We start from the raw sequence: 57523 nt of genomic DNA, 5'->3' as shown, positions 1-57523 counted from the left end.
GGCGGGAACGTCAGGAAAGGGGTCCGGCGGGCGGGTCGGCGGCTGATTCGGTGGGTGTGGTGGAAACCGCGGTGGCTCGTCCGGTTGTGGAGTACCCCCTGAGATAACCATGACTCGATACCCCCGTCATTGAGCGATGGTCGCACTCTCTATTTAACCGGAGAAAAACACCCGCCCCGGCGCCTTGTAGAAAGCGGCCGGATCCTCTCGTATGCACGGTCTATTGCTTGCGTACCTTCCTTGGCGGAGAGGGGTTCATCAGCGTGGCGTCCAGCGGACGCCCTAATGACGTCTCCAGGACCACCGTCGCCTCTCGTTGTTCTGTCGCCAGGCAACTGGAGTCCCTGGGTCGTCATGGCTGACAGGAAGTCAAGGGCCTCGCCGCAGGCGCAAGTCCGGGCATGGTCGGCGTGACGACGATGCGATGGATGTCGGTCAGGTGGCGGTCAGTAGGGCCGGGACGATCGGCGCCCGGTGGGACACGGTTCAAGCCACCTCGACCGGACGGGAGTTGTTCAAGCCGGGGCTCGTCCGAGGCAGGCCTGTGCGGATCTCGCCTTCGCCGTCAACAGTCGTCGTGTAGCGGCCGTTGGTGCAGCGAGCGGTGCGGCCGGTGGCAGCCCGGGCGCGGACGGCTTTGAACCACTTTGCGCCGCACCGCGAGCAGAGCCGGACGCCCGGCGTCTCTGCCGCGTCCAGGGCCTGGTTCACCTTCAGGACGGGCGCACCCTGAGGGACCTCGTCGCAGCCGGGGGTGTGCAAGACGCCGCGGTCGAGCCCGCACCGGTCGTCCAGATTCTGCAGCACCCAGCCGGTCGGACGGCGCGGTCCGAGGATCTCCCGCTCGATCGGCGGCGGAAGCCGGGTGGTGGGGATGCCGTCGTACGAGACGCCGTCGACTAGCTCCACGTGCGTGGGCGCCTCCACCCACACCGTGTACCAGGCGGGCTCCACGCGCTGGTCCTCGGTGTTCTGCCAGGCCGGGACGGAGTTACGGAACAGCCATTTAGCTTGTTCAAAATGGTCTGAGCCGCCTGAAAGTGTTCGACAAGGCCAGTCCAGCCCCTGAGTAGGGTTGCGGCCATGGCCAAGGGAATGGGGCGACGGCCCAAGGCGGATCTGGACAGCGGCGTCGAGGATGCGACGATGCTCATCCTGGAATGGCTCGGCGAGCAGGGTGTAGGTGCCATGATCCGGGTCGACGCGGAGCGGATGCGCGACGGTCAGCCAGCGTGGACATTCGCAGCCTCTGGTGGGCCCCTGGATGGTGGGATGAGGGCCGATGGGGCCTCGGCCGCCGAGTGCATGGGCAGGGCATTGCTTGGGTTGCGAGAAGCCGGGCTGGACGTTCCCTTCTGAAGCCGTGTTCAGCGTGTGAGCCGGTCGTGTTCGGTGATGCTTTCGGGGCGTCTGGTGGTCTTGCCGACGTCGTAGCGGCTGGCGGGGCGCTGGTTCTTCGAGCCGAGCGGCCTGCCGGGGCTGGGCCGGTCGGCTTTTGGCGCATGGGCCGGACAGGGCAGGTTCGGGCGGAGGTTCCTGAACCCCCGGCGGACCCGGGCGAGGCGGAGTTGGGTGTGGGCGGCGATGGTCAGCCAGGTCCACGCGTCTGCCGCCGCGGGCGTGCGGAGCTTCGGGCGGGTCCAGCCCAGCGTCTGCTTGATCATCCGGAAGGTGTGCTCCAGATCGAACCTGCACAAGAACGCCTGCCGGCGCAGATCGACGTCCTCACCCTGCAGGCCTGTCGTCGACGGCCACAGCCAGACCGTCAGTGGATCGTGACCGTCAGGCAGACGGTCGACCTCCAGACTGATCGACGTGCCTTCTATGACCGGGAGTTCGCCGGTGTGGTCGATCCACGCCGAGCGTGTGGTCAGTTTCGGGTGAATGCGGTCTCAGGCCATCACGCGCGCGGTGCCGTAGCGGTCGGTGACCTGCACGGCCTCAGTGTCCGGATCACGCCAGGAATCAGGCTTGGCGAAGCGGAACTACTTGCCTTGCTTCGGCGGGCGCCTTCCCTCTGGCGGAGAGAGATCGACCTCCACTGGTAGTCCGGCCAGGAGATGGGCCATGCGCGGAGCGTCGTATCCGGCACAGTCGTCTCGGAAGTGTGACGCCACCGCGAACGCATCCCGCCGGACATCGTGATGCAGCAGACCCATTCCCCACGGCGAATCCACCACGCCAGCCACGCACCCACCCCAGGGGCGCGGGGAACTGCGCGACCAGCCCCCACGCACCCGCACCCGCACCCGCACCCGCACCCGCACCCGCACCCGCACCCGCACCCCGGACCTCACCAACCCGGCCCCAAGCGGAGCGCTCACGCGGGGAACTTCCGGTCGACCCACCTCCACACGAACTCCAGCGACGCCGAAGCCACCACCGCGATGCCGACGGCCGCCCACGGCATGGTCGTTCCGACCAGTTTCAGTGCGAAGAACTCCTGGAGCCACGGCACGACGAGCACGATCACGAAGCCGAGTCCCATCGCGGCAACGAGCCCCACCCGCCACCACGTGTAAGGCCGCGCGATGATCGCAAGGACCCACATCGCGATCAGGAACAACGTCAGCGTCGCCGCACTGGTCTCCGCATCCAACGCCCCTTCGCCCGTGTAGTGGTGACGAGCAATCAGATACGTGGCGAACGTGGCGACCGCCGCGACGACCCCGCCCGGGATCGAGTACCGCATCACCCGCCGCACGAAGTGCGGCCGGGCCCGCTCCTTGTTGGGCGCCAGGGCCAGGAAGAACGCCGGCACACCGATCGTCAGCGTCGACAACAGGGTCAAGTGCCGTGGCAGGAACGGGTACTCCACCTGCGAGCACACCACCATCACCGCGAGCAGCACCGAGTACACCGTCTTCACGAGGAACAGCGTCGCGACCCGCGTGATGTTCCCGATGACCCGTCGCCCCTCGGCGACGACGGACGGCAGGGTCGCGAAGCTGTTGTTCAGCAGCACGATCTGGGCGACGGCCCGGGTCGCCTCCGACCCGGACCCCATCGCGACCCCGATGTCGGCGTCCTTGAGGGCGAGCACGTCGTTGACGCCGTCGCCCGTCATCGCGACCGTGTGGCCGTGCGACTGGAGGGCGCCCACCATGTCCCGCTTCTGCTGCGGCGTGACGCGCCCGAACACCGTCCCCTCGTCCAGGGCCCTGGCCATCTCCTCCTTCTCGGTGGGCAGCCGCCGCGCGTCGACCGTGGCGGAGGCGCCGGCCAGCCCGAGCTTGGCGGCGACCGCGCCGACCGACACGGCGTTGTCGCCGGAGATCACCTTGGCCCGTACGTCCTGCTCCTCGAAGTAGCGCAGGGTGTCCGCCGCGTCGGGCCGCAGCCGCTGCTCCAGGACGACGAGCGCGGTGGGCCGGGCGCCCTCCTGGACCTGCGGATCGTCGAGGTCCTTGACGGCCCGGGCCAGCAACAGCACCCGCAGCCCCTGCTCGTTGAGCTGCTCGGTCTCGGCGAGCGCCGGGTCCTCGGACGGCAGCAGCACGTCCGGCGCACCCAGCAGCCACGTACTCGACTCGCCGCCGCCCTCGCTGAAGGACGCCCCGCTGTACTTGCGAGCGGAGGAGAAGGGCAGCGACTCGACGCAGCGCCAGTCCTTCTGGTCCGGGTAGGCGTCGATGATGGCCTGGAGCGAGGCATTCGGCCGCGGGTCCGACTCGCCGAGGGCGGCGAGCACTTTCCGTACGTACGACTCGTCGCTGCCGTTGAGGGAGCGCAGCTCGGTGACGTCCATGCCGCCCTCGGTCAGCGTGCCCGTCTTGTCGAGGCAGACCGTGTCGACGCGGGCGAGGCCCTCGATGGCCGGAAGTTCCTGGACGAGGCACTGTTTCCGGCCAAGTCGGATGACCCCGATCGCGAAGGCGACGGAGGTGAGGAGGACCAGCCCCTCCGGGACCATGGGCACGATGCCGCCGACGGCCCGTGCGATGGAGTCCTTGAAGTCGTTGTCCTTGACGACGAGCTGGGTGATGGCCAGGCCGACCGCGGCCGGGATCATCATCCACGTCACGTACTTGAGGATCGTGGAGATGCCGGTCCGCAGTTCGGAGTGGACCAGTGTGAACCGGCTCGCCTCCTCGGCGAGCTGTACCGCGTACGCCTCGCGTCCCACCTTCGTCGCGGTGAACGCGCCACCGCCCGCCACCACGAAGCTGCCCGACATGACCTGGTCGCCGGGCTGTTTGACGACCGGATCCGCCTCACCGGTCAGCAGCGACTCGTCGATCTCCAGACCGTCGGCCTCGACGCACTCGCCGTCCACGACGATCTTGTCGCCGGGCCCGATCTCGATGAGGTCCCCGAGCACGATCTCGGAGGTGCCGACCTCGGCCGCGACCCCGTCTCTTCGCACGGTCGGCCGCGCCTCGCCGATCACCGCGAGCGAGTCCAGGGTCTTCTTCGCGCGCAGCTCCTGGATGATGCCGATCCCGGTGTTCGCGAGGATCACGTAGCCGAACAGGGTGTCCTGGAACGGCGCGACGAACATCATGACCACCCAGAGCACGCCGATGATCGCGTTGAACCGGGTGAACACGTTCGCGCGGACGATGTCGACCGTGGATCGACTGCTGCGCACGGGTACGTCGTTGACCTCGCCGCGCGCCACCCGCTCGGCGACCTCGGCCGCGGTGAGGCCCACCGCCCTCGGCGCGGGGGCGGGTATGGGGTGGGGATGCACAGGGTCGAGTTCGGCGCCCGCGTCGATGTGCGTCATGCATCCGACGGTACGGGGGGATATACGGCTTCACCCGCCGAGTGCGGCAAAGATCCGACCAGGGGAGGACCCGGAATGATGCCGTAGTTGTACGGACCCGAGCGGAACCGGTCGCTCCGCGGGGGGCACGCCCCTTAAGTGGCGTCCGGAGTCGGCTCCTGTGCCGCCTCGTCCCTCTTGATCGCAGCGTCGCGGCCCCGTACGTACCAGATGCCGATCAGGCCGAGGCCCGCGCCGGCCAGGCAGGTCCAGAGCCACCACAGGTGTCCGTGGTCGTCGAACCAGTTGTAGAAGGGCAGCTGCGCCAGGAAGAGGACGAACCAGAGGATCGTGCCACCGGTGATGGTGGCGACCACGGGACCCTCCAGGGGCTCCGGCGCCTCGTGTTTCGGGGATCCCGAAAAAAACCCTGCCATGGGGGACAGCTTACGAGGTGATCAGGACCATGCACGGGCGGTCATGTCTACGCGCGGAGATAGCGTTCTCCGTGACGTATGTTCATACTGAAACTGTTTGTTTCTGGCCACTTCCGTTCGTATGAAACGCCAAATCACGAAACGCCACCTGGGCATCGGGGATGTCCGCCGGCGATGAGGTCCCCGCATGCCCACCTCGGCCCCCGCCAAGGCTTCCGCGCCCAAGCAGCCGGACCCCTCGTCCGGCTCCGGCGCGCTCGACCGCTACTTCCTGATCTCGGAGCGCGGCAGCACGCTGTCGCGCGAGATCCGTGGCGGTTTCGCCACCTTCTTCGCGATGGCCTACATCATCGTGCTGAACCCGATCATCCTGGGCAGCGCGAAGGACATGTACGGACACCAGCTGGACAACGGCCAGCTGGTCACCGCGACCGCGCTGACGGCGGCGTTCACCACGCTCCTGATGGGCGTCATCGGCAACGTACCGATCGCGCTCGCCGCCGGCCTCGGCGTGAACACGGTCGTCGCGCTCCAGCTGGCGCCCCGGATGTCCTGGCCGGACGCCATGGGCATGGTGGTGCTCGCGGGATTCGTGGTGATGCTGCTCGTCGCCACCGGTCTGCGTGAGCGCGTGATGAACGCCGTGCCGCTCGGCCTGCGCAAGGGCATCGCGATCGGCATCGGCCTGTTCATCATGCTGATCGGCCTGGTCGACTCGGGTTTCGTCTCGCGCATCCCGGACGCCGCCCAGACGACCGTGCCGTTGCAACTCGGCGGGACCGGTCACCTCGACGGCTGGCCCGTACTCGTCTTCGTGCTCGGCACGCTCCTCACGCTCGCGCTGATCGTGCGCAAGGTGCCGGGCGCGATCCTGATCTCGATCGTCGCCATGACCGTCGTCGCGGTCGTCATCAACGCCGTCGCCACGGTGCCCTCCTGGGGTCTGACCACCCCGAAGTGGCCCGGCAACCCGGTCGCCAGCCCCGACTTCGGGCTCGTCGGGCAGGTCAGCCTCTTCGGCGGCTTCGGCAAGGTCGGCGTACTGACCGGTGTGCTGTTCGTCTTCACCGTGCTGCTGTCGTGCTTCTTCGACGCGATGGGCACGATCATGGGCATCGGCGACGAGGCGAAGCTGACCGACAAGGACGGCAACATGCCGGGCATCAGCAAGGTGCTCTTCGTCGACGGCATCGCGGTCGCCGCGGGCGGCGCCACCTCGTCCTCCGCCACCACCTGCTTCGTGGAGTCCACGGCGGGTGTCGGCGAGGGCGCGCGCACCGGTTTCGCGAACGTCGTCACCGGCGCGCTCTTCGGTGTCGCGCTCTTCCTGACCCCCGTCGCCACGATGGTCCCGTCCCAGGCAGCCACGCCCGCGCTGCTCGCGGTGGGCTTCCTGATCCTCTCCGGCTCGATCCGCCAGATCGACTGGAGCGACCACACCATCGCGATCCCGGCGTTCGTGACGATGCTGATGATGCCGTTCACGTACTCGATCACGAACGGCATCGGCATGGGCTTCATCACGTTCGTCGTGCTGCGGCTGGCGGCCGGGCGCGGGCGGGACGTACCGGTCGCGATGTACGTGGTGTCGGCGGTGTTCGCCTTCTACTACCTGATGCCGGCGCTGGGCCTGACCTGAGACCTGAGGCCTGATGCCCGACCCGCCGCGGGGCTCATGTGACCCCGCAGAACGGTCGGGCTCCCGGGCTCACGTGACCCCGTAGAACTTTTCCGTCTCCTCGACCGCGGTCTGGAACCGCTCGTCGAAGTCGTCGCGAACGAGCGTCCGGACGACATAGTCCTGGACGCTCATTCCCCTTTTGGCCGCATGGTGCCGGAGCCGATCGAGCAGCTCCCCGTCTATCCGCAGGCTGAGCACGCTGGTCCCCATGCGGTCGAGGGTTGCCGTATCCGGCCGCCCCTCGGGTCACTTTCCGGAGCGGTCTCACTCGTATGAGTGATGAAATGCGTCAGTGTCCCGTTTCACGGGCATCAGGCGTGCGCACGGGTGGTCTTTAGCGAGAGTAATGAGTTACTCTAAGGAACATGCCTGACCTGACCCATGGCGACGACGTTGCCGCCGTGAACTCCCTGCGATCCGCCGTGATGCGCCTGTCACGTCGACTCAAGCACCAGCGGGTCGACGAGTCGCTGAGCCCGACCGAGATGTCGGTGCTCGGCACCCTCGCCCGCTGCGGCACGGCCACCCCGGGCGAGCTCGCCCGCAAGGAGCATGTGCAGCCGCCCTCGATGACCCGCATCGTGGCGCTCCTCGAAGCCAAGGGCCTGGTCAAGCTGGAGCCGCACCCCGAGGACCGGCGCCAGAAGGTCGTCACGCAGACCGAGCGGGCCGAGGCCATGCTCGACGAGAGCCGCCGCAAGCGGAACGCGTGGCTGGCCGGACTCGTCGAGGGCCTCGACGAGGACGACTGGGCGAAGCTCCGCGAGGCCGCCCCCGTCCTGGAGAAACTCGCGCATCTGTAACCGCGCGCACCCGCACGCCGCGCGCACCGAACCCACCCCCGTCCAAGGAGGCGAACGCCGTTGAGTACGGGACCCGGAGCAGACTCCGCCCCCGCACCTGCCGCCCACAACTCCCCGTCCGCTCCCAAGCCCCGCTCCTCGATGTTCAGCTCGCTGAAGATCAGGAACTACCGGTTGTTCTTCACCGGCCAGGTCGTCTCCAACACCGGCACCTGGATGCAGCGCATCGCCCAGGACTGGCTGGTGCTGAGCCTCACCGGCTCCTCCGCCGCCGTCGGTATCACCACGGCCCTGCAGTTCCTGCCGATGCTGCTCTTCGGCCTCTACGGCGGTGTCCTCGTGGACCGCCTCCCGAAGCGCCCCACACTGCTGGCCACCCAGACCGCCATGGGTCTCACGGGCCTCGCGCTCGCCTTCCTCACCATCTCCGGCCACGTCCAGGTCTGGCACGTCTACGTCGCCGCCTTCGCCGTCGGCCTCGCCACGGTGATCGACAACCCGGCCCGGCAGTCCTTCGTCTCCGAGATGGTCGGCCCCGAGCAGCTGCAGAACGCCGTCAGTCTCAACTCCGCCAACTTCCAGTCCGCCCGTCTCGTCGGCCCCGCCGTCGCGGGCCTGCTCATCACGAGCGTGGGCACGGGCTGGGCGTTCCTGCTCAACGGACTGTCGTTCGTCGCGCCCATCGCCGGTCTGCTCCTGATGCGCTCCCGCGAGCTGAACCAGGTCGAGCGCGCCCCGCGTGCCAAGGGCCAGCTCCGCGAGGGCCTGCGCTATGTCGCCGGCCGCCCCGACCTGATGTGGCCGATCATCCTCGTCGGCTTCATCGGCACCTTCGGCTTCAACTTCCCGGTCTGGCTCTCGGCCTACGCCGACGACGTCTTCCACGCCGGCGCCGGTGCGTACAGCCTCTTCAACACGCTGATGGCCGTGGGGTCGCTCGCGGGCGCGCTTCTCGCCGCCCGGCGTGGCACCGCCCGCGCGCGTGTGCTGGTCGCGGCCGCCGTCGCCTTCGGCGTCCTGGAGATCGTGGCCGCGCTGGCCCCGTCCTTCTGGCTGTTCGCCCTCCTCATGGTCCCCATCGGAATCGCCGGCCTGACCGTCAACGTCACGGCGAACACCGCGGTCCAGATGGGCACCGACCCGGCCATGCGCGGCCGCGTCATGGCCCTGTTCATGATGGTCTTCATGGGCGGTACGCCACTGGGGGCGCCCGTCGTCGGCTGGATCACGGACGCCTACGGTCCCCGGATCGGCTTCGCCATCGGCGGAGTCATCTCGGCCCTGGCCGCGGTCACCGTCGGCCTGGCCCTGGCCCGCGTGGGCGGCCTGCGCCTGTCGGTGGGCTGGCACCACGGCCACCCACAGGTCCGCTTCGTCCCCAGGGAACGGGCACTGGCGACCGCAGCCTGAACCCTCCGCCGGGAGCGCGTCATTCGTCCGCGGGTCCGCCGCGGCCGGTCGCGCCCACCCGGCGGAGCCGCGTATCGACGCAGCCCCGCGCCCCTTACGGGCCGCCTGGCAGGGTGACGCCATGAGACTCTTCGCCGCCGTGCTGCCCCCGGAGAACGCGACCGCCGAACTCGCCTCGGTGGTCGACGAGTTGAGGAAGCTGCCGGAACCCGGCCCGGGGCTGCGCTGGACGGGCCTGCCCGGCTGGCACTTCACGCTCGCGTTCTACGGAGAGGTCGACGACGAACTCGTACCGGATCTGTCGGTCCGGCTGGAACGCGCGGCGCGGCGGACTGAACCGTTCCCCCTGTCCCTGCGGGGCGGCGGCCGTTTCGGGGGCCGCGCGTTGTGGGCGGGCGCCGCGGGGGACGTACGTACGTTGCGGCTGCTCGCCGAGCGGGCGGGGGCGGCCGGGCGGAAGGCGGGGGTGGAGCGGGAGGAGCACCGGCGGTACCGGCCGCACCTCACGCTGGCGCGGAGCCGGGAGGAGGCGGACTTCGCTCCGTACGTGGCCGTGCTGGACGGGTTCGAGGGGCGGGGGTGGACGGTCGGCGAGCTGTGCCTGATGCGGAGCCGGCTGCCCGACTCGGGGGTGCCGGGGGAGCAGCCGCGGTATGAGGTGCACGGGCGGTGGCCCCTCGGCGCGGGGGCGTGAGGGTGGCCGGTTACGCTCGATGGCGTGGACCCGAAGACGCGTAACCGGATCATGGCCGGTGTTCTTGTGCTGATGTTCGTTGTGGTGGCGATGGCGGCCGCGGTCGGCAGGTAGCCGTCCGCCTCCGTCGGCGCGCTGTCGGCCGCGGACCCGTCGTGGCTGGTCGTGCCCACGCGCGGAGCCGCACATGTCACAGCCCCGTGCCCCTTCAGGGCGCCCCTGCCGGGGCGCCCTTTCACGTGCTGCTACCAGGCGAAGGCCTCCGGGGACGGGCCCGGGCCCGGGAAGATCTCGTCGAGGCCGGTCAGCAGGTCGTCGGTCAGTTCCAGTTCGACGGCCCTCAGGGCGGATTCCAGTTGCTCGGCGGTGCGCGGGCCGACGATCGGGCCGGTGACGCCGGGGCGGGTGAGGAGCCAGGCCAGAGCGGCCTCGCCGGGCTCGATGCCGTGCTTGTCGAGCAGGTCCTCGTACGACTGGATCTGCGCGCGGATGGCGGTGTTGGCGAGGGCGTCGGCGGCCCGGCCGCTCGCCCGGCGCCCGCCCTCGACCTCCTTCTTGATGACACCGCCGAGCAGACCGCCGTGCAGCGGGGACCACGGGATGACGCCGAGCCCGTACTCCTGCGCGGCCGGAACGACCTCCATCTCGGCGCGGCGCTCGGCGAGGTTGTAGAGGCACTGCTCACTGACGAGCCCGATGGTTCCGCCACGTTTGGCGGCGATCTCGTTGGCCTGGGCGATCTTGTAGCCGGGGAAGTTGGAGGACCCGACGTAGAGGATCTTGCCCTGCTGTACGAGCACGTCGATGGCCTGCCAGATCTCCTCGAAGGGAGTGCGGCGGTCGACGTGGTGGAACTGGTAGACGTCGATGTAGTCGGTCTGGAGCCGCTTCAGGCTCGCGTCCACCGCGCGGCGGATGTTGAGCGCGGAGAGCTTGTCGTGGTTGGGCCATGCGTCGCCGTCGGCGGCCATGTTCCCGTACACCTTGGTGGCGAGCACGACCTTGTCGCGCCGCTCGCCGCCCTTGGCGAACCAGTTGCCGATGATCTCCTCGGTACGGCCCTTGTTCTCGCCCCAGCCGTACACGTTGGCGGTGTCGAAGTAGTTGATCCCCGCGTCCAGCGCCGCGTCCATGATCGCGTGGCTGTCGGCCTCGTCGGTCTGCGGACCGAAGTTCATCGTCCCGAGCACGAGTCGGCTGACCTTGAGTCCTGTGCGTCCCAGCTGCGTGTACTTCATGACTCATAGCCAACGTCGTGGAGTGCGCTCTAGGCAACACCACTCCGGGGACACGTCCGCCCGATCACGCGCGCACGCGGGGCGGACGCCCGCCCCGCGTGCGACGAGGCTCAACTCCTAGACCTTGGAACCGGTGTTCGCCGGGTCGCTCCTGCGGACGTGCAGCACGCTGCCGTCCAGGGGCAGCGGTGCCCGGTCCACCAGGGTGAGGCCCGCGTCGGCGAACAGCCGGGCGTAGTGGTCGGCGCTCCGTTCGCGGCCGCCGACGTTGCACATCATGTGCAGATCCCAGGCCGTGGCCAGCGAGGCCGAGCCGTCGGCGGGCAGGACACGTTCGACGACGAGCAGATCGGCGGTGCCGGACATCGCACGGGCGCAGTGGCGCAGGATCTCGACGCAGCGGTCGTCGTCCCAGTCGTGCAGGACGCGGGACAGGACGTAGACGTCGCCGCCCTCCGGTACGTCCGCGAAGTCGCCCGCCCGGAAGGCGCACCGCTCCGTGTGGCCGGCCGCGCCGAGCAGGCGACGGGCGGTCTCGACGGTGTGCGGGCGCTCCAGCAGGACGCCGTGCAGGCGGGGGTGTGCGGAAAGGATTCGGCCGAGCAGTTCCCCGTTGCCGCCTGCGATGTCGACCACGGTGGCTCCTTCCGCCGCCGCGGTGAGGACCGGGTGGACGGGCAGTGGGTCGAACATCCGTGAACCGGCGGCCATCGACCGGTCGAAGAGTCCGGCGAGTTCGGGATCGCGGGCGAAGTGGTCGAAGTGGTTCTCGCCGAAGCGCCGCTCGAAGGCGACCTGTCCGGTGCGCACGGTGTGGTCGAGCCCGGCGAAGGACTCGTAGAACGGTCCCCCGTACATCAGCGCCAGCGCCCGCATCGACCCTTCGGCGTCCGCGCGCAGCAGCCCGCCGATGTCCGTGAGCCGGAAACCGTCGCGGTCCTCGCTCACCACGCCGAGCATGGCGAGGTAGCGCAGCAGGGTGGCCAGGTTCGGCGCGAGGGCACCGAGGTCCCGCGCCAGTTCCGCCACGCCGACGGCTCGTTCCTCGTCCATCGCGTCGGCCACCTCAAGCCGCGCGAACGCGGCCAGGGCCTGCGTCGTCCACGCCCCGGTCAGCAGGCGCAGCAGGGTCTCGGCGGGCTGCCGCCTGCGGTGTTCGTCGAGGTGGGCGGCGAGGACGTCACGGTGGTCGCCGGGGACGTACAGCTCCACGCGCCGGTACCCGGCCGCCTTGGCCTCGGCGGGCGCGGTGAAGTAGAACACCGTGCCGTTCTCGTGAGGGTTGTAGCCGCCGCCGTCCGGGGTCGCGCCGTACCGCCCGAAGGCCGCGCACAGGCCGCGCAGCACCAGCGGGTCCGGCGTCTCGACCTCGAAGGCGACATGCGTCTCGTGCTGTTGCTCCCGCTCGTGCGCGGCGACCGTGTCGAGGTCCGACCCCGGCGGCACGGTCAGCGCGAACACCTCGACCATGCGCCGCACCCCGTCCAGGCACTCCACCGCGGGGCGCAGAATGCCGACGTCGAGCTCCGCCGCACTCCGCTTGTGCCGTACGGCCAGACGCTCGCGCACGATGACACTCGGCCGCGGTGGCGCGTCCGCGACGAGCCCGCAGTCGGCGAGCGCGGCGTCCAGCGCCGCCTCGTCGGGCGGGAAGACGAGCAGCGCCGCGTGCGAGAAGCCGCAGCGTTCCGCCAGGGCCCGCAGCTCCGGGCCGTCGAGCCCGGGAAGCAGGAGCGGGAGCAGCGTGGCGGTGTCCTGTTCCTTGACGAAGTCGACCGTCGCGCGCAGGCGGGACGTATCGCCCGACAATGCCGTGATCATTGCGGGTGGATCCTCATTCCGGGGTTCGGATGTACGCGTACGGACGTACGCGGGTGCTGAGTTGGGAAGCAGCGACGGGATATTGGGAAGCAGCGACGGGACAGGGGCTATACGCCGACGTAGTGCTCGGCGAACCAGTCCTGCTGGCTGCGCGAGGTGCGCAGCGAGGTGAGGCGGGAGCGGCGCAGGGAGTTGTGGAACAGCGACTCGCCGTCCGCGCCGGACGGGCCGTGCAGCAGCCCGATCATCCAGTGCGAGAAGTCCTGCGCACGCCAGATGTGCGTCAGACACCGCGCCGAGTAGGCGTCGAGGCCCTTGGAGTCCCCGACGATGAGGTCGTCGATCAGGGCGCGGCCCAGGACCTCCGCCTCCAGGACCGCGAGATTGGCGCCCTTCGCGGCGGACGGGCTGATCAGACCGGCGGCGTCGCCCACGAGGAACAGCGCGCCGTGGCGCAGCGGTTCGAGTACGTCGGACTCCAGGTCGACGACGGAACGCTGTACGAGGCGTCCGCGGCGCAACGGACCGTACTCCCGCGCCCGCATCCGCAGCTCCAGCTCGTCCCAGATCCGCTCCTCGGACCAGGCGTCGGCCGGGGTGCCGCGCTCGCACTGCAGGTAGTAGCGGGTGACCTCGCTGGTGCGGGCCATGTGCCCGGCGAACCCGCGCTCGTGCACCGCGTATCCGACCGCGTCCAGACTGGGCGGCGCCTCGGCGAGCAGACCGAGCCAGGTGACGCCGTGATCGCGGTGGTGGCGGACCGTGCCGGCCGGCAGTGAACGCCGGGCCGCGCCGTGCCGCCTGTCGCAGCCGGCCACGTACCGCGCCCGCCACAGGCCGGGCCGCCCGTCCGGCTCACGCACGGTCACCTCGGGCCGCTCGCTGTCGGCGTCGCGCACGGCCACGGCCTCGGTGCCGAATCGGATCTGTCCGCCGCGGTCCAGGAACCGCGCCAGCAGGTCGGACACCAGCTCCTGTTGGGGGTAGACGGTGTGCCGCTCGCCCTGCCCGAACCCGCTGTAGTCCAGCCGGAACCGGCCGTCCTCGGTACGGAACTCGCAGGTGCTGTGGATCTGCCCGTGCCGGTGCAGCCCCTCGGCGAGACCGTGCTGATCCAGGATCCGCACGGTGTTGGCTGCCAGGAACCCGGCACGCGCCCGCGTCTGCACATGCGTGCGCTCCGCCCGCTCCAGGACGACGCAGTCGATCCCCCTGTCCACAAGGATGTTGCCGAGCACGAGCCCGGCCGGCCCGGCCCCGAGGACGACCACACCGGTCACGTGTCCGGCCGACCGCCGCCGACTCTTCCCGTCTGTCACGGAACCAGATATTAAGTAGCCTAAAACCGGTTGTCTCACCGAAATCACCTGAATGCCTGGCTTGATCGCCAAGATCACCACGCAGGGCGGATGCGGGGTGTATTGACCCGCGGCGATGCCCGCGGGCAATGCTGCGGGCGCTGCCCGTAGTGCTGTTCGCTCGCCTTCCGCGGCGCCAATACGGGTAAGCCGTTCGGGCGATCCACCACTACGGTGTCCGCCCATGAGAACCCCCGGTACGGATCCGTCACTCTGGCGCGACCGCCGGTTCGTGCTGCTGTTCTCGGCTCGTACGGTCTCGGTGCTGGGGAACGCCTTCGCGCGGGTGGCGTTGGCCTTCGCGGTGCTGGAGCTGCCGGGGGCCGGTCCCGGCCGACTGTCGTTGGTCCTGGCCTGTCAGGCGCTGCCGCAGCTGGTGTTCATCCTGGTCGGGGGTGTGATCGCGGACCGGGTGTCGCGTTCGCGGCTCATGGTGGTGTCCGACCTGCTCGGGGCGGCGGCCTACGCGGGTCTCGCCGCGATGGTGCTGACCGGGCACGCACCCCTGGCGGCGATGTGCCTGCTCGCCGTCGTGGCGGGGACGGCCACCGCGCTGTTCGCGCCGGCGATGACGGGCGTGGTCCCGCTGATCGTGCCCGCGTCGAGGCTCCAACAGGCCAACGGCGTACTGCAGATGGGGACCAACACCTCGATGCTGCTGGGCCTCGCGCTGTCGGGCGTGACCGTCGCGTTCGTCGGCGCCGGCTGGGCGCTGGCCCTCAACGCGGCCTCCTTCGCCCTCAGCGCCCTCCTCATCAGAGGGCTGCGGGTGACGGCCCGCCCGAGGAAGGTGTCCTCCGGCTGGGCCGATCTGCGGGACGGCTGGCGGGAGTTCGCCTCCCGGCAGTGGCTGTGGGCCGTGGTCGCCCAGTACGCGTTCGTCGTCGCGGCCCTCAACGCCAACGTCGGCGTGCTCGGTCCCCTGGTGGCCGAGGAGCACTTCGGCGGGGCTCGTGCCTGGTCACTGATCGTCGGCGCGCAGGCGCTGGGCACGATCGCGGGGGCGGGGTTGGCCGCCCGCGTCCGCGTGTCCCGGCCCGTACTCGTGGCGGTGCTGGCCACGTTTCCGGCAGCCGTACCGATCGCCCTGCTCGCGCTGCGCGCGCCCGTCTGGACGGTTGCCCTGGCGATGTTCTGCGCGGGCGTCTCCACGGACGTCTTCAGCGTCCTGTGGACCACGACCCTCCACCGGGAGATCCCCGAGGAGATCATCTCCCGCGTCAGCTCGTACGAATGGTTCGGCTCCCTGGCCCTCGCCCCGCTGGGCCTGCTGGCCGCGGGGCCGCTCGCTTCGGCGGTGGGCACGGCGGCCGCTCTGGCGGGGTGTTCGGCGTTGGTGGTGGGGGCTACGGCGATGGCGCTGCTGTCACCTCAGGTTCGCTCGCTGCGTGCGCCGGAGAATCACGGGGGTGGTGCGGGGGCGGGGACATCGGCCTCGCCTCGGGAGGCGCCCAGCGCGGCGGCGGAGGGATGAGGTCCCTCGGGAGGGGGTTTCTCCACGGGGCCCGTGAGATCGGGTAGTCCGCCCTCCGCCAGCCAGTTCAAGAACGATCCGCGCTTGCGTTGCCTGCTCGCGGCGCCGGGCGGGGCGAAGGTCCGGGCGACCTGGTCATCACGAGTCACGGTTGCGTCCGCCGCGCGGAGGCGTGTGGGAGGAAGGCGGACCAGGCGGTGGGGGTGACCTTGAGGGTGGGAGCGGCGGGGGTTTTGGAGTCGCGGATGTGGATGGTGGTGGGGGCGGTCTGGGCTATGGCTATCTCTACGCATTCGCCGCCCTGGCTGCCGCTGTAGCTGCTCTTGGTCCACTGCATGGCTACCTCTAGGCATTCGCCCTCGCCGCCGCTGTGGCTGCTCTTGAACCAGTTGAGGTCCGTGCTCATAGCTCCCGCGCCACCTCTTCGATCAGCTTCGCGGACTCCTCGGGAGTGAGGGCCTGTGCCCGCAGAATGCCATATTTGCCGAACAGGTCCCCTAGGTCAGGATGTTCGCTCACGAAGTAGCCGCCGCTCGGCCCTTCGATGTAGGCGAGCTGGTGACGCTTGGTTGTCTCCAGCAGGATCATGGGGCCGTTCAGTCCGGCGTGCGCCTGCCGGTCGTGGAGCATGACCTGGACCTCCACGTGGCGGAGTCGGCCGATGGCGAGGACGTGGTGCAGCTGCTCCTTCAGCGTCGCCGGGCCGCCCAACGGCCGTGTGAGCGTGCTCTGTTCGAGTACGTAGCTGACGCTCGGCGAGGGCTTGCGCTCAAAAAGCTGCTGGCGCTCCAGCCGTGCCGCCACCCGCTTCTCGATCTCGTCGTCGTCCAGAGTCGGGTAGCGATTGCAGGTGTAGACAGCCCGTGCGTACGCCTCGGTCTGGAGCGAACCGGGGATCAGATGGGTCTGGTACACGTGCAGCGCGGAAGCCTTCCTCTCCTCCGCCAGGTAGTCCTCGGTCCAGGTCCGGAGCCCGCTGTCCCCGAACTCCTTCTCCGCCAACACCAGTAGTGCACCTTGTGCACCCAGCACCTGGTCCGCGGTCTCGACCAGCTTGCCCTTGGGCGGTCGCTCGCCACGCTCCACCATGGCCACCTGCGACTTGGAATACCCGACGTGACCGCCGAGCCCTTCCTGCGTCATCCCGGCCCGTTCGCGGTGGAACCGCAACAGCACACCGAAGGACTCCGACCCGCGTTCACTGGAGTGCACAACGACCTCCCCAAGTGCACAGAGGTGCACGGACCTTGCGTAACCCTGGTCACAGTATGTGACGGCCCGTAAGCATTTGCTCCATGAACTCGGAAATCGCAGCGGGCAAGGTGCACGCCTGGATCCCCGCCTCCGGACACGGCCTCCGTCACGCCGGCATCCACTTCGACGCCGTACGCATCGCGGGCGTTCTTGCAGAACAAGTGGCGTACGAACTCATGCAGTTCACGGACTTTCAGGCGGGCCCGATCGTCCGGGAGGCGACGGGACGCCGGTACATGTACTTCCTGTTGCCCCCGCAAAGTGTCACCGGCTACCGCTGGCCCGCCGGGGCGCGCGCCCTTGGCCGGGACGCGCAGGGCTGGGCGTACGTGGGGGTGCCCGCGTTGGGTGGGCTGACCTGGCCGTTGGAGTGGCGGTCGGAGCCGACGTCCGAAGTGCCGTTCGTGGAGGTGGAGTTGCTGCGTGAAGTGGTGGGTCGCTTGATCAGTGCTGTACGGTGACCGCGACATCACACTCCGTATGTATTCGTGTACGGAGCGGTCCCCGGAGGTGCTACCAACACCGACCGAGGACCTTCACTCCTAGTGGATGGACGTCCACCAGAGATGCTTCGGCATGCTATCGCGCCGGTTCGGCGTTACACGAAAGCCTCGCACGACGTCGTACGGCACTCGCGGCTCAACAGTGACGCCAAGGTTCTGCTGCTGTACGTACAGGGGCTCCCCGAGTCCGAGGCCGCCGCCCCCAAGCCGCTCAGCGAACACGCGGCCAGGCTGGGTCTGAAGGGCCGGGCCTACCAGAAGGCCAAGCAACTCCTTGCCGACTGCGGTTACTTGCACGAGTGGCGGGAGCAAGGCGCGCGGGGCCGCTGGGTCACGGAACAACTCCTCGCCAATGTCACCCTCACGCGTGACGAGGCGTCCCGGGTCCGTGAGGGAGGGCCGGGCGCGGACGTGGATGACTACGTACCGAGTGAGCGTCCGCCGACGGTCGGTGGGCCGGGGGAGCGGACGGTCGGTGACTCTCCCCAGACAGAAGACTTGGGAGTGAAAGACCTTCCCCACCCACCACCCCAAGACCGCCGGGCCCCGGATGCCGATGAAACGCCTGTCGTCGAGGAACCCGAACCCGAATCCGAGGCGGAACCCGGGACCGCCCCCGCCCCTGCCCCCGAACTTGCCGAGGCGGAAGGGGTATTGCTGTCCCTCCGCCACACGCACCGTGACCTGCTCCTCGGCGTACGCGAGGCCCGTCTCCTCGCCGACGCGGCAGCGGAGTGGCTGCGGCGGGGCGTCTCGGCGCCGGACCTCCGCCGCGCCCTGACTACCGGCCTCCCGACGGACGGCATCCGCTCGGCGGTCGGATTTCTACGCCACCGCCTGATCCAGAAGCTACCGGCGGCGAGGCGTCAGGTGACTCCCACCCCACCGCCCGAGCAGGCCGCGCCCCCGGCCCGGCGGGGCCTGGTGACCTGCCCCGGTCCCGGCACCGAACACGTCTTCCGCCCCCGCAACGACGAAACCCACTGCCTCCGCTGCCGCACGGCAGCCGCGTTCGAGGCGACACTCCAGCTCCAGCCGCTCTCCGAGCAGTGGCGGACGCGCGTACAGGAGTGTGCTGCCCCTGCGTAGCGCGTCCGGCTGTACCGGGCCTGTGGATCCGCGTACCGCAGGCCGGTGTCGAGGGCATGCTGAAAGCGAGGCGGCATCGCGCGACTGAAGGGGGCGGTCTCCTGACGGTCGACGAGTCGTGGGAGAAGGTCGAGCGGTGGCTGGCTCGGTATGCGCCTGAGGATCAACTGCCGGGGCCGGCCGGGCGGGACGACATCGCGCGACTGTCGGACCAGGCCGGCATCCGCCTTCCGCCGGACGTCGAACAGTCGTTGCTGCGACACAACGGCTCGGGGCTCGTCACGGTCGTCCCGCCCGGCTTCGTTCTGTACGGCGCCGAGGAGATCGCGCGTTCCTACACCGAGTGGCACGTCCTCAAGAGCGACGAGCCCGTGTACGTGCCCATCGGCAGCCTCGGCCCGTTGGAGATGACGGTCGACACGAGGACGGGATGTATCGGGAGCTACGACCCCGTGCAGGGGTACGTCCGGGACGACGATCCGCTCGGGGCGTCGTTCTCGGCTCTGCTGGCATTCGTGGCAGACGCCCTGGATTCCTCCCCGCCGTGGATCGCGATGCTGCCGGGCGAGGAAGAGTGGGAGGCGACGTATGAGGACGCCGATTTCCCCGGCACCCTCTCATGGACGGATGAACCCGATGGACCTGCCGACTGGGACATGAGCAGTCTCAACCGCCAGTTCGGGTTCATCGACGACGGTGACGGTTCCTGACGCACCGGCGGAGCTGTTCCGGTAGCTCATCCGGCCGGTCATTCCGGCAGGTCGCTGTCCCCGCCCAGATTCGCTATCACCCGGCGCAGGACGTCGAGCGCGGCCACGTACTCCTCCTCGGTGATCCCGGCGTGCGTCTGCTCGTGGGCCCGGAGGTTGCGCTCCTTGGCGCGGACGCGGCCGGCTTCTCCCGCCTCGGTGAGAGTGAGGGTGGCGGTGTCTGTGGCGTCCTCCGTCGTCCAGCCGCGGTTCGCCAGGTCGTCGAAGACCTCGGTGAAGTCGGTGCCCTGGTCGTCGTAGCGGGTGAGCTTGGCGGCGAGTTCGGAGCGGGTCCAGCGGGCCGGGGACGCGGCGACGTGGTTGAGGATCCACCAGTGGGGCTGGGTGAGCGACTCCGTCGCCAGCTCCTTGCGGATCCGGCCCACCACCTCGCGGTAGGCGGCGCCCGTCCAGTAGCCGATGGGCTGGGCGGCGAGCTGCTGACGGGGGTACGGGGTGAGCTGCTGTGTGGTCATGAGCCGACCGTAGGAGCTCAAGTTTGGTTGAGGTCAAGAGGGCCGAGGACGAGGCGGAGTGGCAGTTCCTGGGGAACTCGTCCGTCTTGAGGGTGAGGCCGAGGACCGTGCCTGTCATGTCGACGTCCGCGCCGTAGGCCACAGAGAGTCTGCTGACGTACTCCCCGTCCTTGGGCTGAGTGTAGAGGTGGCACTTGCCCTGGTACGGGTCGGCGATGAGGTAGGCGGGGATCTCGGCGAGGGCGTACGCGGTCTTCTTGGGGCCGTAGTCGTTCTTGGCCCTGTGCGGGTCGACGACTTCCGCGACGAACTCGACGTCCTGGTGGCGCCAACGGCCCTCGGCATCCGCTTCGGAACCATCCCGCAGCTTTGCCACGTCCGGGGCGAAGCCGTTCAGGTGGCCGGGAAAGTCGATGCGTACGTCCGAGAAGACCCGCACGTCGTTGCCGAACCCGGCATTGAGTGCTTCGAGGATGGCGAGAGTGGTCTCTCAGTGGATGTCGAGATGTGGCGCGATGCAGATCGCTCCCTCGACGATCTCGCCCTTGTAACCCTCGGGAACGGGCACCTGGTCGAACAGCTTGTCCAGGGTCCGGGCGTTGACGTCGGACATCGTGGGGCTCCTCCCCGGCTGCCCCCCGACGGGTGCGGCCACGCAGCCCAACGACACGCACGGTGACCAGGCCACGCCCCGATCCGGTCAGGCCCTTTCAGCCTCGTACGGACCGCCCACATCCCACGCCTGATGCATCGCCTCGGCGAAGGCCGCCGCCAGTTTGTGTTCGCCGGAGGCGTTGGGGTGGGTGCCGTCGTACGTGTCGTGGGTGATGTCGTACGAGGGCGGGACCGAGGCCAGGAGGAGGGGGGACGCGGGCTCGTCCAGGTCCGCGACCGTCTTCGCGAGGAGCTCGTTGAAGAGGCCGACCTCGCGGGCGAAGGGCGCGTCCGTCTCCGCCCTCGTGTTCGGGATCACCGGGAGGAGGACCATCGCCACGCGGGGGTTCGCCGAGCGGGCCTCGGCGATGAAGGCGCGGGCGTTCTCCGCCGTCTGGGCCGCGTTCGTGTAGAAGCCCAGGTCGATCAGGCCGAGGGAGACGAGGAGCACGTCCGCGCGTGACTTGCGGACCGCGTCCGCGATCAGCGGGGTCAGGTGGTGCCAGCCCTCGCCCCACCCCGCCAGATGGGCGAGTGGAAAGTCCCGGTCGGCGTACTCGTACGAGTCGGCGGTCTCCGTGGCCTTGTCGTAGAGCGTCTCGCGCGGGCCGACGATCTTGAAGGGGCCGCCGTACGTCGCGCGCAGGTGCTGCCACATCCGGTAACGCCAGGTGTGTTCACCCGCGCTTCCGATGGTCATGGAATCGCCGACGGGCATGAACCTGAGCATCCGCTCATCATGGACGATCAGCGTGAGAGGCAGGGTGTGAGGCTGGACACGCCCGCTGAACCGGCGGCGGGGATGGCAGTCTTGGGGCATGCGTCGCTCGCTTGCGTTCCTTTTCGGGGCCCTCCTCGCCGGGGTGCTCGTCGCGCCCGCCGTTGCCGCCGACAGCGCCGGTTCGGAGGGGGCGGACGGGTTCACGATCAAGGATCCCCGGATCACCGAGTCCAGCGGGCTCGTCGCCTCCCGCGCCCACCCCGGCGTCTACTGGACCCACAACGACAGCGACGACGGGGCCTTCCTCTACGCCGTCGACAGCAAGACCGGCGAGACCGTCGCCACGGTCACGATGACGGGCGTCGGCCGGCCCCGGGACGTGGAGGCCATCTCCATGGGCCCGAACGGCCATCTCTACGTCGGCGACGTCGGCGACAACCTCGGCGGCACCTGGGACCACGTCTGGATCTACGAGCTGCCCGAGCCCAAGCAGCTCAAGAACCAGACCGTCCGCGCCACGCAGTACGACGTGAAGTACGCCGACGGGGCACGGGACGCCGAGGCGCTGATGGTCCACCCGAAGACCGGGCGCGTCTACATCGTCTCGAAGAACGAGGACGGGGGAGGGCTGTACGAGGGACCCGCCGAGCTCACCCCCTCCGGCACCAACACCTTCAAGCGCATCGGCGCCATCGACCTCTGGGTCACCGACGGCGCCTTCTCCCCCGACGGCAAGCAGCTCGCCGTACGCGGCTACTTCGGCGGCCTCGCGTACAAGTGGAACGGCGGGAAGGTGAAGAAGGAGGGGCGGCTGAGCGTGCCGCTCCAGGGGCAGGGCGAGTCGATGGCGTACACCCCCGACGGATCCACGCTGCTGTACGGGAGCGAGGGCTCGGGCAGCTCGGTGGAGCCGGGGAACGTGCCGGGCGGGGGTGGCGGAGACGGTAAGTCGCCTTCCGGGGAAGGCGGTTCGGCCGACGGGGGCGGGGGTGGTGACGGGATGAACGCCGATATCAAGATGGGGGCTGTTGCACTGGTGGTCGCCCTGGCCGTCATCTACGGGCTCAAGCGACTGCTGCGGCGCGACTGATCGCGCCGCTGGAGGGGTCGTTCGACGGCTGAGGGTCCGACGTGGCCGGTCGCGCAGTTCCTCGCGCCCCTAGCGGGCGCCCCTAGCGGGCGCCCCTGCGCTCGACCAGTGCCTCCAGGCCGTCCAGGATGCGCTGCAGGCCGAAGTCGAAGTGGTCGAAGTCGGAGCCGAAGGCGTCCTCGGCGAGTGAGGCCATGACGGGGTAGCGGCCGCCGGTCATGACCTGCTCCAGGATCGGGGCCTGGGCGGCCCAGAACTCCGCGTCCGTCAGACCCGTCCTGCGCTCCGCCTCCCGCGTGTACAGCTGGGAGCGGGCGGCCCCGATGACGTACGAGTCGATCATGATGACCGCCGAGACCAGTTCCGGGTCGCTCAGCCCCATGGGCTTGATGCGGGAGATCACCTTCTCCATGCCGTCGATGGCGCTGGGGCCGAGGACCGGGCGGGACTGGTTGACCTGCAGCAGCCAGGGGTGGCGCTGGTAGAGGGCGAGGCTTTCGCGGCCGAGCACCTCCAGGGCCGAGCGCCAGTTGCCGCCGAAGACCGACGTGTCGTCGCCCGTGCGCTGGACGCGGTCGAGCATCAGGTCGAGCAGCTCGCCCTTGCCGGGGACGTACCGGTAGAGGGACATCGTGCCGGTGCCGAGCTCCGTGGAGAGCCGGCGCATCGAGACGGCCTCCAGCCCTTCCGTGTCCGCGATCCGGACCGCCGCTTCCACGATCCGGTCGAGCGTGAGGGCCGGCTTGGGCCCGCGGCTGGGCCTGGGGCCCGTGTCCCACAGCAGGTGGAGGGTGCGGACGATGTCTCCGCTCCCGCTGGTCTCCGTGCCGCCCGAGCCGCTTGTCATGGATCTCAGAATAATCCCTTGGGCCAAAACTGGGTACGGTGTACTCTTAATGGGGTACGGCGTACTCAGTTTAGGGAATTGGGGGAGTGCTGTGAGCGGTTACGCGGTGCGGGCCGAGGGGCTCGAGAAGAGGTACGGGGAGAAGCGTGCCCTCGACGGCTTCGACCTGGCCGTGCGGGAGGGCACGGTGCACGGCCTGCTCGGGCCGAACGGCGCGGGCAAGACGACCGCCGTCCGCATCCTCTCCACGCTGGTGAAGCTGGACGGGGGAAGTGCCCGGGTGGCGGGGCTGGACGTTGCCCGGCAGCCACGGGAGGTGCGGGCCCGGATCGGGCTCACCGGTCAGTACGCCGCGGTGGACGAGGTGCTCACCGGCCGGCAGAACCTGGAGATGTTCGGCCGGCTGTTCCACCTGGGCGGGCGCCGGGCGCGGCTGCGGGCGGGCGAGCTGCTGGAGCAGTTCGACCTGACCGACGCCGCGGACAAGGGAGTCGGGAAGTACAGCGGCGGCATGCGGCGGCGCCTCGACCTCGCCGCGTCGATGATCCTCACCCCGCACGTGCTGTTCCTGGACGAGCCGACGACCGGCCTCGACCCGCGCGGCCGGGGTGAAGTCTGGGACTCCGTACGGGCGTTGGTCACCGGCGGCACCACCGTGCTGCTGACCACGCAGTATCTGGAGGAGGCCGACAAGCTCGCCTCGCACATCACCGTGATCGACCAGGGGCGGTCCATCGCCGACGACACCCCGGACGGGCTGAAGAGCACGGTGGGCGGCGACCGGATCGAGGTCGTCGTCGCCGAGCGGGCCGACATCGCGCGGGCGGTGAAGGTCGTCGCCCGGGTCTCGGACGGCGAACCGGAGTCGGACGAGACCGAGTTGAGGGTCCACGCACCCGTGACCGACCGGGTCGCCGCCCTCACCGAGGTGGCCCGCACCCTCCAGGACGAGGGCGTGCGCGTGGAGGACATCGGCCTGCGCAGGCCGAGCCTCGACGACGTGTTCCTGCGCCTGACCGGCCACCGCACGGACGCGTCGAACGAGACGGACGCGTCGAACGAGACTGATGCGTCGAGTGAGACTGATGCGTCGAACGAGAAGGCCGTGTCGAACGAGAAGGAGGCGGCGGCGTGACCACCCTCGACCCGACCGCACAGGTCACCCCCGGCCCGGCCGCGCAGAGCGACCACGGGCGCGCGTACTGGGTGCTCGCCGACTGCTGGAACGTCGTCCGGCGCGGGCTCACCCACTATCAGCGCCAACCGATCAACATCGCCTGGCAGTTGGGCTTCCCGATCCTGTCCGTGCTGCTGTACGGGTACGTGTTCGGCAGCGCGATGAAGGTGCCCGGCGGCGGTGACTATCGGGACTTCCTGATGCCGGGCATGTTCGTGATGACGATGGCCTTCGGGTTCATCAACACCGCGACGCTCGTCGTGTACGACTCCACCAAGGGCGTCATCGACCGGTTCCGCTCCATGCCGATGGCGCCGTCCGCCGTCGTCGCCGGGCGCGGGGTCACCGATCTCATCGTCGCCTGCGCGGAGTTGACGATCCTGATGCTCACCGCGGTCGCCATGGGCTGGCGGCCCGACGGCGGCTTCGGTTTCCTGGGCGCCTTCGCGCTGTTGCTGTGGCTGCGGTTCTCGCTGATCTGGCTCGGGGTGTGGCTCGGTCTGCTCGTGCCCAACCCGGAGGCGGCGGGCGGTCTGTTCGCGGTCGCGTTCCCGCTGACGATGATCTCCAGCATCTTCGTCGCCCCGCAGCTGATGCCGGACTGGCTCGGCCATGTGGCGGCCTGGAACCCGATCTCGTCGACGGCTGCGGCCACCCGTGAACTGTTCGGCACGCCGGTGGGCAGCGGCGACTCGTGGGTCGAGCAGCACGCGCTGCTGATGTCGGCCGTCTGGCCGCTGGTCCTCACGCTGATCTTCGTTCCGCTGGCGGTGCGGAGGTTCCAGAAGCTCAGCAAGTAGTAGTCGGTCGCGCTTGTGCGGCTACGGGGGACGTGCGGTGTTCGGGGCTTCAAGTGTCCCGAATACCGCACGACTTCTTGACGTGTCCACGCGGGATCTCTTCCATGGGGGTGCGTGGTGCGGTGGGAGCGCTCCCATCCGTTCCGGGGCCGCGCCTCCCGAGAGGAAGCAGCGACATGTTCCGCAGCTTGCGAAGAGCGCTGTGTGCTGCCGCCGCGGCGCTCCTGCTACCGCTGGCCGGTGTGCAGACGGCCGCCCACGCCGACCCGGCGGCCGCCGTGGACCGGGCGGCCGCGGCGGCCGCCCCCGGAGCCGGTTACTGGCACACCAGCGGCCGCCAGATCCTGAACGCGGCCGGTCAGCCCGTACGGATAGCCGGCATCAACTGGTTCGGCTTCGAGACCGCCAACTACACCCCCCACGGCCTCTGGGCGCGCGACTACAAGAGCATGATCGACCAGATGAAGTCGCTGGGCTACAACACCATCCGGCTGCCCTACAGCGACGACCTCTTCAAGAGCGGCACCGTACCCAACAGCATCGACTTCTCCGGCGGCAAGAACGCCGACCTCCAGGGCCTCGGCTCCCTCCAGATCATGGACAGGATCGTGGCGTACGCGGGTCAGGGCGGCCTCAAGGTCGTACTGGACCGGCATCGTCCGGACGCGGCCGGCCAGTCGCCGCTCTGGTACACCTCCGCGGTGCCGGAGTCGACGTGGATCGCCAACCTCAAGGCGCTGGCGACCCGTTACCAGGGCAACTCCACGGTGATCGGCATCGACCTCCACAACGAGCCGCACGATCCCGCCTGTTGGGGCTGCGGCGACACGACGAGGGACTGGCGCCTGGCCGCCCAGCGCGCCGGCAACGCGATCCTGTCCGTCAACCCCGAGCTGCTGGTCTTCGTGGAGGGCGTGCAGACGTTCAACGGAGTGTCGGGCTGGTGGGGCGGCAACCTGATGGGGGTCGCCCAGTACCCCGTCCAGCTGGACGTCCCGAACCGGGTCGTCTACTCGGCCCACGACTACGCCACGAGCGTGGCCCAGCAGAGCTGGTTCAGCGACCCGTCCTTCCCCGCCAACATGCCCGGCATCTGGGACAAGTACTGGGGCTACATCTTCAAGCAGAACATCGCGCCGGTGTGGGTGGGCGAGTTCGGTACGACGCTCCAGTCGACGATCGACCAGAAGTGGCTCGCCGCGCTGGTGAGTTACCTCCGGCCCACCAGCACGTACGGCGCCGACAGCATCTCCTGGACCTTCTGGTCCTGGAACCCCAACTCCGGTGACACGGGCGGGATCCTGAAGGACGACTGGACGACCGTGGACACGGTGAAGGACGGATACCTGGCGAGCGTGAAGGCACCGGGCTTTCCGAGCGGCGGGGGTGGTCCGGGTGACCCCGGCGACCCCGGTGATCCCGGAGGCGGGGCGGCCTGCACCGCCGCCTACACCGTCGGCAGCGACTGGGGCGGCGGCTTCAACGCCGACGTGAAGGTGACCAATTCGGGCACCACGGCGCTCAAGTCCTGGAAGGTCACGTGGACCTGGCCCGGCGCCCAGAAGGTCACCAGCATGTGGAACGCCTCGTACACGCAGAGCGGTTCGACAGTGGTCGCGTCGAACGCCGACCACAACGGGGCGGTCGCGGTGGGCGCTTCGGCGAGCTTCGGATTCGGAGGCGCGCCGGGCGGCGGCGGAGCACCGGCGGTGAGCTGCACGGCGACATGAGACAGGCGCCATGACACGGACAGGGGCGCCCGGCACGGTTGTCGTGCCGGGCGCCCCGGTTGCCGTACGAACGACGGTTACAACTGCTCGACAGTGACGGTCACAGCTTCTCGATCACGTAGTCGATGCACTTCGTGAGGGCCTCGATGTCCGCCGGGTCGATCGCGGGGAACATGGCGACACGGAGCTGGTTGCGGCCGAGCTTGCGGTAGGGCTCGGTGTCGACGATGCCGTTGGCGCGCAGGACCTTGGCGACGGCGGCCGCGTCGACGTCGTCGGTGAAGTCGATCGTGCCGATGACCTGCGAGCGCTTGGCCGGGTCGGTGACGAACGGGTTCGCGTACTTGACGTCCTCGGCCCAGCCGTACAGCGTGCGCGAGGAGGTCGCCGTGCGGCGGACCGACCAGTCGAGGCCGCCCTGGCCGTTGATCCACTCCAGCTGGTCGTTCAGCAGGAAGAGGGTGGCGAGGGCCGGGGTGTTGTACGTCTGGTTCTTGCGGGAGTTGTCGATCGCCGTGGGCAGGCTGAAGAACTCCGGGACGTGGCGGCCGCTCGCGTGGACGCGCTCGGCGCGCTCGATGGCGGCCGGGGAGAAGATCCCGATCCACAGGCCGCCGTCCGCGGCGAAGGACTTCTGCGGGGCGAAGTAGTAGACGTCGGTCTCGGCGATGTCGACGGGCAGCCCGCCCGCACCGCTCGTCGCGTCCACGAGGACGAGGGCGCCCTCGTCGGCGTTCGCGACGCGCTTGACCGGGGCGGCGACGCCGGTGGAGGTCTCGTTGTGGGTGAGGGCGTAGACGTCCACGCCCGACTGGGCGACCGGCTCCGGGTGCGTGCCCGGCTCGGAGGTGATGACGTCCGGGTCGGCGAGCCAGGGGGCGAGCTTGGCGGCCTTCGCGAACTTCGAGCTGAACTCACCGAAGGTGAGGTGCTGCGACTTGTTCTCGATCAGGCCGTGCGTCGCGACGTCCCAGAACGCGGTGGAGCCGCCGTTGCCGAGGACCACCTCGTAGCCCTCGGGAAGCTGGAAGAGGTCGCGCACTCCCTCGCGGACCTTCCCCACGAGGTTCTTCACCGGGGCCTGGCGGTGGGACGTGCCCATCAGGGACGTGCCGGTCGCGGCGAGCGCGGTGAGCGACTCCGTACGCACCTTGGAGGGGCCCGCGCCGAAACGGCCGTCGGCGGGCTTGAGGTCAGCGGGGATCTGGATATCAGCCACGACGGGAGCGTAGCCGTTTCCGGAAACGTGGGTGAAACGTCGTCCGTCGGCTGAGACGCACTTCGGGGGTGCCGCCGGGTTTCCTTCGCCCCCGCCGCCCTTACCCTTCCCGTCCCTGGGGGCTGCGCCCCCAGACCCCCCTTGTCGGCCTGAACGGCCTCGTCCTCAAACGCCGGACGGGCTGAAATGTCGGCCCGGGCCGCAATGTATTCAGCCTCTCCGGCGTTTGAGGAGCGGGGGTTCGGGGGCGGAGCCCCCGAGTGGTGACGGGAACGGGTAGGGGCGGCGGGGGCGAGAAAAGGCCGTGGTCAGGGGCGCGTGCCGCCCACAGGTGGGGCCGGGGTGAAGCGGACCGGGAGGGATGTCAGGCCCCGTAGCCAAGGGGAGGGACGGCGGGCCAGGGACTTGACGGGGACGGCCAGGTCGATGTCCGGGAGGCGGTCCAGGACTACCTCGATGGCCGTGCGGGCGATGACCTCCGCTATCTCCTGGGCCGGGAAAGGGCAGCGGTGTTCGCCGTGGCCGAAGGAGAAGTGGGCGCTGTTGCCGCCGGTCAGGGCGGAGCTGTGGGTGCGGACCTGCGGGTCGTGGTTGGCGGCCTGGAGGCCGAGGAGCAGGAGGTCACCGGCGCGTACGGCCCGACCCCCGAGCCGCGTGTCGCGGGCGGCCCAGCGCCCGGCCACGTTCTGCGTGGGCGTGTCCTCCCACAGCACCTCGTTCATGGCCTCGGCGACACTGCGCCGGCCACCGAAGAGCGAGGCCGCGAACCGCTCGTCCGTGAGCATCAGCCGCAGCGAGTTGCCGATCCAGTCGGCGGTCGGCTGGTGCCCCGCGGCCATCATGACCATCAGGTCCTGAGTGATCTCCTCGTGAGTGAAGCCGCCCGCGGCCCCTCCACCGTGGCCTCCTGCATGCCCTCCCGCGTGTCCCCGCGCGAGCATCCGGCTGACCACGTCGTCCGCGGGGCGCGCCGCCCGGTCCGCCACCAGGTGGGCCATCGCGGCGGCCACGTGCAACTGCCCGGCGATGGCCCCCTCGTGCCCGTCGACCATGTCGTTCAGGGCGGCGACGAGCCCGGGACCCTGTTCGTCGGCGAAGCCGTAGAGGGTGGCCAGGACACGTACGGGGAGCAGGGCCGCGTAGTCCACGACCAGGTCCGTCGCGCCCTTGGCGCACACCGCGTCGATCAGTTCGTCGGCGAACCGCTCGGCGAGCGTGCGCAGTTCGAAGGCGTCGACGGCTTCGAGGGCGTCGCTGACCATCGCGGCCCGCTCGCGATGGCGTTCGCCGACGGTGTAGAGGATGGACGGCTGGCCGCGGCCGATCAGCGGCAGCAGCGGCCAGTCGCCGGGGACCCGGTCCCACTGGTTCCAGAGGCCGGAGTCGCGGCTGAACAGCACGGGATCCCCGGTGACCTGGTGCAGCTCGCGGTAGCCGAGCACGAGCCAGGCCGGGATGTCCCCGTCGAGCAGCACCGACGCCACGGAACCGTGCTCGCGCCTCAACTCCCGGTACAACTCGGCGGGTTCGGCCAGGAACCGGGGCCCGTGGAGGCGCACGGGGGCGGGGTTCACCGGGCCAACTCCTGCGGGGGTACGGAGACATGGTCCTGCGGTGTACCGGCGGCGCCCTCGGCCGCGTACGGACTCCTGGCGGCCCGCACGCGCTCGACGACCTGCGGGTTGTCGGCGAGGTACAGGCTCTTGATGTGCTCGATCAGCGTGATCAGGACGCGTTTGCCGGAGTCGCGCGAGCGGGCGTCGCAGTCGACGAGCGGGATGTGCGGGGCGAGGTCGAGCGCGTCACGGACCTGTTGGAGCGTGTGGGCGGGGCCGCCGAAGTCGTTGCGGGCGACGATGAACGGCGTACCGAGACGTTCGAGCCGGTCGATGGCGTACCAGGAGTCGTCGATGCGCCGGGTGTCGACGAGGACGACCGCACCGAGCGCGCCGGTGAAGAGCCGGTCCCAGAGGTACCAGAAGCGCTCCTGGCCCGGCGCGCCGAAGAGGTAGAGCACGGTGCGGGCGCTGAGCGTGATGCGGCCGAAGTCGAAGGCCACGGTGGTCCGGGACTTGCCGGGCACCGCACTGACGTCGTCGACCGTCCCGCCGGCCCCCGTGATCGTCTCCTCGGTACTGAGGGGGCGGATCTCGCTCACCGAGTGGATCATCGTCGTCTTGCCGACACCGAAACCGCCGACGACCACGATCTTCAGCCCGTTGTCGGCGGACGCCTCCAGGGGCGTACGAACCTCGGGCGCACGGTCCTCGGGTGCAGGGTCCTCTGCCGCATGGGCGTCGGGCGTACGGGCGTCGGCGGTCGGTTCAGAGGTTGCGGAGTCCAACGAGCACCTGCTCCAGGATGTCGGGATCGGGGCGGCCGGCGATTGCGGCCCTGCGCGGGTGGCGGGCGCTGACGCGGCCCTCGGCGAGGAGGTCGGAGAGCAGGATCTTCGTGATGCTGACCGGCAGCCGCAGCTCCGCGGCGACCTCCGCGACGGCGGTGGGCCGTTCTGCGAGGCGCAGGATCGCCGCGTGCTCCGACTGCATGCCGGGGACCGCGTCGCACTCGGCGACGACCAGGGTCACCAGGTCGAACGGGGTTCCGGGCGTGGACCGGCTGCGTCCTTGCGTGACGGTGTAGAGCCGGTCGGGCGCGTCGTCCCTGCCCGGCCGGCTCATGACGTGCGTGGCTGCGCGCTCAGTGACGTACGAGGCTGTGAGCTCAGGTGGTCGCCGAGCTGTTCCACGAGTTCGGCCATGTTGTGCCCGATGAGCCCGGGGTCCGCCTCCTCGGCCGTGACCAGGGCCAGGTGTGCGCCCTCGCCCGCCTCTACGATGAACAGGACCCCGCCGTAGAACTCGGCCATCGCCGACCGTACGCCCCCGGTGCCGTCCCCGAACTCCATGGACGCCCCGTGGGACAGCGACTGGATACCGGCGGCGATGGCGGCGAGCTGGTCGGCCTGGTCGACGGAGAGTTCCGGCGTGCGGCACAGCTTCAGGCCGTCCCGCGAGAGCACGAGCGCGTGCCGGGCGCCGGGGGTGCGCGCCAGCATGCCCTGCATGAGCCAGGTCAGCTTCTCCTCGGTGGAGGAGTAGGTGGTGGGGGAGGCGGATGCGGCGATGGCGGCCGTGGCCGTGCTGCCGATGGGGCCGGTGGGGCCGGTCATGAAGTGGGGTCGCTTTCCGGGTGGGAGGTGGCAGGGCTCGTACGGGCTTGTACGGGCTCCTCCGCCGACGTCCCTCGGACGGCTTGGCGGAAACTGCTGAAGCGGGCGGCGCGGGTCATCACGTCGTCGGGACCGGAGCCGGGGACCTCCGGGGAGTAGGGGGCGCCGGAGCGGTCGGGACCGTCGGAGTCGTCATGGCCGTCGAGCGCGGCCGGGGGTCTGTTGCGGGAGCGCTGGGCCTCCACTTCGGCCTCCGCCTCGGCGAGGGTGCGGCCGCGGTGGCGCTTGGGGAGGCTGACGAGGGGGTCGGCGACCACGGGCTGGAGCGGGGAGCCGTGGGCCGGCACGGGCTCCGGGTCCAGGTCGGAGAGGGCGTGCGCGGCGGCGTACGACTCCTGGGGGCGGGGCCAGGGCTGGGGCTGGGGCCAGGACTGGGGCGCCGGGTCGGGCGCCTCGGGCTCGCGGCCGTGACGGGCGGCGTGGGCGCCATGGGGCCCACGGGTGCCATGAGTTCCAGGAGACCCATACGTTTCATTTGCCTCATGGGCGGCCGGAATCGGGACCCAGGCCACGGCCGGGCCGGGTGCCGAGGCCGAGGCGGAGGCCGGGTTCGCGGTCGGTACCTGGGGCTCGGCCGGTACGTGGCCCAGAGCCGATGCCGGGGCCGAGGTGAAGGCCGACGCGGATTCGGAGCTGGAACCGGAGCCGGAGCCGGAGTCGGATGCGGAAGCCGGTGCAGCGGCCGCAGCCGACGCGGAAGCCGGGTCCGAAGCCGATGTCGGGGCGGCCGCCGAGGACGAGGACGAGGACGAGGCCCAAGCCGACGTCGGGGCGGCGCCGGTTGTCGAGGCCGGTTCCGGAGTCGCGGTGGAGGACCAGGCCGGAGTCGGAGCAGCGTCCGGAGTCGCGGTGGAGGACCAGGTCGGCGTCGGAGCAGCCTCCGGAGCTGAGGCGGTTGTTGACGTCGGCGTCGAAGCCGACGCCCAAGAAGCCGAAGCCGGGTCCGATGCCGAAGCCGATGCCGATGCCGATGCCGAAGCCGAAGTCTGCGTCGGTGTCGGCGTCTGTGTCGCGGTCGACGCCGGGTTCGCGAGGATGTCCTGGGGGATGAGCACCAGGACGCCCGTGCCGCCGCGCGCGGAGGGGCGGAAGGAGACCTTCAGGCCGTACTTGCGGGAGAGGCGGCCGACGACCGCGAGGCCCAGCCGGGTGCCGCTGAGGCCGCCGAGTTCCGCCTCCTCGCCCGAGACGGCACGTTCGGCGCGGCGCAGCTGCACGTCGCCCATCACCAGCCCGCTGTCCTCCACGGAGATGATGACTCCGGCCGGAACCTCCTCTACGTAGACGTGCACTTCGGCCGTCGGAGGAGAGAAGTTCGCGGCGTTGTCGAGGATTTCGGCGAGCGCGTGCATCACGCCCTCGGCGGCGTGCCCGGCCACGGCGGCCTCGCTCGACGAGTGCACGCGTACGCGCTGGTAGCCGCTGATCCGGCCCATCGCGCCGCGCAGGATCGACTCCATGACGATGGGCCGCGCCCAGCGGCGGCCCGAGCGCGCGCCCGCGAGGACGGCGACGGAGTCGGCGAGGCGGCCCGCCTGTGCTGTGCGGTGGTCGAGGTGGAGGAGGTCGGTGAGTACGTCCTCGTCGGGGTGCCGCTCCTCCATGGCGCGCAGGTCGGCGAGCATGCTCGTGGCCAGGGCCTGCAGCCGTCCCGCGGTGTTGGCGGCGGCCGAGATCGCGGCGGCGCGTTCGGTTCTCGCCTGCCGCAGTTCGTCGGCCACGCGCGCGTGCTCGGCGCCGAGGCGGACGCGCTCCCGGTCGAGTTCGGCGGCCAGGCGGACCTTCTGGTGGGTGTTCTGCTCGGCGAGGCGGGCGCGTTCCCGGGTGTGGTCGTCAGTCAGACGCGCGCGTTCGCGCGCGGACTCCTCGGTGAGGCGGGCGTGCTCCTGGAGCAGTCGGCCGGCCTCCTGGGACACCGCTTCGAGGCGGCGGACGAGTAATCGCGACGTCGCCATGGCGCGGCTCGCCACGGCGACGGCCAGGCACAGCAGGACGACGCCCGCGCTGCCGCCCCAGGCGAGGGGCACGCGCACGGACGCGGGGGCCAGGGCGACCGCGGCGCCGACGGCGAGCGCAGCCGGTACGGCGGCGAGGAGCGGGGCGAGCACGACGGCACGCAGGCGAGGTCGCTCCCCGCCGAGGTGCGCCGGAGACGGCCGATCTGGGGTGGGGCGCGCTTGCGGGGTGGGCGCGGTCATCAATCGTGTCCTCGGTCGTGTCCTGGGTGGGATGCGACACATGGTGCTCAACTGGCGGTCACTATATGAGAGTTCGTGATCGGACCGCGCAGGATTCGTGCCCGCTTTCACAAGTCGTCCCCAATCCGGGGGCCGACCCTCCTTCGCTCGCCCGGGGTCACTGTCAGTGACGGGGGGCATTCTTGGAGGCATGACGGAAATGGATCTCGGGGAGTTGCGGTCGGAGCTGCGGAAAGCCGTGCGCGGAGAGGTCGCCTTCGACGCGACGGCGAGGGCGCTGACCACGATGGACGCGTCCAACTACCGGCGCGTGCCGCTCGGCGTGGTCGCCCCGAGAGACGCCGACGACGTGGCGGCGGCGCTGTCCGTCTGCTCCCGTCTCCGTGTGCCGGTCGTCGCGCGCGGTGGTGGTACGTCGATCGCGGGACAGGCGACCGGCACGGGTGTGGTGCTGGACTTCACCCGCCACATGAACCGGATCGTGTCCCTGGACGCGCAGGCGCGCACGGCCGTGGTCCAGCCGGGGGTCGTCCTGGACCGCCTCCAGGAGGCGGCCGCGCCGCACGGCCTGCGCTTCGGGCCCGACCCGTCGACCCACGGCCGGTGCACGCTCGGCGGAATGATCGGCAACAACTCGTGCGGGTCGCACTCGGTGGCCTGGGGTACGACGGCCGACAGCGTGCGCGGGCTGTCCGTGGTGACGGCCAGAGGCGAGTTCCTGTCGCCGGGCAGGTCATGGTCCGGCGCTCCGGAAGGGCTGCGGGCCCTGGTGGAGGGGGAGCTGGGGCGGCTGCGCACCGGCTTCCCGGACCTGCCCCGCCGTATCTCGGGGTATGCGCTGGACGCGCTGCTCCCCGAGAAGGGCGCCGACGTCGCCCGCTCCTTCTGCGGCTCCGAGGGCACCCTGGGCGTGCTGACGGAGGCGGTCGTCGCGCTGGTCGAGGCCCCACGCGCGCGTGCGCTGGCCGTGCTGGCGTACGCGGACGAGAGCGCGGCGGCCGAGGCCGCCGCGGGCCTGCTGCCGCACCGGCCGTTGACGGTGGAGGGCATGGCGGCCGATCTCGTACGGGCGGACGCGGGACTGCCCAGGGGCGGCGCCTGGCTGTTCGTGGAGACGGGCGGCGGGACGGCGGCGGAGGCACGCGCGCGTGCGGACGTGATCGTGCGTGCCGCGGACGTCGTCGACTCCCTCGTGGTCACCGACCCGGCCGGCCAGCGGGCCCTGTGGCGGGTCCGCGAGGACGCGAGCGGCACGGCGACCCGGATGCCGGACGGCACCGAGGCCTGGCCCGGCTGGGAGGACTGCGCTGTGCCCCCGGCCCGACTCGGCCCGTACCTGCGGGACTTCAGGGGCCTGCTGACTTCCCACGGACTGCGCGGCACGCCGTACGGGCACTTCGGGGACGGCTGCATTCACGTACGCATCGACTTCGACCTGCTCTCCCGCGAGGGCATCGGCCGCTTCCGCCGCTTCTCGGAGGAGCTGGCGGAGCTGGTGGTCGCCCACGGCGGCTCGCTCTCCGGGGAACACGGCGACGGACAGGCCCGCGCCGAACTGCTCCCGAAGATGTACGGGGAGGAGATGGTCGCCCTCTTCGAGCGGGCCAAGTCGGTGTGGGACCCGGACGGCCTGCTCAACCCGGGAATGCTGGTCCGGCCCGCCGCCCTGGACGAGAACCTGCGATTCGCCGTGCTCCCGCGCGAGCCGGTGGACGTGGCCTTCGGCTACCCGCACGACGGAGGCGACTTCTCGGCGGCGGTCCGCAGATGCGTGGGCGTCGCCAAGTGCCGCACGGAGACGGCCGGTCCGGGCTCCGGCGTCATGTGCCCCTCCTTCCGCGCGACCGGCGAGGAGGAGCACTCCACACGCGGGCGTGCCCGGCTGCTGCACGAGATGCTCGCGGGCGAGATCGTCACCGACGGCTGGGCGTCCACGGAGGTCCGCGACGCACTGGACCTGTGCCTGTCCTGCAAGGGCTGCCGCTCCGACTGCCCGGTCGGCGTCGACATGGCCACGTACAAGGCGGAGTTCCTGCACCACCACTACGAAGGCCGTCGGCGGCCCGCGGCCCACTATGCGATGGGGTGGCTGCCGGTCTGGCTGCGGATGGTGGACCGTTCGCGTACGGCACGGCTGGTCAACGCCCTCACCTCCGTACGCCCGTTGGAGGCACTCGCCAAGCGGCTGGGCGGGATCGCGCCCGAGCGGAGGATTCCGCGGGTGGCGGGGGAGACGTTCACCCGGTGGTGGGGCCGCAGGGCCAGGGCGCAGGCACGGTCGGCAATGCGCGCGGGCGTGGAGTACGACGAGTGCGTCGAGTACACGGACGGCGACCCGCCCAAGCTGGTCATCCTCTGGCCGGACACCTTCACCGAGTATCTGTCGCCGTCCGTAGGAAAGGCGGCCACGCGGGTCCTGGAGGCGGCGGGGATGAGAGTGCTGCCGTGGCCGCCGATGGACAAGGGGCTTCCGCGGGTGCCGGCCGTGAGCAGCCGGCTTCGGCGGAGGCCGACCATGGGATTGCGGCCACCACCGGGCGGGACACCGGGCGACGGAGCGCCGACCGGCCCGGACCCGGCGGGTCAGCCGCCGGCGGACCCAGCGGCGGACCCGGGGGCGGACCCAGGCCCGGACTCGTGGACCGTTCCGCGCCCGGTTCCCCGCGGCCGGGTCTGCTGCGGCCTGACCTACGTCTCGACGGGCCAGCTGGACCGCGCCCGCAAGGTGATGCGCCGCACCCTCGACCTGCTGTATCCGCTCGGGGATCCGTCCATCCCCGGGGAGCCCCCGCCCGTCGTCGTCCTCGAACCCAGCTGCGCCGCCGCCCTGCGCACGGATCTGCCCGAGCTGCTGCCCGACGATCCGCGCGCCCACATCCTGGCGTCGGCGGTCGTGACCTTCGCGGAGGCGCTGGAGCGCCACGCCGACCCGCACTGGACCCCGCCCCGCCTGGACCGTCCGGTCGTGGGCCAGACCCACTGCCACCAGCACGCGATCCTCGGCGACGCTCCCGACCGCCGCCTGCGCACGGCAGCGGGCCTGACCGGTGAACTCTCCGGCGGCTGCTGCGGCCTGGCAGGCAACTTCGGCTTCGAGAAGGGGCACCACGAAGTGTCGGTGGCCTGCGCGGAGGAACAACTGCTGCCGGCGGTTCGGGCGGCGGGGGAGGAACCGGTGGTCCTGGCGGACGGCTTCTCGTGCCGCACCCAACTCGAACAGCTCGGAGACCGGAAGGGCAGACACCTGGCCGAGGTGCTGGCGGAGGGTCTGGACGGCTGAGGGGCGCGCGGCTGTGACATTTGCGGCTCCGCCGCGATGGGGGCCCCTCCCGGTCGAGCGGAGCCGAGAGCGGGGGAGCGACCAGCCACAACGAACCCGCACCCGGCCGGCCGACATTTCACCGCAGCGTAAGCTGCAAAACTGTTGTACAGCCCTGACCGAGTCCATTACCCTGGACCGGCAAGTCCACCACGATGCACTGCAACGTACAACAGCTCTCGACCCGAACTTCCTGGACGGCCCCGTGAACATCCCCAGCGCTGACCGGTCCCCGTCGGTCGCCGACCCCGCGGCCGCCGTCGCCGGCCCGTCCCCCGTGTCCGACCCGGGAGCCGGCCCCGGGACCGGCCCGACGGCCGGCCCGGCGGGCGGCCCGCGGGGGATCCGGGCCCTCGGCCCCGTGGGGCTCGTGCTCGCCGGAGGCATCTCCGTCCAGTTCGGCGGCGCCCTCGCCGTGACCCTGATGCCGCGCACCGGAGCGCTCGGTGTCGTCACGCTCCGCCTCGTGGTCGCCGCGATCGTGATGCTCGTGGTCTGCCGCCCCAAACTGCGCGGGCACTCGCGCGTCGACTGGGGCACCGTCGTCGTCTTCGGCATCACGATGGCCGCGATGAACGGCCTCTTCTACCAGTCGGTCGCCCGCATCCCGCTCGGCCCCGCCGTTACGCTGGAGGTGCTCGGCCCCCTCGTGCTCTCGGTGGTGGCCTCCCGTCGCGCCCTCAACTTCGTCTGGGCCGGCCTCGCCCTCGGCGGCGTCTTCCTCCTCGGCGGCGGAGGCTTCGACAGCCTCGACCCGGTCGGTGTCGCGTTCGCCCTGTCGGCCGGCGCCATGTGGGCCGCGTACATCCTCTTCAGCGCCCGTACGGGGCGGCGCTTCCCGCAGGCCGACGGGCTGGCGCTCGCCATGGCGGTCGCGGCGGTGCTGTTCCTGCCCCTGGGCCTCGTCGAGTCCGGCACGAAACTGCTGGACCCGACCACGATCGCGCTGGGCTCCGCCGTCGCCGTCCTCTCCTCCGTGCTCCCCTACACACTCGAACTTCTCGCCCTCCGCCGTCTGCCCGCCTCCACCTTCGCCGTCCTCATGAGCCTCGAACCGGCCGTCGCCTCGATCGCCGGCTTCCTGGTCCTGAGCCAGACCCTGTCCATGACGGAGGCCCTGGCGATCACACTCGTCATCGCGGCGAGCATGGGGGCGGTACGGACACAGGTGGGCCGGGGCAGGGCGAAGGGGCTGGACTCCTAGACGCCGCCCCGGCGGCGAGAGGCCCGAGCGCCGCTGGACTCCGCCCCGGAGGCGAGACGGCACCGGCGCCGCCGGCCGGCGGGTCTCTCCCTGGTCGTCCGGGTTTCTCCCCAGTCGATGGGGTTCTCCCGGCCCAGGCGTGCCGTCCGCCATCCCGGTTTCAATAATGCAAGCACGCTTGCTTGTTTCTGCGACCACTGCCATGCTCCTGCACACCGCGCCGCACACCGCCGTGCCCGAGGGGAGCGCATCGTGACCGATCCGACGCCCGTGTTCGACGATCTGCGCGACGAGAGCGAGGAACTCGACCGGCTGGTGGGGGAGTTGAGCGAGGACGCCTGGGCGCTCGCGACCCCGGCGGCGGGCTGGACCGTCGCCCATCAGATCGCGCATCTCGCCTGGACCGACCGGTCGGCGCTGCTCGCGGCGACCGACCTGGCGGCCTTCGGGGCGGAGGTCGAGAAGGCGCTCGCCGCCCCGGACCGCTTCGTCGACGAGGGGGCCGAGGAAGGCGCCGGGCTGCCGCCCGCACGGCTGCTCGCCGAGTGGCGCGCCGGGCGCGACGCCCTGCACAAGGCGCTGTGTTCGACACCCAGAGGAGTGCGCCTCCCCTGGTACGGGCCGCCCATGTCCGCCGCCTCCATGGCGACGGCCCGGCTCATGGAGACCTGGGCCCACGGCCAGGACATCGCCGACGCGTTGCATGTGACGAGGCCACCCACCGACCGGCTGCGGCATGTGGCGCGCATCGGGGTGCGGGCCCGGGACTTCGCCTTCGGAGTGCGGGGGCTGAGCGCGCCGGAGGAGGAGTTCCGGGTCGAGCTGACGGCACCCTCCGGCGACGGCACGTTGTGGACGTACGGCCCCGAGGACGCCGCCCAGCGCGTCACCGGCCCCGCCCTCGACTTCTGCCTGCTCGTCACCCGGCGGGCCCACCGCGCCGATCTCGCCGTACGGGCACAAGGGGCCGACGCCGACCGCTGGCTCGACATCGCGCAGGCCTTCGCGGGGCCGCCGGGAACAGGCCGCGCACCGAAGGGGGCCACAGGATGACCGACCCCATGACCGGATCGACACCCGACGTCCCGCCCGGCCCCACCGCTGGATCGACGCCCGCCCCTGAAGCCCGTCCCCGTCCCCACCCTCTCCGCATCGGCAACGCCTCCGGCTTCTACGGTGACCGGTTCGACGCGATGCGGGAGATGCTCACCGGTGGACCCCTGGACGTCCTGACCGGCGACTATCTCGCCGAACTGACCATGCTCATCCTCGGCCGCGACCGCCTCAAGAACCCGTCCGGCGGCTACGCGCGCACCTTCCTGCGGCAGTTGGAGGAGTGCCTCGGGCTCGCGCACGAGAAGGGCGTACGGATCGTCGCCAACGCCGGCGGCCTCAATCCGGCCGGACTCGCCGACGCCGTGAGGGAGCTGGCCCAGCGGCTCGGCATCCCGGCGCGCGTCGCGCACGTAGAGGGCGACGACCTCACCGCACGCCACCCCAAGAGCCTCGCCGCGCACGCCTACCTCGGGGGCGAAGGCATCGCCACCTGCCTCCGCGAGGGCGCGGACATCGTCGTCACCGGCCGCGTCACGGACGCCGCCCTGGTCACGGGACCGGCCGCCGCCCACTTCGGCTGGGCACCGGGTGGGGGTCCCCCCGCGCGAGCGCAGTCGAGCGTGGGGGAGTACGACCGGCTCGCGGGTGCCGTCGTCGCCGGGCACGTCCTGGAGTGCGGCACGCAGGCCACCGGCGGCAACTACGCCTTCTTCGCCGAGCACGCCCCGGAGCGCCTGCACCACCCGGGCTTCCCCGTCGCCGAGATCCACGAGGACGGCACGAGCGTCATCACCAAGCACGACGGCACCGGCGGCGTCGTGGATCTCGGCACGGTCACCGCCCAGCTCCTGTACGAGACGTCCGGCGCCCGGTACGCGGGCCCCGACGTCACCGCGCGCCTCGACTCGGTCCGGCTCACCCAGGAGGGCCCCGACCGGGTACGGATCGACGGTGTGCGCGGCGAGGCCCCGCCGCCCACCCTCAAGGTCGGGCTCAACCGGCTCGGCGGCTTCCGCAACGAGGTCGTCTTCGTCCTGACCGGGCTCGACATCGAGAAGAAGGCCGCGCTCGTACGGGCCCAGCTGGAGACCGCGCTCATGGCGGCCAAGTCCCGCCCGGCCGACGTCCGTTGGGACCTCGCCCGCACCGATCACCCGGACGCCCCCACCGAGGAGACGGCCAGCGCCCTCCTCCGGCTCGTCGTGCGCGACCCCGACCAGGACACGGTCGGCCGGACCCTCAGCGGAGCCGCCGTCGAGCTGGCGCTCGGCAGCTACCCCGGATTCCATGTGTTGGCGCCACCTGGAAAGGGCGCGCCCTATGGGGTCTTCGAGGATGTGTACGTCCCCCATGGCGACGTGGACCATATGGCAGTCCTCCACGACGGGCACCGGATCCATGTGATGCCGGCCCAGGTCACCCGCGTACTGGAGCCGCTGGAGGAACCCCGGCTGCCGGAACCGCTGCCCGGATCCCCACTCCAGGGACCGACCCGCCGTGCCCCCCTCGGCCTCGTCGCCGGAGCCCGCAGCGGCGACAAGGGGGGCAACGCGAACGTCGGCGTCTGGGCCTGCACGGACGACGCCTGGCGCTGGCTGGCGCACACCCTCACCACCGACCGGTTCCGCGAACTCCTTCCGGAAACCGCCGGCTTGACCGTCGTACGCCATGTCCTGCCGAACCTGCGCGCCCTCAACTTCGTAGTGGAGGGAGTGCTCGGCGAGGGCGTCGCGGCCCAGCACCGTTTCGATCCGCAGGCCAAGGCCCTCGGCGAATGGCTGCGCTCCCGCCACCTCGACATCCCGGAGGTACTGCTGTGACGGTCCTGGCGTCCGCGCTGGACACCGCCTCCCCGGACTACGCCGCCCACCGCGAGGCCATGCTCGCCAAGCTCACCGAGCTCGGCACGGAGCACGCGAAGGCCCTCGCGGGCGGCGGCGAGAAGTACGTCGCCCGGCACAGAAAGCGCGGCAAACTGCTCGCCCGAGAGCGCATCGAGCTGCTCCTCGACCCCGACACACCCTTCTTGGAGCTGTCGCCTCTCGCCGCCTGGGGGAGCGCCTCCCCCGAGTACACGGTCGGCGCCTCGCTCGTCACCGGCATCGGGGTCGTCGAGGGCGTGGAGTGCCTGATCACGGCGAACGACCCGACCGTGCGCGGCGGCGCCAGCAACCCCTGGAGCCTGAAGAAGGCCCTCAGGGCGAACGACATCGCGCTCGCCAACCGCCTGCCCTGCATCAGCCTCGTCGAGTCCGGCGGCGCCGACCTGCCCTCCCAGAAGGAGATCTTCATCCCCGGGGGTGCCATCTTCCGTGACATCACCCGGCTTTCGGCGGCCGGCATCCCGACCGTCGCCGTCGTCTTCGGGAACTCCACCGCGGGCGGCGCGTACATCCCCGGCATGTCCGACCACGTGATCATGGTCAAGGAGCGGGCGAAGGTCTTCCTCGGCGGCCCGCCGCTCGTGAAGATGGCCACCGGCGAGGAGAGCGACGACGAGTCGCTGGGCGGCGCCGAGATGCACGCGCGCGTGTCGGGCCTCGCCGACTACTTCGCCGTCGACGAGCAGGACGCCCTCAGACAGGCGCGGCGCGTCGTCGCCCGCCTCAACCACCGCAAGGCGTACGGAGATCCGGGCCCGGCCGCCCCGCCCAAGTACGACGAGGACGAACTGCTCGGCATCGTCCCCGGGGATCTGCGCACCCCCTTCGACCCCCGCGAGGTCGTCGCGCGCCTCGTCGACGCCTCCGACTTCGACGAGTTCAAGCCCCTCTACGGAACGAGCCTCACGACGGGCTGGGCGACGCTCCACGGCTACCCCGTCGGCATCCTCGCCAACGCCCAGGGCGTGCTGTTCAGCGAGGAGTCCCAGAAGGCGGCCCAGTTCATCCAGCTCGCCAACCAGCGCGACATCCCGCTCCTCTTCCTGCACAACACCACCGGCTACATGGTCGGCAAGGAGTACGAACAGGGCGGCATCATCAAGCACGGCGCGATGATGATCAACGCGGTGAGCAACAGCCGCGTACCCCACCTCTCCGTGCTCATGGGCGCCTCCTACGGAGCGGGCCACTACGGCATGTGCGGCCGCGCCTACGACCCGCGCTTCCTGTTCGCCTGGCCCAGCGCCAAATCCGCCGTCATGGGCCCCCAGCAGCTCGCGGGTGTCCTGTCGATCGTCGCCCGGCAGTCCGCCGCCGCGAAGGGGCAGCCCTACGACGAGGACGCCGACGCCGCCCTGCGCGCCATGGTCGAGCAGCAGATCGAGTCCGAGTCCCTGCCGATGTTCCTGTCCGGGCGGCTGTACGACGACGGGGTCATCGACCCCCGCGACACCCGCACCGTCCTCGGCCTGTGCCTGTCCGCGATCCACACGGCGCCCTACGAAGGCGCACGCGGCGGCTTCGGCGTCTTCCGGATGTGAGAGGTCCCATGATTTCGAGTCTTCTGGTCGCCAACCGGGGCGAGATCGCCTGCCGCGTCTTCCGCACCTGCCGTGAGTTGGACATCCGAACTGTCGCCGTCTACTCGGACGCCGACGAGAACGCCCTCCACACGCGCGTGGCCGACACCGCGGTACGCCTGCCGGGCTCGACGCCCTCCGAGACGTATCTGCGCGGCGAGCTGATCGTGAAGGCCGCCCTGACGGCCGGAGCGGAGGCCGTCCACCCCGGATACGGCTTCCTGTCGGAGAACGCCGACTTCGCGCGGGCCGTCCTCGACGCGGGCCTGGTCTGGATCGGCCCCCCGCCCGAGGCGATCGAGGCGATGGCCTCCAAGACCCGCGCCAAGGAGCTGATGGCGGCCGCCGGGGTGCCGCTGCTCGCTCCCCTGGACCCCGACACGGTGACCGAGGCCGATCTGCCCGTCCTCGTGAAGGCGGCGTCGGGCGGCGGCGGCCGGGGCATGCGGATCGTCCGCGAACTCGCCGACCTCAAGAGCGAGTTGGAGGCCGCGTCGGCCGAGGCCCAGGGCGCCTTCGGGGACGGCACGGTCTTCGTCGAGCCGTACGTCGAGCACGGACGCCATGTCGAGGTGCAGATCGTCGCCGACACCCACGGCACCGTGTGGGCCTATGGCACCCGCGACTGCTCCCTCCAGCGCCGCCACCAGAAGGTGATCGAGGAGGCCCCCGCGCCGGCCCTCGCCCCCGGAGTCGAACGGCGCCTGCGCTCCGCGGCGACGGCCGCCGCCCGCACGATCACCTACGCGGGCGCGGGCACCGTCGAGTTCCTGGTCTCCGGGGAGGACGTCCACTTCCTGGAGATGAACACCCGCCTCCAGGTCGAACACCCGGTGACGGAAGCGGTGTTCGGCATCGACCTGGTCGCCCTGCAGCTGAGCGTCGCCGAGGGAGCGCGGCTGGACGGCGAACCACCGCAGTCGTCCGGCCACGCCGTCGAGGCCCGCCTCTACGCCGAGGACCCCGCCCAGAACTGGGCCCCGCAGACCGGCACCCTGCACCGCCTCTCCGTACCCGGCATCCGCCTGGACACCGGCTACGAGGACGGCGACACGATCGGCGTCCACTACGACGCCATGCTCGCCAAGGCCGTCGCGTACGCCCCCACGCGCGCGGAGGCGATCCGCCGGCTCGCCGGAGCCCTGGAGCGGGCCACGATCCACGGCCCCGTCACCAACCGCGACCTCCTCGTACGCTCCCTGCGCCACGAGGAGTTCACGACGGCCCGCATGGACACGGCCTTCTACGAACGCCACCTGACCGACCTCACCACGGCCGACCCGGACCCGTACGCCCCCTTGGCCGCCGCCCTCGCGGACGCCCACGGCCGCTCCCGGTTCGGCGGCTGGCGCAACCTGCCCTCCCAGCCCCAGACCAAGCGCTACGCCTCGGCGGACGGCGAACACGAGGTCCACTACCGGCACACCCGCGAGGGCCTGACGGCCGACGGCGTCCGCGTGCTGAGCGCCACCGCTGATCTCGTCGTACTCGAAATCGACGGCGTACGGCGGAAGTTCGACGTCACCCGCCACGACGACCGCGTCTACGTGAACACCACCGCACTCACCGCCCTGCCCCGCTTCCCGGACCCCACCGCCCAGCAGGCCCCCGGCTCCCTCCTGGCCCCCATGCCCGGCACGGTCGCCCGAATCGCCGACGGCCTGACCACCGGCTCCGCCGTACAGGCCGGAGACCCCCTCATCTGGCTGGAGGCAATGAAGATGGAACACAAGATCACAGCCCCGGCGACAGGCACACTCACGGCCCTGCACGCGACTCCGGGGCAGCAGGTCGAGGTGGGCGCATTGTTGGCGGTCGTCCAGCAAGAGCCGCCTCTTTAGGGGCGTCGGGACCGGCTGCTTTTAGGGGCGCGGGGAACTGCGCACCCAGCCACGACGAACCCGCACCCTCCAAACGCCACGAACCCCCTCCCCCTGAGGAGCCCCCAATGACAACGGTCCTCGAAACAGACGAACACAAGGCCCTCCGAGCAGCCGTAGCCGCCCTCGGCACCCGCTACGGCCGCGAATACCTCACCAAGGTCATCGCCGCGGGCGCCCACCCCGACGAACTCTGGTCAGAGGCAGCCAAGCTGGGCTACCTGGGCGTCAACCTGCCGGAGGCATACGGCGGCGGAGGCGGCGGCATCGCCGAACTCTCCATCGTCCTGGAGGAGTTGGGCGCCGCGGGCTGCCCCCTCCTCATGATGGTCGTCTCCCCGGCCATCTGCGGCACCGTGATCGCCCGCTTCGGAACAGCGGACCAAAAGCAGGACTGGCTCCCGGCCCTGGCCGACGGCACCCGCACCATGGCGTTCGGCATCACCGAACCCGACGCCGGCTCCAACAGCCACCGCATCACCACGACGGCCCGCCGGGACGGAACCGACTGGATCCTCACGGGCCGCAAGGTCTTCATCTCCGGCGTGGACATCGCGGACGCCACGCTCATCGTCGGCCGCGCTGAGGACGCCCGTACGGGCAAGCTCAAGCCCTGCCTGTTCATCGTCCCGCGCGACGCCTCCGGCTTCGAGCGGCGGCAGATCGACATGGAACTGCACGGCGCGGAGAAGCAGTTCGAGCTGACCCTCGACGACGTACGCCTGCCCGCCGACGCACTCGTCGGAGACGAGGACGCGGGCCTGCTCCAGCTCTTCGCCGGCCTCAACCCCGAGCGCATCATGACCGCCGCCTTCGCGATCGGCATGGGCCGCTACGCCCTCTCCAGGGCCGTCACCTACGCCCGCGAACGCACCGTCTGGCGGGACCCGATCGGCGCCCACCAGGCCATCGCGCACCCCCTGGCGCAGGCCCACATCGACCTGGAACTCGCCCGTCTGATGATGCAGAAGGCGGCCTTCCTGTACGACTCCGGGGACGACGCGGGAGCCGGAGAGGCCGCCAACATGGCCAAGTACGCCGCCGCCGAAGCCTGTGTGAAAGCGGTCGACCAGTCCGTGCACACCCTCGGCGGCAACGGCCTGACCGGTGAGTTCGGCCTCGCGACCCTCATCACCGCGTCCCGGGTGGCCCGGATCGCGCCCGTCAGCCGGGAGATGATCCTCAACTACGTCTCGCACCAGACCCTGGGCCTGCCGAAGTCCTACTAGCACTATCTCCCGTACAACTTCCGGCTCCTGGAAAGGGCCCGCCATGGTGTTCCGCAGCGAGTACGAAGACGTCCCCGCCGTCGAAGAACCCATCCACGAGGCGGTGCTGGGCCGCGCCGCCTCCCGGGGCGACACACCCGCGCTGATCGACGGCGTGGACGGGATGACCCTCACCTACGCCCAACTCGACACGTTCCACCGGCGGATCGCCGCCGCGCTCGCCGACCTCGGGGTCCGCAAGGGCGACGTGCTGGCGCTGCACAGCCCCAACACCGTCGCCTTCCCGGTGGCGTTCTTCGCCGCCACGCGCGCGGGGGCCTCGGTCACGACCGTGCACCCGCTCGCCACACCCGAGGAGTTCGCCAAGCAGCTGCGGGACTGCAGGGCCGAGTGGATCGTCACCGTGTCACCGCTCCTGGAGACGGCCCGTACGGCGGCCGAACTCGCGGGCGGCGTACGGGAGATCTTCGTCTGCGACCAGGCACCCGGGCACCGGTCCCTGTTCGACATGCTGGGCTCCACGGCCCCCGAGCCGCGGATCGACATCGACCCCGCAGAGGACGTGGCGGCCCTCCCGTACTCCTCCGGGACGACCGGCATCCCCAAGGGCGTGATGCTCACCCACCGGAACATCGCCACCAACCTGGCCCAACTGTCACCCACCATGCCGATGGGCCCCGGCGACCGCATCCTCGCCGTCCTGCCGTTCTTCCACATCTACGGGCTGACGGCCCTCATGAACGCGCCGCTAAGGCAGGGCGCCACCGTCGTCGTCCTGCCGCGCTTCGACCTCGAATCGTTCCTCGCGGCCATCGAGAAACACCGCATCACAGGCCTGTACGTGGCCCCGCCGATCGTCCTCGCCCTCGCCAAGCACCCCGCCGTCGAGGGCTACGACCTGTCGTCCCTGGAGTACATCATCAGCGCGGCCGCGCCCCTGGACGCCGAACTGGCGGAGGCCTGTTCGCGCAGGCTGGGACTGCCGCCCGTCGGCCAGGCGTACGGCATGACGGAACTCTCGCCCGGCACGCACGTCGTACCCCGCGACTCCGCGAACCCGCCCCCCGGAAGCGTCGGAAAACTCATCCCCGGCACGGAGATGCGCATCGTTTCCCTCGACGACCCCGGCAAGGACGTCGGCGTCGACGAACGCGGCGAGATCGTCATCCGCGGACCGCAGGTCATGAAGGGCTACCTCGGCCGCCCCGAGGCGACCGCCGCGATGATCGACGAGCACGGCTGGCTGCACACCGGGGACGTCGGGCACATCGACGCGGGCGGCTGGCTGTACGTCGTCGACCGCGTCAAGGAACTCATCAAGTACAAGGGCTTCCAGGTGGCCCCCGCCGAACTGGAGGCCCTCCTGCTCACGCACCCCGGCATCGCCGACGCCGCCGTCATCGGCGTCTACGACAGCGACAACAACGAACGGCCGCACGCGTACGTGGTGCGCCAGCCGGCCGCGGAGGACCTCACCGAGGACGAGGTCATGGGGTACGTCGCCGAGCGCGTCGCCCCGTACAAGAAGGTCAGGCAGGTCGTCTTCATCGAAGGCGTGCCCAGGGCGGCCTCTGGCAAGATCCTGCGACGAGAACTGAGGGAGCGCGCATGACAGTGGTGCGGCGGTCGTACGAGCGCGGGATCACCACCCTCGCACTCGACGCGCCCGAGCGGCGCAACGCCCTCTCGGCCCAGCTGGTGGGGGAACTCGCGGACGCGCTCACGGAGTGCGGCAAGGACGGTGACGTACGCGCCGTCGTCCTCACCCACACCGGCAACACCTTCAGCGCGGGCGCGGACCTGCGCGACCCTCCCCCACTCTCGACTTCGCTCGAGCGGGGGGACCCCCATGCCCCCGACACCCTGGTCGCCCTGCTGCGCCAGATCGTCGAACTGCCCAAACCCGTCGTCGCCCGCGTCACAGGCCATGTGCGCGCGGGCGGCCTCGGACTGCTCGGCGCCTGCGACATCGCCGTCGCCTCCCAGCAGGCCACGTTCGCCTTCACGGAGGTACGCATCGGGGTCGCCCCCGCCGTGATCTCGCTGCCCCTGCTGCCACGCCTCGACCCGCGCGCGGTGGCCCGCTACTACCTCACGGGGGAGAAGTTCGACGCGGACGAAGCCGCCCGGATCGGCCTCGTCACGGCGGCGGGCGACGACGCCGACGACGTACTCGCGCCCGTGCTCGACGGACTGCGCCGATCCTCCCCGCAAGGGCTCGCCGAGACGAAACGGCTGCTCACGGCTAAGGTGCTGGACACCTTCGACCGGGACGCGGCCGACCTCACCGCGCTCTCGGCCCGGCTGTTCTCCTCCCCGCAGGCCCGCGAGGGAATGACGGCCTTCCTCGAACGACGGGATCCTCCATGGGTGTGCTGAACGGTGGCGCCACGACCGGCGGCGTGGTGAACGGCGCGCCGCCGGCCGAGCGCGCACCCAAACAGGACCGCAGCCGGGCCACCCGGCAGCGCCTCCTCGAAGCCGCGGTCGCCTGCCTCGCCGAACACGGCTGGGCCGGCTCCACGGTCTCCGTCGTCGCCGAACGCGCCGGCGTCTCCCGGGGCGCCGCCCAGCACCACTTCCCGACCCGCGAGGACCTCTTCACGGCAGCCGTCGAGTACGTCGCCGAAGAACGCTCCACCGCCCTGCGCGACCTGTTCCCCGACGGCCCCACGGACCGCCACGCGGTCGTCGCCGCCCTCGTCGACCTCTACACCGGCCCCCTGTTCCGAGCCGCCCTCCACCTCTGGGTGGCCGCCTCCAACGAAGCTCAACTACGCCCCCGCGTAACCGAGTTGGAAGCCCGCGTCGGCCGCGAGACCCACCGCATAGCCGTGGAACTCCTGAACGCCGACGAATCCCGCCCCGGCGCCCGGGAAACCGTCCAGGGCCTCCTCGACATGTCCCGCGGCCTCGGCCTGGCCAACCTCCTCACGGACGACAAGGCCCGCCGCGAACGAGTGGTCGCCCAGTGGTCGAAAATCCTGGACGGGGTGCTGGGCTGAGGGCCCTCTCCCTCACGGACTGAGCCGCTCCAGCCGCCACGACCCGTCCTCCCGGGTCACATAGCGCAGACGGTCGTGGAGGCGGTTCTCGCGGCCCTGCCAGAACTCGATCGACTGCGGGGCGACGCGGAAGCCGCCCCAGTTCGGGGGGACCGGGACCTGCTCGCCCTCGGGGTGGCGGGTGGCCAGTTCGGCGTACGCGGTGTCCAGTTCGGCGCGGGAGGAGATCACCGCGGACTGGGTGCTCGTCCAGGCACCGAGCTGGGAGCCGTGCGGACGGGTGCGGAAGTACGCGGCCGTCTCGTCACGGCCCGTGCGCCGAGCAGTGCCGCTGACGATGACCTGCCGGGCCATCGCGTGCCATGGGAAGAGCAGAGAGACGTACGGGTTGTCGGCGAGGTCGCGCGCCTTGCGGGACTCGTAGTTGGTGAAGAAGACGAAACCCTGTTCGTCGTACTGCTTCAGCAGGACCGTGCGGGAGCTGGGCCGCCCCTCGGCGTCCGCGGTGGAGACGACCATGGCGTTCGGCTCGTACACCAGGCCATCGGTCGCGGCCAGGGCGAACCAGCGCGCGAACTGCTCCATCGGGTGGTCGGCCAGCTCGGTCTCGTCGATTCCCTCGGCCCGGTAGTGCTTGCGCATCAACGCGGGGTCGAGGACGGGCTCACGGTCGGTCACGCGGTCATCCTGCCGTATTCCGAACGGTGGCAGAGGAGCTCCCGGCGGGCGTGGCCTTCGTCATGCCGTGGCACTCAGTGCCGCGTACTCTCCCCAAAGGTGACACCAAGGGATATCGTCCTGCTTCCGAAACGGTTGGGTGACCGCCATCCGGACGGGGCATCACCGGGGTGACGTACGGACCGCGAGTCCACGAGGCGACCGCGGAACCGGACGGCCACCCGTCACAGACATATGGTCACGAGCACCCTCGCACACCCCACAAACCATCTGTCGCACACATCATGAGGAGCCGCCTGATGTCCGACTTCGTACCCGGGCTCGAAGGAGTCGTAGCTTTCGAGACGGAGATCGCCGAACCGGACAAGGAGGGCGGCGCCCTGCGGTACCGGGGCGTCGACATCGAGGATCTGGTCGGCCACGTCTCCTTCGGCAACGTCTGGGGGCTGCTCGTCGACGGAGCCTTCAACCCCGGCCTGCCGCCCGCCGAGCCGTTCCCGATCCCCGTCCACTCCGGCGACATCCGCGTCGACGTCCAGTCCGCGCTCGCCATGCTGGCACCCGTGTGGGGCCTGCGCCCCCTCCTCGACATCGACGAGCAGCAGGCCCGCGCCGACCTCGCCCGCGCCGCCGTCATGGCCCTCTCGTACGTCGCCCAGTCCGCCCGCGGCCAGGGCCTGCCCATGGTCCCGCAGCGCGAGATCGACAAGGCCCAGTCCGTCGTCGAACGCTTCATGATCCGCTGGCGCGGCGAGCCCGACCCCAAGCACGTCGCGGCCGTCGACGCCTACTGGACGTCCGCCGCCGAGCACGGCATGAACGCGTCCACCTTCACGGCCCGCGTCATCGCCTCCACCGGCGCCGACGTGGCGGCGGCCCTCTCCGGCGCCGTCGGCGCCATGTCAGGACCGCTGCACGGCGGCGCCCCCTCCCGCGTCCTCGGCATGATCGAGGAGATCGAACGCACCGGCGACGCCGACGCCTACGTCCGCCAGGCCCTCGACAAGGGCGAACGGCTCATGGGCTTCGGCCACCGCGTGTACCGCGCCGAGGACCCCCGCGCACGCGTCCTGCGCCGCACCGCCCGCGAACTCGGCGCCCCCCGCTTCGAGGTCGCCGAAGCCCTGGAGAAGGCGGCTCTGGCAGAGCTCCACGCCCGCCGCCCGGACCGCGTCCTCGCCACGAACGTCGAGTTCTGGGCCGCCATCGTCCTCGACTTCGCCGAGGTCCCCGCCCACATGTTCACCTCGATGTTCACCTGCGCCCGCACCGCCGGCTGGTCCGCGCACATCCTGGAACAGAAGCGCACGGGCCGGCTCGTCCGCCCCTCCGCCCGCTATGTGGGACCGGGCACCCGCAACCCGCGCGAGGTCCAGGGCTACGAGGACATCGCCCACTGATTTCTCATGTGTGCACAGCCCATGTGCGCACGGCCCATGTGGCGGCGCCCCACGGGGTGCCGCCACACCTGTCTCACGCGGGGACCAGCAGCTCCGCGTGATGACGGGCCGCGACCAGCGGATGCGCCCGCAGCTTGCCCTTCAGCTCGTTCCGTCCGTACTCCGCGAAGAGCGGGTTCGCCGGGTCGCTCGTCACCCCGGGCGCCGCGGAGGCGTACGGGAAGGGCAGCGGCTCGATCCGGGCGTCGAGCCGGGGGTTGTAGAAGAACGGCACGGAGAACCGCTCGGTGGCACCGGCCGGACTCACCACCCGGTGGTTGGTGGCGACGAGATACCCGTCGGTGGCCACCTCCAGCAGCTCACCCAGATTCACCACGAACGCCCCCGGGATCGGCGGCACGTCATGGAACAGCCCGTCCTCCCGCTGCACCTGCAACCCGCCCACCTGGTCCTGCAACAACAGCGTCAGGAACCCGTAGTCCTTGTGCGCCCCGACCCCCTGACCGGCGCCGTCCCCCGCACTGCCCGGATACCGGACCAGCTTCAGATGCGGATGGGCACGCTCGCCGAACACGGGCTCGTAGAAACCGGCGGGCGCCCCGATGGCGGTGAGCAGCTCGCGCAGCAGCCGCGCCGCGACGGAGCTGAGCCGGTCGATCCACGCCAGGGCGGCGGTACGCAGCTCCGGCAGCGCGGCCGGCCACTGGTTGGGTCCCTCCAGCCACCAGTACGCGGGCTCACCGGGACCGGGTGTCCGCGCGGGCCGTTCCGCACCTATGTCGAGCTGGTCGCGCCAGTCCCGGCTGCCACCAGTGCGCTCGTCACCGGTCCGCGTATAGCCGCGGAAATGCGGCGAGTTGACGTTGTCGATCGCGAGCCGGTCGGCCTCCGGAAGCGCGAAGAACCGACGCATCGCGCCGAGCAGGGCGGCTGTCTCGCCTTCCCCCACCCCGTGCCCCACGAGCTGGAAGAACCCCACGTCGTGCGCGGCACTGTGCAACTGCGCGTGCAGCAGCGCACGCGCCTGCGGCCCACGATCGGCCGCGGAAAGATCAATGATCGGAAGCTGCTGATACGGCTGGTTCGACAGGTTCGTCGCCACGTTCAGGTTCGTCATGGTGTGCGTCCGCATGAGTTACGGGCCCGGGGCAGCCGCCGAGGATGGGGCGGGCCCGCAGGTGCCAGATGGAGAAAAGAGGGGGCTGAGGTCAGGCGGAACGCCGACAGCCCATGCTCGTGACGCGCACGTAATCCACGTGACGGCGTCGAACGAGCATCGGAAGCATGGCGCAAGAGTACTCCGGCTCACCCAATACGCCAGTGCCGCGCCTCACACACCTGCGAAACGCAGACGACCCGCGAACTCTGGTTCCCTCCGAGGAGGGAGCCGGCCGGACTTACCGGCGAGCTCGCGGGTCGGGTGACTGCTGAGATTGGGCCGGCCGCACGCTCGTCTCACGCGCTGGTCCGGCACCGCACTGAATGTGGTGACGGGCCGCTAGCCCGCAGCCACCTCGCTGGTCCGGGTTTCAGACATGTACCCGATCACCTCCTTTCGGCGTGCGACACACACTAGGAACCGGATCCGCATCCCTCAACTGTTTTTCGGGACGGCGACGGTCCGGAGTCGTACGACCACCGTCGTCGACCCGGCAGCGGCTCCGGCAAGGGCTCCGGCAGCGGACCCGCCGCAGGACGGACCCGCAGATCGATCCGCATGCCGAAGTGCCCGCACACAACGATTTCCTCAATCTTGTGGGAACCAGATGTGGGCTGCGTCACGTTCGAGTTGAATGATTCCTAGTGAGTGATTCGTAGTGAGTGAAGTGAGTGATCAGACGCGCGGGCACACCGCGCAGGACACGCCGACACGGCCTGCAGGGGGTGCCAGGTGAGTGCTTCGCGGCGTAGTGGGACCACGGACGAGCTCGGGCCGCAGGAGCCCGAGCGGGACGGGGCCGATCTGCTCGCCGCTCTGCTCGACGGGATGGACGCGGCGCTGTGCGCGTTCGACGCCGACGGAGTGGTGACGCACTGGAACCGGGAGGCGGAACGGATCCTCGGCTGGACCGCGGCCGAGGCGGTCGGACGGCAGGGGTTCGCCGGCTGGGCCGTACGGCCCGCGGACGCCGAGGAGGTCGAGGGCCGGCTGCTCTCCTCGATGCAGGCGCCCGGACGGCAGGTTCATGAGTTCGCGCTGCTCACCAAGGACGGCGGCCGGGTGCTCGTACGGACCCAGTCGGCCGCCGTGCCGGGTCCCGACGGGAAGCCGGCCGGGGTGTACTGCGCCTTCAGCGAGGTGCACGCGCAGATCGATCTGGAGCGGTCGATCGCGCTGAGCGAGGCGTTGTTCGACGACGCCTCCTGGGGTGTCGTGCTCGTCGACGCCGATCTGCGGCCCGCCGTCGTCAACGCGCACGCGGCTCGCGCGTTCGGTGCGGGGCGTACGGCCGTACTGGGGCGTCCCCTGGGTGAGCTGCTCGCGCAGGGCGTGGAGGAGCTGGAGAGCGCGCTCACGCACGTCCTCGCGGAGGGTGCTCCGCCCGCGCCCGCCGAGATGTGGGTGACCGTGCGGACCGCCGAGGGCGAACAGCGGCGGTGCTGGCGCAGTGGCTTCCTGCGGCTCGCCTCGCCGCTGGCGGAAGAGCCGGTTCCGCTCGGGGTGGGCTGGCTGTTCCAGGACGTGACCGAGGCCAAGCAGACCGAGCAGGAGGCGGCGCTCCTGCGGTTCAGGACCAACCAGCTGCACCGGGCCGCGCGTGCCGCCGCCGAGTGTGAGGATCCGGCGGAGGCGGCGAGCGTCCACCTCGACTTCGCCCTGGCCGGCTTCGCCGATCACGCGCTGATCGACCGGGTGGCCGGTGGTGCCGTGCGCGACGGCGAGGGTCCGGTCCGGCTCGTACGGGCCGCCGCGACGCCCTCCGGGGCGCCGGGGCCGAGCCTTCCCGCGGGGCGTGCGGGGCTGCCCGTGCGGTACGCCGACGGGCATCCGGCGCTCCAGTGTGTGGAGCGGATCGGGTCCGTACGGGCCAGTGCGGGGGCGGCGCGGGCCGGCGCCGGGGCGAGTGAGCCCGAGCGGGCGCGGGAGTGGGCCGTTGCCCGGCAGTGGCCCGCGGACTCCGTGCATGCCCTCTGCGCGGTTCTGCGCAGTCGGGGGCGGACGTTGGGTGTCGTCACGTTTCTGCGTGGGTCCAGTCGTACGCAGTTCGAGCGGCTCGACGCCACGTACGCGGAGGATGTCGCCGTTCGCATCGCGGCGGCGCTGGATCTGGGGGAGGCGTTGGCGGGGAGGGGGTGAGGTGGGCCGGGGCTCGCCTCAGGGGTTTTCGCCCCCGCCGCCCCTACCCATTCCCGTCCCTTCTGGGGGCTCCGCCCCCAGGCCCCCGTATCGCGCTGCCGCGCTCGTCCTCAAACGCCGGACGGGCTGGAAGTTGCCGGGCGGGCTGGAAGGGGCGCAGCCGTCTCTTTTAGGGGCGCGGGGAACTGCGCGATCAGCCACTGACGGCCCGCAGGCTCAGTACCGCCCCCTCCGGAGGATCAACGGCGGTAGAAGATCCGGTCCGCGTACTCCTCGAACACGCGGCCGTTCCATTCGTGGCCGCCGTCCACGTTGCCGGAGCGCAGGAGCGGGGGCTCGATGCCGCGGTCCGCGAGGGTGCCGGCCGCGGTGGCCATGACCGCCTGGAGGAGGGCGGAGGTGACGACGGTGGAGGCGGGCGCGAAGGGTGCCGGAACGGATTCGAGCGTGAGCTCGGCGTCGCCGATCGCGATCTTCGAGTCGAGGACGACGTCGCAGTGGTCCTTCAGATACGTACCCGAGGTGTGCCGGGACTTCGTCTCGGAGGCGTACGCGACCGACGTGACCCCGATGACCTTGAGGCCCAGCGCGCGGGCGGTCATCGCCATCTCCACGGGCAGGGCGTTGCGCCCGGAGAGGGAGATGATCACGAGTACGTCGCCGGAGCGGGCCGGGCTGGTGTCGAGGACGGCGCTCGCCAGGCCGTCGACCCTCTCCAGCGCGGAGCCCAGTGTCGCCGGCACGACGTCCACACCGACGGCGCCCGGCACGGCGAGCAGGTTCATCAGCGCGAGGCCGCCCGCCCGGTACACGAGGTCCTGCGCGGCCAGCGAGGAGTGCCCGGCGCCGAACGCGAAGAGCCGCCCGCCGTCGGCGACCGTGTCGGCGATCAGCGTCCCGGCAGCCTCTACGGCCCCGGCCTCCTCGTCCCGCACCCGCTGCAGCAGGCCGATCGCGGCGTCGAAGAACTGCCCGGCCAGCTTGCTGTCGCCCATGCGCGAAGCCCTCTCTCCCCGTCCACTTCCGGTCGTGTCGCGGATCACGTTGCGGTCTGGACCAGTGCTGTGTCAATACGGTCGGCAGGGGCGACACTGGGTCCTGAGGGCCCCCGTTCCCGCCCGGCCGAGCTCATGTCCGGCCGTTCGCGCCGGCACTCGTCACCACGCGGTTTCACCTGCGCGGCACGGTTGTCAGTGGGATGCGTCAGAATTGGTGCCAGGGCCAGCGCACACGCCGGTGAGCCACTCAGCCTCCGGCAGAGCTAATCGAGGGGCACGTATGTCCGGACTGATCGACACCACGGAGATGTATCTCCGCACCATCCTCGAGCTGGAGGAGGAAGGTGTGGTCCCCATGCGCGCCCGGATCGCCGAGCGGCTCGACCAGAGCGGGCCGACGGTCAGCCAGACCGTGGCGCGTATGGAGCGCGACGGCCTGGTGGCGGTCGCCAGCGACCGCCACCTGGAGCTCACCGAGGAGGGCCGTCGGCTGGCCACGCGCGTGATGCGCAAGCACCGCCTCGCCGAGTGTCTGCTCGTCGACGTGATCGGTCTGGAGTGGGAGCAGGTGCACGCCGAGGCCTGCCGCTGGGAGCACGTGATGAGCGAGGCGGTCGAGCGGCGCGTGCTCGAACTGCTGCGTCACCCCACCGAGTCGCCGTACGGGAACCCGATCCCGGGCCTGGAGGAGCTGGGCGAGAAGGACGGGGCGGACCCGTTCCTGGACGCCGGCATGGTGTCGCTGGCCGATCTCGACCCCGGGCTCGACGGCAAGACGGTCGTCGTCCGTCGCATCGGTGAGCCGATCCAGACGGACGCGCAGTTGATGTACACGCTGCGGAGGGCGGGCGTGCAGCCCGGGTCCGTCGTCAGTGTGACGGAGTCCGCGGGTGGGGTGCTGGTCGGCAGTGGTGGTGAGGCGGCGGAGCTGGAGTCGGACGTGGCGTCCCACGTTTTCGTCGCGAAGCGGTAGCGCTCCGCTCGGCTGCGGGTTCTTCGTCCGCGGGTCGGTGGGGGCTGGTCGCGCAGTTCCCCGCGCCCCTTCGGGGGCGCCCTTGTGCTGTCCTGCCGGTTCGTGAACCCGCCGTCAACTCCCGTAACACATAACCCAGTTGTCCCACCTCGATGTTCGCTGAGAAACAAAGATTCAGTGCGCGGAATCGCAGCGGTCGGGCCGTTTGCGTGCGAGGCTGTCGCGAGAGGCATATGACCTGAGGGCTCTTGACCGTGGCGGCAGCGGCGCCGGTGCGCGGTCGGGGAGGGGGCGGGAGGATGTGCCGCGGACGTGAGGAGGGCCCCGGCGCCCTGAGGCGCCGGGGCCTGTCCTCCCCTGTGCTGACCCGGAGCCCCGAGCTCCCAGGGTCATTCCCCACGGACCGTTTTCCCCGAGCGGCCCGCCTCCCGTTGAAGATCTCCCCTCGGCGGCGGCGGTCAATCCTTGAGCGAGGTCACTCGAAGGAGGGGTGTTGCCGCCAAGACCCCCATCTTCGAATGCGCATTCGATAGCGTATGAGTGACGGAACCACTACGGATTACGCAGGAAGAACCAGCAGGAGCACCGGTACGACCAGAGGTACGAGTGGACCGGCCGGTTCGTGCGGGACGACCCGGCCGAGCGGATCAAGGGGGGTGCCAACGTATGGTGCGGCGCATCGACGTGAGCGGTGCGGGTGGCGTACGCCTCGCCGCCTGGGAGTTCGCCGATTCTCCCAAGACCGATCCTCCGAGGGCCGACCCCCTCAGGGCCGACGCCTCCGCGACGGGGGCGGGATCCGGGGCGGGGACCGCGTCCGGGGAGATCGAGCGTGCACCCGGCGTGCTGTTACTGCACGGCCTCATGGGCCGCGCATCCCACTGGGCGCCCACCGCCCGCTGGCTGTCCGAGCGGCATCGCGCCGTCGCACTCGACCAACGGGGCCACGGCCAGAGCGACAAGCCGCCCGAGGCGTCCTACACCCGCGGGGCGTACGTCGAGGACGCCGAGGCCGCCCTCGAACAGCTGGGCCTCGGCCCGGCCGTCCTCATCGGTCACGCCATGGGCGCCCTGACCGCCTGGCAGCTCGCCGCCAAGCGCCCCGACCTCGTGCGCGGCCTGGTCATCTGCGACATGCGGGCCTCGGCGCTCGGAGCCGCCTCGCAGCGCGAGTGGGAGAACTGGTTCAAGGCCTGGCCGGTCCCGTTCGCCACACTCGCCGACGTACGGAAGTGGTTCGGCGAGGACGACCCCTGGGTGGAGCGCCCGAACCCGTCGCGCGGTGAGTTCTACGCCGAGGTGATGGCCGAGTCGCCGGACGGCTGGCGGCCGGTCTTCGAGCCGGAGCAGATGCTCAAGTCCCGCGAGACCTGGGTGTACGACGCGCACTGGGAGGAGCTGACGCAGGTCCAGTGCCCCGCCCTCGTCGTCCGTGGCCTCGACGGTGAGCTCGGCCGGGCCGAGTCCCAGGAGATGGTCCGCGTCCTGCCGAACGGGCAGTACGCGGAGGTGGCCGAGGCGGGGCATCTCGTCCACTACGACCAGCCGGAGGCGTGGCGGGCGGCCGTTGAGCCCTTCTTGGACGAAGCGCTCCGCTAGGCCGCCTGGAAAATCGAGCGCCGTTGAACTGCGGTTGTCCATTGTCCGCGAGCCGGTG

At 70.7% G+C, this 57523-nt stretch carries 48 protein-coding genes and 2 pseudogenes; 27 read left to right on the top strand and 23 right to left on the bottom strand.

Annotated features, from left to right (window positions below; translation table 11 throughout):
* Nucleotides 1-486: 486 nt before the first annotated feature.
* Nucleotides 487-954, bottom strand: a complete 468-nt coding sequence (locus OG718_RS25685) for a DUF6233 domain-containing protein (RefSeq protein WP_328845273.1) — start codon at nt 952-954, stop codon at nt 487-489.
* Between the two features lie 129 nt (nt 955-1083).
* On the opposite strand from OG718_RS25685, the gene OG718_RS25680 reads away from it, so the two are divergent.
* Complete coding sequence (locus OG718_RS25680; protein WP_260695349.1) at nt 1084-1359, top strand: hypothetical protein; 276 nt, start codon at nt 1084-1086, stop codon at nt 1357-1359.
* Nucleotides 1360-1367: 8 nt separating this feature from the next.
* Here the strand turns inward: OG718_RS25680 and OG718_RS25675 are convergent.
* The 3 genes and pseudogenes from OG718_RS25675 to OG718_RS25665 all read right to left on the bottom strand — a co-directional run.
* Nucleotides 1368-2090: pseudogene (locus OG718_RS25675) on the bottom strand (NF041680 family putative transposase); the annotation flags it as partial.
* Nucleotides 2091-2320: 230 nt separating this feature from the next.
* The gene (locus tag OG718_RS25670; RefSeq protein ID WP_328845272.1) at nt 2321-4729 is read right to left on the bottom strand and encodes an HAD-IC family P-type ATPase; all 2409 of its coding nucleotides are present in this window, start codon (nt 4727-4729) and stop codon (nt 2321-2323) included.
* Nucleotides 4730-4863: 134 nt separating this feature from the next.
* Nucleotides 4864-5145 carry a DUF2530 domain-containing protein gene (locus tag OG718_RS25665; RefSeq protein ID WP_143639702.1) on the bottom strand — a complete coding sequence of 94 codons (282 nt, stop codon included), beginning with the start codon at nt 5143-5145 and terminating at the stop codon, nt 4864-4866.
* Between the two features lie 187 nt (nt 5146-5332).
* On the opposite strand from OG718_RS25665, the gene OG718_RS25660 reads away from it, so the two are divergent.
* Nucleotides 5333-6784: an NCS2 family permease gene (locus tag OG718_RS25660; RefSeq protein WP_306938693.1), complete on the top strand. Its 1452-nt coding sequence runs from the start codon at nt 5333-5335 to the stop codon at nt 6782-6784.
* Between the two features lie 69 nt (nt 6785-6853).
* On the opposite strand, the gene OG718_RS25655 is transcribed toward OG718_RS25660, so the two are convergent.
* Nucleotides 6854-7036 carry a hypothetical protein gene (locus OG718_RS25655; protein WP_055616674.1) on the bottom strand — a complete coding sequence of 61 codons (183 nt, stop codon included), beginning with the start codon at nt 7034-7036 and terminating at the stop codon, nt 6854-6856.
* Between the two features lie 155 nt (nt 7037-7191).
* Between OG718_RS25655 and OG718_RS25650 the strand changes: the two genes are divergently transcribed.
* The 3 genes from OG718_RS25650 to thpR all read left to right on the top strand — a co-directional run bounded on the left by OG718_RS25650 (nt 7192) and on the right by thpR (nt 9733).
* The gene (locus tag OG718_RS25650) at nt 7192-7629 is read left to right on the top strand and encodes a MarR family winged helix-turn-helix transcriptional regulator (RefSeq protein ID WP_143639706.1); all 438 of its coding nucleotides are present in this window, start codon (nt 7192-7194) and stop codon (nt 7627-7629) included.
* Between the two features lie 60 nt (nt 7630-7689).
* A complete protein-coding gene (locus tag OG718_RS25645; protein ID WP_306938692.1) occupies nt 7690-9039 on the top strand; it encodes an MFS transporter in 1350 nt (449 codons plus the stop codon).
* A 121-nt stretch (nt 9040-9160) separates the two neighbouring features.
* Entirely contained in the window at nt 9161-9733 is a 573-nt protein-coding gene (gene thpR / locus OG718_RS25640) for an RNA 2',3'-cyclic phosphodiesterase (protein ID WP_143639708.1), read from the top strand.
* Nucleotides 9734-9978: 245 nt separating this feature from the next.
* On the opposite strand, the gene OG718_RS25635 is transcribed toward thpR, so the two are convergent.
* The 3 genes from OG718_RS25635 to OG718_RS25625 all read right to left on the bottom strand — a co-directional run bounded on the left by OG718_RS25635 (nt 9979) and on the right by OG718_RS25625 (nt 14063).
* The gene (locus OG718_RS25635) at nt 9979-10971 is read right to left on the bottom strand and encodes an aldo/keto reductase (RefSeq protein ID WP_143639710.1); all 993 of its coding nucleotides are present in this window, start codon (nt 10969-10971) and stop codon (nt 9979-9981) included.
* Nucleotides 10972-11088: 117 nt separating this feature from the next.
* Nucleotides 11089-12792, bottom strand: coding sequence for a methyltransferase (locus OG718_RS25630; RefSeq protein WP_328845271.1), 1704 nt, complete (start codon nt 12790-12792; stop codon nt 11089-11091).
* 107 nt (nt 12793-12899) lie between these two features.
* Nucleotides 12900-14063 (bottom strand): 4-hydroxybenzoate 3-monooxygenase, encoded by a 1164-nt coding sequence (locus OG718_RS25625; protein WP_328847830.1) that lies wholly within the window; start codon nt 14061-14063, stop codon nt 12900-12902.
* Between the two features lie 271 nt (nt 14064-14334).
* On the opposite strand from OG718_RS25625, the gene OG718_RS25620 reads away from it, so the two are divergent.
* Nucleotides 14335-15624, top strand: a complete 1290-nt coding sequence (locus OG718_RS25620; RefSeq protein WP_328845270.1) for an MFS transporter — start codon at nt 14335-14337, stop codon at nt 15622-15624.
* A gap of 145 nt (nt 15625-15769) precedes the next feature.
* Here OG718_RS25620 and OG718_RS25615 read toward each other — a convergent pair whose 3' ends face one another.
* Nucleotides 15770-16030, bottom strand: coding sequence for a DUF397 domain-containing protein (locus tag OG718_RS25615; protein WP_328845269.1), 261 nt, complete (start codon nt 16028-16030; stop codon nt 15770-15772).
* Nucleotides 16027-16836, bottom strand: coding sequence for a helix-turn-helix domain-containing protein (locus OG718_RS25610; RefSeq protein WP_328845268.1), 810 nt, complete (start codon nt 16834-16836; stop codon nt 16027-16029). Before OG718_RS25610 ends, OG718_RS25615 begins: the two co-directional genes overlap by 4 nt.
* 83 nt (nt 16837-16919) lie before the next feature.
* On the opposite strand from OG718_RS25610, the gene OG718_RS25605 reads away from it, so the two are divergent.
* The 3 genes from OG718_RS25605 (at nt 16920) to OG718_RS25595 (ending at nt 19180) form a co-directional block, all read left to right on the top strand.
* Nucleotides 16920-17339 carry a hypothetical protein gene (locus OG718_RS25605; RefSeq protein WP_260695351.1) on the top strand — a complete coding sequence of 140 codons (420 nt, stop codon included), beginning with the start codon at nt 16920-16922 and terminating at the stop codon, nt 17337-17339.
* Nucleotides 17340-17444: 105 nt separating this feature from the next.
* Complete coding sequence (locus OG718_RS25600) at nt 17445-18470, top strand: hypothetical protein (protein WP_328845267.1); 1026 nt, start codon at nt 17445-17447, stop codon at nt 18468-18470.
* A gap of 56 nt (nt 18471-18526) precedes the next feature.
* Nucleotides 18527-19180, top strand: coding sequence for a hypothetical protein (locus OG718_RS25595; protein ID WP_328845266.1), 654 nt, complete (start codon nt 18527-18529; stop codon nt 19178-19180).
* A 38-nt stretch (nt 19181-19218) separates the two neighbouring features.
* Here the strand turns inward: OG718_RS25595 and OG718_RS25590 are convergent, their stop codons facing one another.
* From OG718_RS25590 to OG718_RS25580, 3 genes and pseudogenes are all read right to left on the bottom strand, one after another.
* Nucleotides 19219-19695: a MarR family transcriptional regulator gene (locus OG718_RS25590; RefSeq protein ID WP_328845265.1), complete on the bottom strand. Its 477-nt coding sequence runs from the start codon at nt 19693-19695 to the stop codon at nt 19219-19221.
* 64 nt (nt 19696-19759) lie between these two features.
* Nucleotides 19760-20308: pseudogene (locus OG718_RS25585) on the bottom strand (Uma2 family endonuclease); the annotation flags it as partial.
* Nucleotides 20309-20395: 87 nt separating this feature from the next.
* Nucleotides 20396-21079 (bottom strand): SGNH/GDSL hydrolase family protein, encoded by a 684-nt coding sequence (locus OG718_RS25580; RefSeq protein ID WP_328845264.1) that lies wholly within the window; start codon nt 21077-21079, stop codon nt 20396-20398.
* An 88-nt stretch (nt 21080-21167) separates the two neighbouring features.
* Here OG718_RS25580 and OG718_RS25575 point away from each other — a divergent pair, with 88 nt between their 5' ends.
* Nucleotides 21168-22160: a WD40 repeat domain-containing protein gene (locus tag OG718_RS25575; protein ID WP_328845263.1), complete on the top strand. Its 993-nt coding sequence runs from the start codon at nt 21168-21170 to the stop codon at nt 22158-22160.
* Nucleotides 22161-22242: 82 nt separating this feature from the next.
* Here the strand turns inward: OG718_RS25575 and OG718_RS25570 are convergent, their stop codons facing one another.
* The gene (locus OG718_RS25570; RefSeq protein WP_306938680.1) at nt 22243-23007 is read right to left on the bottom strand and encodes a TetR/AcrR family transcriptional regulator; all 765 of its coding nucleotides are present in this window, start codon (nt 23005-23007) and stop codon (nt 22243-22245) included.
* Nucleotides 23008-23056: 49 nt separating this feature from the next.
* On the opposite strand from OG718_RS25570, the gene OG718_RS25565 reads away from it, so the two are divergent.
* From OG718_RS25565 to OG718_RS25555, 3 genes are all read left to right on the top strand, one after another.
* A complete protein-coding gene (locus OG718_RS25565; protein WP_373466203.1) occupies nt 23057-24142 on the top strand; it encodes an ATP-binding cassette domain-containing protein in 1086 nt (361 codons plus the stop codon).
* Nucleotides 24139-24984: an ABC transporter permease gene (locus tag OG718_RS25560; RefSeq protein WP_143639729.1), complete on the top strand. Its 846-nt coding sequence runs from the start codon at nt 24139-24141 to the stop codon at nt 24982-24984. Before OG718_RS25565 ends, OG718_RS25560 begins: the two co-directional genes overlap by 4 nt.
* 176 nt (nt 24985-25160) lie before the next feature.
* Nucleotides 25161-26714 (top strand): cellulase family glycosylhydrolase, encoded by a 1554-nt coding sequence (locus tag OG718_RS25555; protein WP_328845262.1) that lies wholly within the window; start codon nt 25161-25163, stop codon nt 26712-26714.
* Nucleotides 26715-26814: 100 nt separating this feature from the next.
* On the opposite strand, the gene serC is transcribed toward OG718_RS25555, so the two are convergent.
* The 6 genes from serC to OG718_RS25525 all read right to left on the bottom strand — a co-directional run bounded on the left by serC (nt 26815) and on the right by OG718_RS25525 (nt 33363).
* Nucleotides 26815-27933 (bottom strand): phosphoserine transaminase, encoded by a 1119-nt coding sequence (serC, locus tag OG718_RS25550; RefSeq protein ID WP_143639734.1) that lies wholly within the window; start codon nt 27931-27933, stop codon nt 26815-26817.
* 308 nt (nt 27934-28241) lie between these two features.
* Nucleotides 28242-29507, bottom strand: coding sequence for a cytochrome P450 (locus OG718_RS25545; RefSeq protein ID WP_328845261.1), 1266 nt, complete (start codon nt 29505-29507; stop codon nt 28242-28244).
* On the bottom strand, nt 29504-30277 hold the full coding sequence (locus OG718_RS25540; RefSeq protein WP_143639740.1) for a GTP-binding protein: 774 nt from the start codon (nt 30275-30277) through the stop codon (nt 29504-29506). Before OG718_RS25540 ends, OG718_RS25545 begins: the two co-directional genes overlap by 4 nt.
* Nucleotides 30258-30614: a DUF742 domain-containing protein gene (locus tag OG718_RS25535; protein ID WP_143639742.1), complete on the bottom strand. Its 357-nt coding sequence runs from the start codon at nt 30612-30614 to the stop codon at nt 30258-30260. The genes OG718_RS25540 and OG718_RS25535 overlap by 20 nt, the downstream gene beginning before the upstream one ends.
* Entirely contained in the window at nt 30611-31000 is a 390-nt protein-coding gene (locus tag OG718_RS25530) for a roadblock/LC7 domain-containing protein (RefSeq protein WP_260695368.1), read from the bottom strand. The genes OG718_RS25535 and OG718_RS25530 overlap by 4 nt, the downstream gene beginning before the upstream one ends.
* 101 nt (nt 31001-31101) lie before the next feature.
* Nucleotides 31102-33363, bottom strand: a complete 2262-nt coding sequence (locus OG718_RS25525; RefSeq protein WP_328845260.1) for a sensor histidine kinase — start codon at nt 33361-33363, stop codon at nt 31102-31104.
* A gap of 190 nt (nt 33364-33553) precedes the next feature.
* On the opposite strand from OG718_RS25525, the gene OG718_RS25520 reads away from it, so the two are divergent.
* The 10 genes from OG718_RS25520 to OG718_RS25475 all read left to right on the top strand — a co-directional run bounded on the left by OG718_RS25520 (nt 33554) and on the right by OG718_RS25475 (nt 48519).
* Entirely contained in the window at nt 33554-36643 is a 3090-nt protein-coding gene (locus OG718_RS25520) for an FAD-binding and (Fe-S)-binding domain-containing protein (protein ID WP_328845259.1), read from the top strand.
* Nucleotides 36644-36959: 316 nt separating this feature from the next.
* Nucleotides 36960-37886: an EamA family transporter gene (locus OG718_RS25515; protein WP_143639977.1), complete on the top strand. Its 927-nt coding sequence runs from the start codon at nt 36960-36962 to the stop codon at nt 37884-37886.
* Between the two features lie 252 nt (nt 37887-38138).
* Entirely contained in the window at nt 38139-38939 is an 801-nt protein-coding gene (locus OG718_RS25510; protein WP_328845258.1) for a TIGR03084 family metal-binding protein, read from the top strand.
* Between the two features lie 140 nt (nt 38940-39079).
* Complete coding sequence (locus OG718_RS25505; RefSeq protein WP_443055355.1) at nt 39080-40762, top strand: acyclic terpene utilization AtuA family protein; 1683 nt, start codon at nt 39080-39082, stop codon at nt 40760-40762.
* Entirely contained in the window at nt 40759-42366 is a 1608-nt protein-coding gene (locus OG718_RS25500) for an acyl-CoA carboxylase subunit beta (protein ID WP_328845256.1), read from the top strand. The genes OG718_RS25505 and OG718_RS25500 overlap by 4 nt, the downstream gene beginning before the upstream one ends.
* A gap of 8 nt (nt 42367-42374) precedes the next feature.
* The gene (locus tag OG718_RS25495) at nt 42375-44246 is read left to right on the top strand and encodes an acetyl/propionyl/methylcrotonyl-CoA carboxylase subunit alpha (RefSeq protein WP_328845255.1); all 1872 of its coding nucleotides are present in this window, start codon (nt 42375-42377) and stop codon (nt 44244-44246) included.
* Nucleotides 44247-44353: 107 nt separating this feature from the next.
* Nucleotides 44354-45514 (top strand): acyl-CoA dehydrogenase family protein, encoded by a 1161-nt coding sequence (locus tag OG718_RS25490; RefSeq protein WP_328845254.1) that lies wholly within the window; start codon nt 44354-44356, stop codon nt 45512-45514.
* A 46-nt stretch (nt 45515-45560) separates the two neighbouring features.
* A complete protein-coding gene (locus OG718_RS25485; RefSeq protein WP_143639979.1) occupies nt 45561-47126 on the top strand; it encodes a 4-coumarate--CoA ligase family protein in 1566 nt (521 codons plus the stop codon).
* Complete coding sequence (locus OG718_RS25480) at nt 47123-47893, top strand: enoyl-CoA hydratase family protein (protein WP_328845253.1); 771 nt, start codon at nt 47123-47125, stop codon at nt 47891-47893. Before OG718_RS25485 ends, OG718_RS25480 begins: the two co-directional genes overlap by 4 nt.
* Nucleotides 47881-48519: a TetR/AcrR family transcriptional regulator gene (locus tag OG718_RS25475; protein ID WP_143639757.1), complete on the top strand. Its 639-nt coding sequence runs from the start codon at nt 47881-47883 to the stop codon at nt 48517-48519. The genes OG718_RS25480 and OG718_RS25475 overlap by 13 nt, the downstream gene beginning before the upstream one ends.
* Before the next feature lie 12 nt (nt 48520-48531).
* Here the strand turns inward: OG718_RS25475 and pdxH are convergent, their stop codons facing one another.
* Nucleotides 48532-49197, bottom strand: coding sequence for a pyridoxamine 5'-phosphate oxidase (gene pdxH, locus OG718_RS25470; RefSeq protein WP_328845252.1), 666 nt, complete (start codon nt 49195-49197; stop codon nt 48532-48534).
* A gap of 299 nt (nt 49198-49496) precedes the next feature.
* Here pdxH and OG718_RS25465 point away from each other — a divergent pair, with 299 nt between their 5' ends.
* Nucleotides 49497-50597, top strand: a complete 1101-nt coding sequence (locus OG718_RS25465) for a citrate synthase 2 (RefSeq protein ID WP_143639761.1) — start codon at nt 49497-49499, stop codon at nt 50595-50597.
* Between the two features lie 73 nt (nt 50598-50670).
* On the opposite strand, the gene OG718_RS25460 is transcribed toward OG718_RS25465, so the two are convergent.
* Nucleotides 50671-51714, bottom strand: a complete 1044-nt coding sequence (locus tag OG718_RS25460) for an isopenicillin N synthase family dioxygenase (RefSeq protein ID WP_328845251.1) — start codon at nt 51712-51714, stop codon at nt 50671-50673.
* 774 nt (nt 51715-52488) lie between these two features.
* Between OG718_RS25460 and OG718_RS25455 the strand changes: the two genes are divergently transcribed.
* Nucleotides 52489-53895 carry a PAS domain-containing protein gene (locus tag OG718_RS25455; RefSeq protein WP_328845250.1) on the top strand — a complete coding sequence of 469 codons (1407 nt, stop codon included), beginning with the start codon at nt 52489-52491 and terminating at the stop codon, nt 53893-53895.
* Nucleotides 53896-54134: 239 nt separating this feature from the next.
* Here the strand turns inward: OG718_RS25455 and OG718_RS25450 are convergent, their stop codons facing one another.
* Nucleotides 54135-54890 (bottom strand): SIS domain-containing protein, encoded by a 756-nt coding sequence (locus OG718_RS25450; protein WP_306938666.1) that lies wholly within the window; start codon nt 54888-54890, stop codon nt 54135-54137.
* Between the two features lie 283 nt (nt 54891-55173).
* Between OG718_RS25450 and OG718_RS25445 the strand changes: the two genes are divergently transcribed.
* Both OG718_RS25445 and OG718_RS25440 read left to right on the top strand, forming a co-directional pair.
* On the top strand, nt 55174-55866 hold the full coding sequence (locus OG718_RS25445; protein WP_107015407.1) for a metal-dependent transcriptional regulator: 693 nt from the start codon (nt 55174-55176) through the stop codon (nt 55864-55866).
* 666 nt (nt 55867-56532) lie between these two features.
* The gene (locus OG718_RS25440) at nt 56533-57465 is read left to right on the top strand and encodes an alpha/beta fold hydrolase (RefSeq protein WP_143639765.1); all 933 of its coding nucleotides are present in this window, start codon (nt 56533-56535) and stop codon (nt 57463-57465) included.
* Nucleotides 57466-57523 lie beyond the last annotated feature (58 nt).

This window comes from Streptomyces sp. NBC_00258, from assembly GCF_036182465.1.
Classification (GTDB): domain Bacteria; phylum Actinomycetota; class Actinomycetes; order Streptomycetales; family Streptomycetaceae; genus Streptomyces.
Note: the sequence above shows the minus strand (reverse complement) of the source record. Positions and strands in the feature narration are given on the sequence as shown.

Coding starts and splice junctions, on each gene's coding strand:
- OG718_RS25555 (WP_328845262.1), top strand. CDS start 25,161: ATGTTCCGCAGCTTGCGAAGAGCGCTGTGTGCTGCCGCCGCGGCGCTC.
- OG718_RS25475 (WP_143639757.1), top strand. CDS start 47,881: ATGGGTGTGCTGAACGGTGGCGCCACGACCGGCGGCGTGGTGAACGGC.
- OG718_RS25590 (WP_328845265.1), bottom strand. CDS start 19,695: ATGACCACACAGCAGCTCACCCCGTACCCCCGTCAGCAGCTCGCCGCC.
- OG718_RS25460 (WP_328845251.1), bottom strand. CDS start 51,714: ATGACGAACCTGAACGTGGCGACGAACCTGTCGAACCAGCCGTATCAG.
- OG718_RS25465 (WP_143639761.1), top strand. CDS start 49,497: ATGTCCGACTTCGTACCCGGGCTCGAAGGAGTCGTAGCTTTCGAGACG.
- OG718_RS25600 (WP_328845267.1), top strand. CDS start 17,445: ATGCTTCGGCATGCTATCGCGCCGGTTCGGCGTTACACGAAAGCCTCG.
- OG718_RS25490 (WP_328845254.1), top strand. CDS start 44,354: ATGACAACGGTCCTCGAAACAGACGAACACAAGGCCCTCCGAGCAGCC.
- OG718_RS25520 (WP_328845259.1), top strand. CDS start 33,554: ATGACGGAAATGGATCTCGGGGAGTTGCGGTCGGAGCTGCGGAAAGCC.
- OG718_RS25505 (WP_443055355.1), top strand. CDS start 39,080: ATGCGGGAGATGCTCACCGGTGGACCCCTGGACGTCCTGACCGGCGAC.
- OG718_RS25680 (WP_260695349.1), top strand. CDS start 1,084: ATGGCCAAGGGAATGGGGCGACGGCCCAAGGCGGATCTGGACAGCGGC.
- OG718_RS25580 (WP_328845264.1), bottom strand. CDS start 21,079: ATGCTCAGGTTCATGCCCGTCGGCGATTCCATGACCATCGGAAGCGCG.
- thpR (WP_143639708.1), top strand. CDS start 9,161: ATGAGACTCTTCGCCGCCGTGCTGCCCCCGGAGAACGCGACCGCCGAA.
- OG718_RS25565 (WP_373466203.1), top strand. CDS start 23,057: ATGGGGTACGGCGTACTCAGTTTAGGGAATTGGGGGAGTGCTGTGAGC.
- OG718_RS25655 (WP_055616674.1), bottom strand. CDS start 7,036: ATGGGGACCAGCGTGCTCAGCCTGCGGATAGACGGGGAGCTGCTCGAT.
- OG718_RS25575 (WP_328845263.1), top strand. CDS start 21,168: ATGCGTCGCTCGCTTGCGTTCCTTTTCGGGGCCCTCCTCGCCGGGGTG.
- OG718_RS25480 (WP_328845253.1), top strand. CDS start 47,123: ATGACAGTGGTGCGGCGGTCGTACGAGCGCGGGATCACCACCCTCGCA.
- OG718_RS25440 (WP_143639765.1), top strand. CDS start 56,533: ATGGTGCGGCGCATCGACGTGAGCGGTGCGGGTGGCGTACGCCTCGCC.
- OG718_RS25650 (WP_143639706.1), top strand. CDS start 7,192: ATGCCTGACCTGACCCATGGCGACGACGTTGCCGCCGTGAACTCCCTG.
- OG718_RS25665 (WP_143639702.1), bottom strand. CDS start 5,145: ATGGCAGGGTTTTTTTCGGGATCCCCGAAACACGAGGCGCCGGAGCCC.
- OG718_RS25535 (WP_143639742.1), bottom strand. CDS start 30,614: ATGAGCCGGCCGGGCAGGGACGACGCGCCCGACCGGCTCTACACCGTC.
- OG718_RS25620 (WP_328845270.1), top strand. CDS start 14,335: ATGAGAACCCCCGGTACGGATCCGTCACTCTGGCGCGACCGCCGGTTC.
- OG718_RS25495 (WP_328845255.1), top strand. CDS start 42,375: ATGATTTCGAGTCTTCTGGTCGCCAACCGGGGCGAGATCGCCTGCCGC.
- OG718_RS25595 (WP_328845266.1), top strand. CDS start 18,527: ATGCTGAAAGCGAGGCGGCATCGCGCGACTGAAGGGGGCGGTCTCCTG.
- OG718_RS25605 (WP_260695351.1), top strand. CDS start 16,920: ATGAACTCGGAAATCGCAGCGGGCAAGGTGCACGCCTGGATCCCCGCC.
- OG718_RS25615 (WP_328845269.1), bottom strand. CDS start 16,030: ATGAGCACGGACCTCAACTGGTTCAAGAGCAGCCACAGCGGCGGCGAG.
- OG718_RS25660 (WP_306938693.1), top strand. CDS start 5,333: ATGCCCACCTCGGCCCCCGCCAAGGCTTCCGCGCCCAAGCAGCCGGAC.
- OG718_RS25445 (WP_107015407.1), top strand. CDS start 55,174: ATGTCCGGACTGATCGACACCACGGAGATGTATCTCCGCACCATCCTC.
- OG718_RS25635 (WP_143639710.1), bottom strand. CDS start 10,971: ATGAAGTACACGCAGCTGGGACGCACAGGACTCAAGGTCAGCCGACTC.
- OG718_RS25530 (WP_260695368.1), bottom strand. CDS start 31,000: ATGCAGGGCATGCTGGCGCGCACCCCCGGCGCCCGGCACGCGCTCGTG.
- OG718_RS25570 (WP_306938680.1), bottom strand. CDS start 23,007: ATGACAAGCGGCTCGGGCGGCACGGAGACCAGCGGGAGCGGAGACATC.
- OG718_RS25630 (WP_328845271.1), bottom strand. CDS start 12,792: ATGATCACGGCATTGTCGGGCGATACGTCCCGCCTGCGCGCGACGGTC.
- OG718_RS25450 (WP_306938666.1), bottom strand. CDS start 54,890: ATGGGCGACAGCAAGCTGGCCGGGCAGTTCTTCGACGCCGCGATCGGC.
- OG718_RS25670 (WP_328845272.1), bottom strand. CDS start 4,729: ATGACGCACATCGACGCGGGCGCCGAACTCGACCCTGTGCATCCCCAC.
- OG718_RS25525 (WP_328845260.1), bottom strand. CDS start 33,363: ATGACCGCGCCCACCCCGCAAGCGCGCCCCACCCCAGATCGGCCGTCT.